General features: G+C 53.6%; 52 protein-coding genes (2 of these 52 only partly in view). 24 read left to right on the forward strand and 28 right to left on the reverse strand.

Going from position 1 to position 57,232, the window contains the following annotated elements; genetic code table 11:
* Positions 1-205, reverse strand: partial view of an ammonium transporter gene (gene amt / locus ADINL_RS04085; protein WP_036544248.1) — the beginning only. It extends 3,224 nt beyond the left edge of the window; the window shows 205 of its 3,429 coding nt (coding positions 1-205); its start codon is at positions 203-205; its stop codon lies off the left edge, out of view.
* A 153-nt stretch (positions 206-358) separates the two neighbouring features.
* A complete protein-coding gene (gene dbpA, locus ADINL_RS04090) occupies positions 359-1,738 on the reverse strand; it encodes an ATP-dependent RNA helicase DbpA (RefSeq protein WP_036544250.1) in 1,380 nt (459 codons plus the stop codon).
* A 279-nt stretch (positions 1,739-2,017) separates the two neighbouring features.
* On the opposite strand from dbpA, the gene ADINL_RS04095 reads away from it, so the two are divergent.
* Both ADINL_RS04095 and ADINL_RS04100 read left to right on the forward strand, forming a co-directional pair.
* Entirely contained in the window at positions 2,018-2,584 is a 567-nt protein-coding gene (locus ADINL_RS04095; RefSeq protein ID WP_036544253.1) for a TMEM165/GDT1 family protein, read from the forward strand.
* A gap of 100 nt (positions 2,585-2,684) precedes the next feature.
* Entirely contained in the window at positions 2,685-3,053 is a 369-nt protein-coding gene (locus ADINL_RS04100; protein WP_051632546.1) for a DUF6746 family protein, read from the forward strand.
* 91 nt (positions 3,054-3,144) lie between these two features.
* On the opposite strand, the gene ADINL_RS04105 is transcribed toward ADINL_RS04100, so the two are convergent.
* Together ADINL_RS04105 and ADINL_RS04110 are read right to left on the reverse strand one after the other, a co-directional pair.
* Positions 3,145-3,786 (reverse strand): 2OG-Fe(II) oxygenase, encoded by a 642-nt coding sequence (locus tag ADINL_RS04105; protein WP_204368191.1) that lies wholly within the window; start codon positions 3,784-3,786, stop codon positions 3,145-3,147.
* Positions 3,787-3,852: 66 nt separating this feature from the next.
* A complete protein-coding gene (locus tag ADINL_RS04110) occupies positions 3,853-4,785 on the reverse strand; it encodes a LysR family transcriptional regulator (RefSeq protein ID WP_036544257.1) in 933 nt (310 codons plus the stop codon).
* Between the two features lie 107 nt (positions 4,786-4,892).
* Here ADINL_RS04110 and ADINL_RS04115 point away from each other — a divergent pair, with 107 nt between their 5' ends.
* A complete protein-coding gene (locus ADINL_RS04115) occupies positions 4,893-5,771 on the forward strand; it encodes a DMT family transporter (RefSeq protein WP_036544259.1) in 879 nt (292 codons plus the stop codon).
* Here ADINL_RS04115 and ADINL_RS04120 read toward each other — a convergent pair.
* Both ADINL_RS04120 and ADINL_RS04125 read right to left on the reverse strand, forming a co-directional pair.
* Entirely contained in the window at positions 5,761-6,216 is a 456-nt protein-coding gene (locus ADINL_RS04120) for an NUDIX hydrolase (RefSeq protein ID WP_036544264.1), read from the reverse strand. The genes ADINL_RS04115 and ADINL_RS04120 overlap by 11 nt on opposite strands.
* 67 nt (positions 6,217-6,283) lie before the next feature.
* Entirely contained in the window at positions 6,284-8,461 is a 2,178-nt protein-coding gene (locus ADINL_RS04125) for a malate synthase G (protein WP_036544265.1), read from the reverse strand.
* A gap of 231 nt (positions 8,462-8,692) precedes the next feature.
* On the opposite strand from ADINL_RS04125, the gene ADINL_RS04130 reads away from it, so the two are divergent.
* Positions 8,693-9,694, forward strand: a complete 1,002-nt coding sequence (locus ADINL_RS04130) for an alpha/beta hydrolase (RefSeq protein WP_051632547.1) — start codon at positions 8,693-8,695, stop codon at positions 9,692-9,694.
* Positions 9,695-9,698: 4 nt separating this feature from the next.
* On the opposite strand, the gene serA is transcribed toward ADINL_RS04130, so the two are convergent.
* Positions 9,699-10,931, reverse strand: coding sequence for a phosphoglycerate dehydrogenase (gene serA, locus ADINL_RS04135; protein WP_036545399.1), 1,233 nt, complete (start codon positions 10,929-10,931; stop codon positions 9,699-9,701).
* A 275-nt stretch (positions 10,932-11,206) separates the two neighbouring features.
* Between serA and ADINL_RS04140 the strand changes: the two genes are divergently transcribed.
* Genes ADINL_RS04140 through ADINL_RS15875 form a run of 3 tightly spaced genes read left to right on the forward strand, consistent with a single transcriptional unit; the run spans position 11,207 to position 17,149 of the window.
* The gene (locus tag ADINL_RS04140; RefSeq protein WP_051632548.1) at positions 11,207-12,742 is read left to right on the forward strand and encodes a bifunctional metallophosphatase/5'-nucleotidase; all 1,536 of its coding nucleotides are present in this window, start codon (positions 11,207-11,209) and stop codon (positions 12,740-12,742) included.
* A gap of 10 nt (positions 12,743-12,752) precedes the next feature.
* A complete protein-coding gene (locus ADINL_RS15870; protein ID WP_204368192.1) occupies positions 12,753-14,372 on the forward strand; it encodes a diguanylate cyclase in 1,620 nt (539 codons plus the stop codon).
* Positions 14,354-17,149, forward strand: a complete 2,796-nt coding sequence (locus tag ADINL_RS15875; RefSeq protein WP_084154390.1) for an EAL domain-containing protein — start codon at positions 14,354-14,356, stop codon at positions 17,147-17,149. Before ADINL_RS15870 ends, ADINL_RS15875 begins: the two co-directional genes overlap by 19 nt.
* Before the next feature lie 2 nt (positions 17,150-17,151).
* Here ADINL_RS15875 and ADINL_RS04155 read toward each other — a convergent pair whose 3' ends face one another.
* Positions 17,152-18,027: a LysR family transcriptional regulator gene (locus ADINL_RS04155; protein ID WP_036544266.1), complete on the reverse strand. Its 876-nt coding sequence runs from the start codon at positions 18,025-18,027 to the stop codon at positions 17,152-17,154.
* A gap of 95 nt (positions 18,028-18,122) precedes the next feature.
* Here ADINL_RS04155 and ADINL_RS04160 point away from each other — a divergent pair, with 95 nt between their 5' ends.
* From ADINL_RS04160 to ADINL_RS04185, 6 genes are all read left to right on the forward strand, one after another.
* Positions 18,123-19,328, forward strand: a complete 1,206-nt coding sequence (locus tag ADINL_RS04160; protein WP_036544267.1) for an MFS transporter — start codon at positions 18,123-18,125, stop codon at positions 19,326-19,328.
* Positions 19,329-19,347: 19 nt separating this feature from the next.
* A complete protein-coding gene (locus ADINL_RS04165; RefSeq protein WP_036544270.1) occupies positions 19,348-20,007 on the forward strand; it encodes a fumarylacetoacetate hydrolase family protein in 660 nt (219 codons plus the stop codon).
* 151 nt (positions 20,008-20,158) lie between these two features.
* Positions 20,159-22,102 (forward strand): putative bifunctional diguanylate cyclase/phosphodiesterase, encoded by a 1,944-nt coding sequence (locus tag ADINL_RS04170; protein WP_051632551.1) that lies wholly within the window; start codon positions 20,159-20,161, stop codon positions 22,100-22,102.
* Between the two features lie 116 nt (positions 22,103-22,218).
* The gene (exaC, locus tag ADINL_RS04175; RefSeq protein WP_036544271.1) at positions 22,219-23,739 is read left to right on the forward strand and encodes an acetaldehyde dehydrogenase ExaC; all 1,521 of its coding nucleotides are present in this window, start codon (positions 22,219-22,221) and stop codon (positions 23,737-23,739) included.
* A gap of 81 nt (positions 23,740-23,820) precedes the next feature.
* Positions 23,821-24,981, forward strand: coding sequence for a nitric oxide-sensing protein NosP (nosP, locus tag ADINL_RS04180; protein ID WP_036544272.1), 1,161 nt, complete (start codon positions 23,821-23,823; stop codon positions 24,979-24,981).
* Positions 24,978-26,342, forward strand: a complete 1,365-nt coding sequence (locus tag ADINL_RS04185; protein WP_051632552.1) for a hybrid sensor histidine kinase/response regulator — start codon at positions 24,978-24,980, stop codon at positions 26,340-26,342. The genes nosP and ADINL_RS04185 overlap by 4 nt, the downstream gene beginning before the upstream one ends.
* On the opposite strand, the gene ADINL_RS04190 is transcribed toward ADINL_RS04185, so the two are convergent.
* Together ADINL_RS04190 and ADINL_RS04195 are read right to left on the reverse strand one after the other, a co-directional pair.
* Positions 26,322-26,990: a response regulator gene (locus ADINL_RS04190; protein ID WP_462686711.1), complete on the reverse strand. Its 669-nt coding sequence runs from the start codon at positions 26,988-26,990 to the stop codon at positions 26,322-26,324. The two genes, ADINL_RS04185 and ADINL_RS04190, sit on opposite strands and share 21 nt — an antisense overlap.
* Positions 26,991-27,120: 130 nt before the next feature.
* Positions 27,121-27,402, reverse strand: a complete 282-nt coding sequence (locus ADINL_RS04195; protein ID WP_152547610.1) for a LexA family transcriptional regulator — start codon at positions 27,400-27,402, stop codon at positions 27,121-27,123.
* A gap of 180 nt (positions 27,403-27,582) precedes the next feature.
* Here ADINL_RS04195 and ADINL_RS04200 point away from each other — a divergent pair, with 180 nt between their 5' ends.
* Complete coding sequence (locus tag ADINL_RS04200; RefSeq protein ID WP_036544280.1) at positions 27,583-28,002, forward strand: CopD family protein; 420 nt, start codon at positions 27,583-27,585, stop codon at positions 28,000-28,002.
* Here ADINL_RS04200 and ADINL_RS04205 read toward each other — a convergent pair.
* The 10 genes from ADINL_RS04205 to ADINL_RS04250 all read right to left on the reverse strand — a co-directional run bounded on the left by ADINL_RS04205 (position 27,962) and on the right by ADINL_RS04250 (position 39,393).
* Positions 27,962-29,290, reverse strand: coding sequence for a GGDEF domain-containing protein (locus tag ADINL_RS04205; protein ID WP_239644327.1), 1,329 nt, complete (start codon positions 29,288-29,290; stop codon positions 27,962-27,964). The genes ADINL_RS04200 and ADINL_RS04205 overlap by 41 nt on opposite strands.
* Positions 29,287-30,648 (reverse strand): substrate-binding periplasmic protein, encoded by a 1,362-nt coding sequence (locus ADINL_RS16435; protein WP_051632553.1) that lies wholly within the window; start codon positions 30,646-30,648, stop codon positions 29,287-29,289. The genes ADINL_RS04205 and ADINL_RS16435 overlap by 4 nt, the downstream gene beginning before the upstream one ends.
* Positions 30,649-30,775: 127 nt before the next feature.
* Entirely contained in the window at positions 30,776-31,393 is a 618-nt protein-coding gene (locus ADINL_RS04215; protein ID WP_051632554.1) for a ubiquinone biosynthesis accessory factor UbiJ, read from the reverse strand.
* A 14-nt stretch (positions 31,394-31,407) separates the two neighbouring features.
* The gene (ubiE, locus tag ADINL_RS04220) at positions 31,408-32,166 is read right to left on the reverse strand and encodes a bifunctional demethylmenaquinone methyltransferase/2-methoxy-6-polyprenyl-1,4-benzoquinol methylase UbiE (protein WP_036544283.1); all 759 of its coding nucleotides are present in this window, start codon (positions 32,164-32,166) and stop codon (positions 31,408-31,410) included.
* A gap of 62 nt (positions 32,167-32,228) precedes the next feature.
* The gene (locus tag ADINL_RS04225) at positions 32,229-32,606 is read right to left on the reverse strand and encodes a gamma-butyrobetaine hydroxylase family protein (RefSeq protein ID WP_036544284.1); all 378 of its coding nucleotides are present in this window, start codon (positions 32,604-32,606) and stop codon (positions 32,229-32,231) included.
* Positions 32,607-32,660: 54 nt separating this feature from the next.
* The gene (gene hslU / locus ADINL_RS04230; RefSeq protein ID WP_036544286.1) at positions 32,661-33,989 is read right to left on the reverse strand and encodes an ATP-dependent protease ATPase subunit HslU; all 1,329 of its coding nucleotides are present in this window, start codon (positions 33,987-33,989) and stop codon (positions 32,661-32,663) included.
* Positions 33,989-34,531 carry an ATP-dependent protease subunit HslV gene (gene hslV / locus ADINL_RS04235; RefSeq protein WP_036544288.1) on the reverse strand — a complete coding sequence of 181 codons (543 nt, stop codon included), beginning with the start codon at positions 34,529-34,531 and terminating at the stop codon, positions 33,989-33,991. The genes hslU and hslV overlap by 1 nt, the downstream gene beginning before the upstream one ends.
* A gap of 108 nt (positions 34,532-34,639) precedes the next feature.
* Complete coding sequence (locus tag ADINL_RS15885; RefSeq protein WP_051632555.1) at positions 34,640-35,323, reverse strand: SPOR domain-containing protein; 684 nt, start codon at positions 35,321-35,323, stop codon at positions 34,640-34,642.
* A gap of 3 nt (positions 35,324-35,326) precedes the next feature.
* The gene (argS, locus tag ADINL_RS04245; RefSeq protein WP_036544290.1) at positions 35,327-37,084 is read right to left on the reverse strand and encodes an arginine--tRNA ligase; all 1,758 of its coding nucleotides are present in this window, start codon (positions 37,082-37,084) and stop codon (positions 35,327-35,329) included.
* A 101-nt stretch (positions 37,085-37,185) separates the two neighbouring features.
* Positions 37,186-39,393, reverse strand: coding sequence for a primosomal protein N' (locus ADINL_RS04250; RefSeq protein ID WP_239644328.1), 2,208 nt, complete (start codon positions 39,391-39,393; stop codon positions 37,186-37,188).
* 262 nt (positions 39,394-39,655) lie between these two features.
* Between ADINL_RS04250 and rpmE the strand changes: the two genes are divergently transcribed.
* On the forward strand, positions 39,656-39,874 hold the full coding sequence (rpmE, locus tag ADINL_RS04255; RefSeq protein WP_036544295.1) for a 50S ribosomal protein L31: 219 nt from the start codon (positions 39,656-39,658) through the stop codon (positions 39,872-39,874).
* 205 nt (positions 39,875-40,079) lie between these two features.
* Complete coding sequence (locus ADINL_RS04260; RefSeq protein ID WP_036544297.1) at positions 40,080-41,345, forward strand: malic enzyme-like NAD(P)-binding protein; 1,266 nt, start codon at positions 40,080-40,082, stop codon at positions 41,343-41,345.
* Between the two features lie 112 nt (positions 41,346-41,457).
* Here ADINL_RS04260 and ADINL_RS04265 read toward each other — a convergent pair whose 3' ends face one another.
* Positions 41,458-41,691, reverse strand: coding sequence for a DUF1127 domain-containing protein (locus tag ADINL_RS04265; protein WP_036544299.1), 234 nt, complete (start codon positions 41,689-41,691; stop codon positions 41,458-41,460).
* Between the two features lie 294 nt (positions 41,692-41,985).
* Complete coding sequence (uvrA, locus tag ADINL_RS04270; RefSeq protein WP_036544302.1) at positions 41,986-44,814, reverse strand: excinuclease ABC subunit UvrA; 2,829 nt, start codon at positions 44,812-44,814, stop codon at positions 41,986-41,988.
* Between the two features lie 147 nt (positions 44,815-44,961).
* Between uvrA and ssb the strand changes: the two genes are divergently transcribed.
* Positions 44,962-45,489: a single-stranded DNA-binding protein gene (gene ssb, locus ADINL_RS04275; RefSeq protein ID WP_036544305.1), complete on the forward strand. Its 528-nt coding sequence runs from the start codon at positions 44,962-44,964 to the stop codon at positions 45,487-45,489.
* Positions 45,490-45,694: 205 nt separating this feature from the next.
* Here the strand turns inward: ssb and ADINL_RS04280 are convergent, their stop codons facing one another.
* Positions 45,695-47,545, reverse strand: a complete 1,851-nt coding sequence (locus ADINL_RS04280; protein ID WP_051632556.1) for an ABC transporter ATP-binding protein — start codon at positions 47,543-47,545, stop codon at positions 45,695-45,697.
* A gap of 85 nt (positions 47,546-47,630) precedes the next feature.
* On the opposite strand from ADINL_RS04280, the gene ADINL_RS04285 reads away from it, so the two are divergent.
* The 5 genes from ADINL_RS04285 (at position 47,631) to rfbD (ending at position 52,227) form a co-directional block, all read left to right on the forward strand.
* Positions 47,631-48,620 carry a TRAP transporter substrate-binding protein gene (locus tag ADINL_RS04285; protein ID WP_051632557.1) on the forward strand — a complete coding sequence of 330 codons (990 nt, stop codon included), beginning with the start codon at positions 47,631-47,633 and terminating at the stop codon, positions 48,618-48,620.
* Positions 48,621-48,639: 19 nt separating this feature from the next.
* A complete protein-coding gene (locus ADINL_RS04290) occupies positions 48,640-49,197 on the forward strand; it encodes a TRAP transporter small permease (RefSeq protein WP_204368193.1) in 558 nt (185 codons plus the stop codon).
* Complete coding sequence (locus tag ADINL_RS04295) at positions 49,197-50,459, forward strand: TRAP transporter large permease (protein ID WP_036544307.1); 1,263 nt, start codon at positions 49,197-49,199, stop codon at positions 50,457-50,459. Before ADINL_RS04290 ends, ADINL_RS04295 begins: the two co-directional genes overlap by 1 nt.
* Positions 50,460-50,561: 102 nt before the next feature.
* Positions 50,562-51,242: a methyl-accepting chemotaxis protein gene (locus ADINL_RS16760; protein WP_051632558.1), complete on the forward strand. Its 681-nt coding sequence runs from the start codon at positions 50,562-50,564 to the stop codon at positions 51,240-51,242.
* Between the two features lie 79 nt (positions 51,243-51,321).
* The gene (rfbD, locus tag ADINL_RS04305; protein WP_036544309.1) at positions 51,322-52,227 is read left to right on the forward strand and encodes a dTDP-4-dehydrorhamnose reductase; all 906 of its coding nucleotides are present in this window, start codon (positions 51,322-51,324) and stop codon (positions 52,225-52,227) included.
* Positions 52,228-52,246: 19 nt separating this feature from the next.
* On the opposite strand, the gene ADINL_RS04310 is transcribed toward rfbD, so the two are convergent.
* The 4 genes from ADINL_RS04310 to ADINL_RS04325 form a co-directional block, all read right to left on the reverse strand.
* Positions 52,247-52,627 (reverse strand): SirB2 family protein, encoded by a 381-nt coding sequence (locus ADINL_RS04310; protein ID WP_036544311.1) that lies wholly within the window; start codon positions 52,625-52,627, stop codon positions 52,247-52,249.
* Positions 52,628-52,660: 33 nt separating this feature from the next.
* Positions 52,661-53,728 (reverse strand): META domain-containing protein, encoded by a 1,068-nt coding sequence (locus ADINL_RS04315; protein ID WP_036544314.1) that lies wholly within the window; start codon positions 53,726-53,728, stop codon positions 52,661-52,663.
* Between the two features lie 85 nt (positions 53,729-53,813).
* Positions 53,814-55,130: an MFS transporter gene (locus tag ADINL_RS04320; RefSeq protein WP_036544318.1), complete on the reverse strand. Its 1,317-nt coding sequence runs from the start codon at positions 55,128-55,130 to the stop codon at positions 53,814-53,816.
* Positions 55,131-55,146: 16 nt separating this feature from the next.
* Complete coding sequence (locus ADINL_RS04325) at positions 55,147-55,500, reverse strand: hypothetical protein (RefSeq protein ID WP_051632559.1); 354 nt, start codon at positions 55,498-55,500, stop codon at positions 55,147-55,149.
* Between the two features lie 149 nt (positions 55,501-55,649).
* Between ADINL_RS04325 and rarD the strand changes: the two genes are divergently transcribed.
* Positions 55,650-56,540 (forward strand): EamA family transporter RarD, encoded by an 891-nt coding sequence (gene rarD, locus ADINL_RS04330; protein ID WP_036544320.1) that lies wholly within the window; start codon positions 55,650-55,652, stop codon positions 56,538-56,540.
* A 78-nt stretch (positions 56,541-56,618) separates the two neighbouring features.
* Complete coding sequence (locus ADINL_RS04335; protein WP_036544322.1) at positions 56,619-56,849, forward strand: DUF2798 domain-containing protein; 231 nt, start codon at positions 56,619-56,621, stop codon at positions 56,847-56,849.
* A gap of 21 nt (positions 56,850-56,870) precedes the next feature.
* Here the strand turns inward: ADINL_RS04335 and ADINL_RS04340 are convergent, their stop codons facing one another.
* Positions 56,871-57,232 carry the 3' portion of a M15 family metallopeptidase gene (locus ADINL_RS04340; protein ID WP_193364957.1) on the reverse strand. It continues 367 nt past the right edge of the window, so 362 of the gene's 729 nt are visible here — the last part of the coding sequence; its start codon lies off the right edge, out of view — the gene reads right to left on this strand; its stop codon occupies positions 56,871-56,873.

A 57,232-nucleotide genomic window follows, 5' to 3' on the forward strand; every position in this document is an offset into this window, starting at 1 on the left:
GCGCGCCAAACATGATACCAAAGCCGATGAGCCAGAAAAGCAGTGCCGCAACAATCAGGTCAAAGGCATTTTTCAGGGCGACGTTGATGGCGTTCTTGCTGCGGGTCAGTCCGGACTCCAGACAAAGAAAACCACCCTGCATGATCAGGACGAGTACCGCACCCATGAGTATCCATAGGGCATCCAGTGCACTTTTATCGAGCATCAGCAGTCTCCATGATTGAAAACTGCACTCCGGTGGTGCAATCAAACAGGTTGCGATAGTAGGCATCCTGTTTGAGAGCTGGAGTACAACCTACTATTCCTATGGTTACAGCAGGTTTTGTGCCAGCCCGTGCATTGAAATTAAAACAGAAGGCTACAGGCGTCTGACGCGGAAGGCGCGACCTTTGATTTTACCCTGGCGCAGTTGCTCCAGTGCATCAGCGGCAATACGCTTGTGCACCGCGACGTAGCAGGCATGATCGCCAATATCGATCTTGCCGATCAGCGATGCATCGATACCGCCCGCCCGGGTGAGTGCACCGAGTAAATCACCAGCCCGCAGTTTCTCTTTGCGGCCACCGGCAATACAGAGGGTCACCATCTCGGCTGCAGGCGGTTGCTGTTCTGGAGAAGGTGCAGGCAGAGCCGGTTGGGATTCAATGGCGTGTGCCTGCAGTGCTTCAATGCGAGACAGGCGATGCTGGTCCCGATCACCGCAGAGACTGATGGCCAGTCCGCTGCGACCGGCACGTCCGGTGCGGCCGATCCGATGAATATACACGGCAGGATCCTGGGGAAGGTCTGCATTAATGACCAGATCAACACTGTCGATATCCAGACCCCGTGCCGCAACATCGGTTGCCAGCAGGTAACGGCAACTGCCGTTGCTGAAACGGATCAAGACCTGATCCCGGTCACGTTGGTCCAGATCACCATGCAAGGCCAGGGCTTTCAACCCATAGGCGCGCAGCCCCTCGGCCATTTCCTGGCAGGCCTGACGGGTGTTGCAGAAAATAATACAGGCCTCCGGGGCCTGGGCCTGTAACAGCGCCGCAACGGCTTCGGCTTTCGGTTGGCGACCAGTATGCCAGACCCGCTGTGCTATGCGGCTGGCATCATGATGCAGCTCAACACTGACCCGGACCGGGTCACATTGGTACGCTGCACTGATAGCTTCGATTTCATCCGGATAGGTGGCCGAGAACAGCAGTGTCTGACGCGCATCGGGTGTGGCGGCCAGCAGGGTGCGCAGATCCTCTTCAAATCCCATGTCCAGCATGCGGTCCGCTTCATCCAGAACCACAACCTTGACGTTATCCAGTTGCAGGGTTTGCTTGCGCAAATGGTCTTTCAGGCGTCCGGGGGTGCCGACAACAATATGTGCGCCATGCTCTAGTGAGCCGATTTGAGGCCCGATGGGTTGGCCGCCGCAGAGTGTCACGATCTTGATATTCTCCAGATAGCGCGCCAGTTTTCGTAACTCTCCTGCCACCTGTGTTGCCAGTTCTCGGGTGGGGCAGAGCACCAGCCCCTGAACCGCAAACCAGCGTGGATTGAGTGCTTCCATCAGACCGATGCCGAAGGCTGCTGTTTTTCCGCTACCGGTTTGAGCCTGGGCAATCAGATCCCGGCCCTGCAGGATTTCAGGCAGGCTTTGCTGCTGAATGGGCGTCATTTGGAGATAACCCATATGCTCAAGATTGGCTAAGGCTGAGTCGGGCAGTGGTAACGAGTTAAAGAGAGCGGTGGTCACGATCTATCCAGAAATGATTAAAAAAACAGTATATCACATCCAGCCTTTGCGTTTGACAATCCGGGGGTTCAGGGTTAATCTGCGCCCACTCTTGGGGGAGTAATCGACCGGAACTGTCCGGGGTATCAGCCAACACACTTGAGCCACATGCTCATGGTTGATACATCTTTTTGCAGCAGGCAAAGAGACTGATGAGACCTGAGGTATGATTGCACAAACCGGGGCGGGGTGTGCATTTGTGCCTTTGGTTGTCTATACCCTGCCCCTGGACCTGTCTCAATGGATGCCTTTCTGTTCTCTGCACTGGCTGTTGCGATTGCTGAAGTGGGCGATAAGACCCAGTTGCTGTCGTTACTCCTGATTGCCAAATTCCGCAAACCCTGGCCGATTATTTTCGGGGTAACACTGGCTACCCTGTTGAATCATGCCGTGACTGCCTATCTGGGTGGCTGGCTTTCGACCTTCTTGTCCGGTCCCTGGTTTCAGGGGGTGATTGCACTCAGTTTTCTGGCCATGGCACTGTGGGTTCTGATCCCTGATACGCAGGACGATTCAGATGGGCGCCTGGTCAAATACGGCGCTTTTCTGACCACGCTGGTGCTGTTTTCACTGGCAGAAATCGGAGACAAGACCCAGGTCGCTACACTGATGCTGGCAGTACGTTTTGAGTCAGTGGTTGCGGTTACGCTGGGAACGACATTGGGTATGTTACTGGCGAATGTGCCGGTCATTTTTGCTGGTGACTGGGCGCTTAAACGTTTGCGACTGGAGTGGTTTCGTTGGGCAGCAGCCTTCCTGTTTGCCTCCATGGGTGTCTGGATGCTGTTGCATTTACTGTGGAGTTGATCCGCGTCAATAATTCAGGCTTGCAGTTTTTATTCTGTAATGATAGTTTTGCTAATACAAATCGTTATCATTTAAGTTAACTGTAATTCAGGATGAACACATGAAGAAACTGATGGCTCCATTGGCATTGGCGGGTCTGCTGGGTTTTGCTGTATCGGCTCAGGCTACGGGTGTGGAACATTTCAAGGGTTTGCCAGCTGAGACGCTGGAGCAGGCAGTGGCCAACTTTGCCGAGTACAATCAGAAACTGGCGACTGTGTTGTCAGGTGAGATTGATAACCAGGCTATGGTTGAAGTGCATGAGCTGACTTATACACTTGAAAATGCGCTGGAAAAAATTCATGCAGAGGTTGCGGAGCTGGTTGATACACTGGAAGAACTACACTTGGCGTCTGAAGCGTTTGACGCTGAAGCGGTTAAAGCGCAAGGTGATGCTTACCTGTCGGTAGCGACACAGATCGTCAAGTAATCTGCGTGTAACGTGTTTGGCAAAAATCTGTCTGGCAGGGAATAGCCCTCCCTTGTCAGACAGATCCCCCTCAATTCCGGTATATGACCTTCTAGTTCGCCGGATCTATCTGAGTATTCAATGAGTTATTCACTCTGAACCAGCCGGCAATACTGTAACGGTCCCGGTGTGTCTCGAGTACCTCGTGAGGAAAACGATCACTCAGAAATACCAGCAGGGTGCCTGTTTCCGGTAATACCTGCTCCAGTACTCTGTCACTGTCATTAGCGTAGAGCAGCAGTTCGCCCCCCTGATCTGTTTGCCATTGGTCATTCAGATAATAGACGGTGGTCAGTACCCGATTGGTACGCCCCTGAAAGGCATCCAGGTGGCGCTGATAAAAAGCTCCTGGCGGGTAGTGGGCAAAGTGACATTCATAGTCAAACAACCCCATGAACAGACGTTCATTGATTCCGCTGCGCAGCCCGTCCATCCACTCAAGATATTCGCGCTCAGCTGTGTGCTCGCTGCTTAGCCAGCGAATACTGTCTCGTCTGACGCTGTTATTGATCTGATGATCCTGGTGTCGTCCGATTCCTGCTCGCTGCAGCGCGGCTTCGGCATCCAGCTGGGCGATGCGTTGCTGTAATGTGGTGGTAGGCAGTCCGGGTAGCGGACGGGAAGTGTAGTAATAGCCCTGGTCGACCAGTGCATCCGCGATGGTGTCATAAAGTTCAGCACAGGCAGGGGACATACATGGCTCCGAAGTCATCAGAAAACTGTTCGCTTTATACACCTAACGGTGGTTCAGGTCACCTGTTTATGAGGGGCGCAGGCCATTCTCTATTGCCTGTTGGACCAGCCAGTGTCTTAGTCGTTGAATGCTGCTTTCATGACGCCGTGTCAGCTTCCAGGCAAAGTAAAAGGTGTCTCCGGTAATCAGTGAGTGGCAGGGCAAGCGCACAAAGTCCTCTGCATCATGTTCCGGGTTGAGCATGTAATCATTTGTCAGTGCAATACCCTGATCAAAACGGGCTGCTTCCAGTGCCAACAGCATATGACTGAAATGCTGCACCGGCTGTTCAGCAGGCAAAGCGCGGTCTGCGACGGCATACCAGGCCTCCCAGTCACCGGCACTGCGATCATAAATACTGTAAGTGGACAGCAGGGGGTATGAAGCCAGCTGCTCCAGTGACAGAGCGTCTACAGCCGGGTCGAGCTGCTGTTCTCGACAGATGCGTTGCCAAAATGCCTGGCTGCATACCGGAAACAGGCGTTCCGTATAGAGCAGGTCATAGGCGAAAGCCGGGGAGCTTTGTTTGATGGTGATAAAGCAGTCGGCGACTCTGTCTGAAAGACGCGGATTCTCGCCGGTCATTTCCAGTGACAGCTCCAGTTGCGGGTATTGACGGCGTAGTTCGGGCAGACGGGGCACCAGCCAGCGGACCGCAAAGGAGCTGAATACTGACAAGCGCAGTCGAGAGGTTTCGTGTCCCAGCAAGCGTTCGCTGGCACGCTCAATCTGCATCAGTGCAGAACTGATGGCTTCCTGATATTGCTGCCCTTCTTCTGTGAGAGACAGATAGCGTCCAGTACGTATAAACAAGGATTCACCAAGATAGCTTTCCAGCTGTTTGATCTGATGGCTGACAGCGCTCTGGCTAATGGACAGTTCATCCGCTGCTTTGGAGAAGCTGTTCAGCCGGGCAACAGCTTCAAACACTGGCAGGGCTTTCAGGGGTGGTAATTTCATTATCTAAAAATCTAATAAATTCATTATAAATATCATTTTATCAGATAAAAAGAGCTAGGTAGAGTGTGACTGTTCAGATTGAGTATGACGGTGTTAAGGAACAGTGTATGTCAGGTAAAACAGTTAATAGTGCCATTTTTCTGCTGGTGATCGGTAATGCCCTGGCGCTGGTATCGGATATCTTTATTAAACTGCTGCATCCGGATACGCCGGTCTTTCAGTTTGCCTTTTTGCGCTCGCTGATGACACTGGTGTTACTGTTGCCTTTTTGCCGTGTCTTGGCAGGACAGTCTTTCTTTCAGGGTGCCCGGGTGCACTTTATCCGTGCGCATATCCATCTTGCCGGGATGGTGTGCATGGTGATTGCATTGACCCATCTGCCGCTGGCAACCGCCAACGCACTGTTTTATGCAGCGCCGATTCTGGTGCTGCTGCTGTCGGCAATATTTTTTGCTGAGCGCCTGACACCTTTGAGTCTGATGGCTGTGTTCAGCGGCTTTGCCGGTATTCTGGTCATACTGCGTCCGGTGGAGTTTAACTGGGCAGCCTGGGCGGCTCTGGTGTCAGCGCTGGCATTGGCGTTGGGGGCTCTGTTGGTACGTAAACTGCCCAAACAGCAAACCACCGGGCATAAGCTATTGCTCAACTATCTGTTGCTGTTGCCGACCGCCGGGGTGTTAGCCTGGTGGGAGGGAGCGGCGTGGCAGCCGGAGTTGCTGTTTAATGCGTTTGGCTCTGCCGTGTTTATTCTGGGATACAACGTCACAGTGTTGCTGGCATATCGTCAGGTCGATGCCAGTCAGGTGACCAGTGCAGAGTATACGGGATTGATCTGGGCAGTCCTGATCGGCTGGATTGCTTTTGCCGAGCGCCCGGATATCTGGTTTCTGGTGGGTAGCCTGATGATTGTGATACCGCTGGTGTTGATCGGCATCCAGCAAGGACGCCGTAACCGTCAGCGTATCCATCGGCCAACTACTTCCTAGGCTGCTCTCGAATCAGCGATAACGGAAAGTGTTGGCCACTCAGGTCATCTTCGATCAGTTGCATGACCAGATCACTGCGCAAGCGCTGTTGCTGGTTGAGTTGCTGTATTTCAGCCAGCGTCAGCCAGTGACAGGCAATAATATCAGGGTCCAGCTGGTCACTGACCTGCTCCAGAGCCTCGGCCCGAAAACCAAAACGATAATAGGTTTTGTTCTGGTCCGGTAACTCCAGCAGATAGATGCCGATCAGATGGCTGGGTCTGGCCTGCCAGCCGGTTTCTTCCAATACTTCGCGGATACAGGCTTGAACCGGTGTTTCCCCGGCTTCAATGTGTCCGGCCGGTTGATTGAACACTGATGCATCGGGATCACCTTCTTCAACCAGCAGGTAGCGATCATCGCGTTTGATCAGTGCAGCAACGGTGACGTGCGGAGAGAATGCCATAATTACCTTCCAAAAAAGAAAGCCCGCTGAGGCGCGGGCTTTATGGATTGTTCAGGCGCTGTTCGAATTAAGCGCCAAATTTAGCCTTGGCTTCGATACGACGACGGTGCAGAACCGGTTCAGTATATCCGCTGGGCTGTTTACGCCCTTCAAATACCAGCTCGCAGGCAGCCTGGAACGCCACGCTGCCGTCAAAGTCTGCAGCCATCGGGCGATACAGTGCATCATCAGCATTCTGCTTATCCACAACGGCGGCCATGCGCTTCAGTGTTTCCATAACCTGCTCTTCGGAGCAGATGCCATGGTGTAACCAGTTGGCAATATGCTGGCTGGAGATACGCAGAGTCGCACGGTCTTCCATCAAGCCGACGTTATTGATATCCGGCACCTTGGAGCAGCCGACACCCTGATCTACCCAGCGGACCATATAGCCGAGGATACCCTGGGCGTTATTGTCCAGCTCCTGCTGAATTTCTTCAGCACTCCAGTTCGGGTTACTGGCAACAGGGATGGTCAGAATGTCATCAAGACTGGCGCGAGGGCGTGATTTGATCTCATTCTGGCGCGCAAACACATCAACCTTGTGGTAGTGCAGTGCGTGCAGGGTGGCTGCGGTGGGTGAAGGCACCCATGCGGTGTTGGCACCTGACATGGGGTGAGCAATTTTCTGCTCCAGCATGGCTGCCATGAGTTCTGGCATTGCCCACATACCTTTGCCGATCTGCGCCTTGCCCTGCAGGCCGCACATCAGTCCGGTATCGACGTTCCAGTCTTCATAGGCCTTGATCCAGGCCGTGGCTTTCATATCGCCCTTGCGCAGCATCGGGCCTGCTTCCATCGAGGTGTGCATCTCATCGCCGGTACGGTCCAGGAAGCCGGTGTTGATAAATACCACACGCTCTTTGGCGGCACGGATACATTCTTTCAGGTTGACAGTGGTACGACGCTCTTCGTCCATGATGCCCATTTTCAGGGTGTAGCGCTCAAGTCCCAAGGCATCTTCGATACGTGCAAACAGTTCGTTCGCAAACGCAACTTCTTCAGGACCATGCATTTTCGGTTTGACGATATACATGGAGCCGGTGACGCTGTTACGGAATTCACTGTTACCTTTCAGATCGTGGATAGAGATCAGAGAGGTGATCAGGCCGTCCATGATGCCTTCAGGGATTTCGTTGCCGTCTTTGTCCAGTACGGCATTGATGGTCATCAGGTGACCAACGTTGCGCACGAACATCAGGCTGCGGCCTTTCAGTGTCAGGGTTGAACCATCGACCGCTGTATATTGACGGTCTGCGTTCATTTTTCGCGTAAATGAACGGCCACCCTTGGTGATTTCTTCCGTCAGAGTGCCTTTCATCAGGCCCAGCCAGTTGCGGTAGACCACAACCTTGTCGTCGGCATCGACGGCAGCGATAGAGTCTTCACAGTCCATGATAGTGGACAGCGCGGCTTCCATCAGTACATCTTTAATGCCAGCTGCATCAGTTTTGCCAATGACGCTGTCGCGGTCGAACTGGATTTCGAAATGCAGACCATTGTGTGTCAGGCACACTGCGGCTGGGGTCTCGGCCTTGCCAACATAGCCAACCAGCTGTGCAGCATCGGCCAGGCCTGTCTGGCTGCCGTTTTCGAGTGTGACCTGCAGAGCGCCATTCACAACCTGGTAAGCGGTGGCATCTTTGTGAGAGCCTGACGCCAGGGGTGCGGCTTCATCCAGGAAGTTGCGGGCAAAGGCGATAACCTTCGCGCCACGAACAGGGTTGTAGCTGTTACCTGCTTCTGCACCACCCTCATCAGAAATGGCGTCGGTGCCATAAAGGGCGTCATACAGGCTACCCCAGCGCGCATTAGCGGCATTCAGGGCATAGCGTGCATTCATGACTGGAACAACCAGCTGAGGTCCGGCCAGTTGGGCCATTTCAGGATCTACGTTGCTGGTGGTTGCGCTGAAATCTTCACCTTCAGGTAGGAGGTATCCTATTTCCTGCAAAAACGCCTTGTAAGCGTTCATGTCCAGTGGCTGACCTTTGTGTTCCAGGTGCCACGCATCGATCTGAGCCTGAATCTGCTCACGCTTTTTCAGCAGTGCACGGTTACGTGGTGCAAGATCGTGGACGATAGCGTCAAAATGTTGCCAAAATTGCTTCTGATCGACACCGGTGCCGGGCAGAGCTTCTTGGTTGATAAAGTTGTACAGGTTTTCTGCGACCTGCAGGCCGCCAATCTGAACCCTCTGGCTCATGGTTATGCCTCAAGATTTTTATTGTCCCGGGCTGACACAAGGCAGCGCCCCTCGGGTAATGGTTAATAACAAAAAAACATCCGTACCATACCGTAAAAATCAGGTATTGTCCCTAGTAGAAGGGTCTAACATGACTTGTCGTCAAACTGTCATGTTTGAGTGCAATCATCAATCGGGCCGCCTAGAATAGGTCTTCGCCAGATGCAGAGTTCAGTGATAAGAAAGATGGATATGCCCTCAGCCCCGATACACCTGCCAGATGAATCCTGGGTGCAAGCCTTGCAGGATGAGCTGGAAGTATTTGATCCGACACAAGCCACCCTGTGTGATGTCCACCTGCGCGAGTATTATGCGCTATACGGGTTTAACCGCTTGCCTGATGATATTGAGTACTCAGCTGGCAGTCACTGGATTGGTGATACCCAGTTATTCTTGCAGTATTTCAAACGTCGCTTTGCCCGGGGTACTGTGGTGCTGCTGCATGGCTATACTGATCATTCCGGTTTATACCTTCCTTTGATTGAACATCTGTTGAGCACTGGCTGGAATGTGTTTACTTATGACCTGCCTGGTCATGGAGTGTCTTCAGGGGAGCCTTTGGGTGTTATCAGCTTCCAGTCCTATGTCAGACAGCTTCAGTCACTTCTGGACCATTATGTGCAAAGCTTTCAGGGGCAGGTGGTGTTGGCTGGGCAGAGTACTGGAGCAGCCATCCTGTTAACCCTGTTGTGTCAGTCGACATCAAAGCAGAAAGCAGGCTGGCGTATTCGTGGTGGAGTGCTTCTGGCCCCCTTGATTCGCCCGACTGACTATTATTCGGTTCGTAGCCTTTACCGGATTTCACACTGGTGGCTGCATCGGGTACGTCGACGTTTTAATGAAACGTCACATGATCAGCAGTTTCTGGCTTTTCGTAATGAAAGGGATCCGCTGCAGCATCGTTATATGGCGATGAGCTGGATCGGTGCAATGCTGCAGTGGATCGACGAAATTGAGCACTCTGAGCCTTGTGAAGACCCCTTGTTGATACTGCAGGGGACGGATGATCAAACGGTCAACTGGCGTTATAACATTCAAGTACTGGAGCGGCTTTGTCCTGCGGCGGAATTGCAGTTGATTCGGGATGCCCGCCACCATCTGGTGAATGAGTCGGGTCCATATCAGGAAAAAGTGTTTGCTGGAATAGACCGGTTTCTGGGGAAGCTGTCTCGTCAGAAACCGGTCGCGTCTTGAATACTCAGAACAGGCGGCGGCAGCGGATGGTGCCGTCAATACTGGACAGCTTGTCCAGTGCCAGTGCGGAGTAGTCGGCATTCACGTCGATAACAACATAACCAACGCTTTCGTTGGTCTGCAGGTACTGACCGAGAATGTTGATGTTGTTTTCTGAGAAAATGCTGTTGATGCGTGACAGTACCCCTGGGATGTTCTGGTGAACGTGCAGCAGGCGGTGGCTGTCTGGATGACCTGGCAGGGCCACTTCAGGGAAGTTGACAGAGGTGATTGAAGAACCATTGTCACTATAGGTGATCAGTTTTTCTGACACTTCGTAGCCGATATTTTCCTGCGCTTCCATAGTGGAGCCACCAACATGCGGAGTCAGGATAACATTGTCAAAACGACGCAGCGGGCTGATGAATTCATCATTGTTGCTGCGTGGTTCAACCGGGAATACATCCACTGCTGCGCCCAGTAGCTTGCCTGACTCCAGTGCATCACACAGTGCTTCGATATCCACCACATTGCCGCGTGAAGCGTTCAGAAACACGCTGCCCTGCTTCATTTGGGCAAATTGAGCTGTACCCATCATATTCCGTGTAGAGGGTAGTTCAGGGACATGCAGGGTGACGATGTCGCTGATTGACAGCAATTCGTAGAGTGACCCTACCGGTTTGGCGTTGCCCAGCGGCAACTTGGTGACGACGTCGTAGAAGTAGACATCCATACCCAGGCCTTCGGCCAGGATGCTGAGCTGTGTGCCAATGCTGCCGTAGCCGACAATGCCCAGCTTTTTACCACGAATTTCGTAGGAATTCTTCGCCGTTTTCTGCCATTCGCCGCGGTGCGCGCAGGCATTTTTTTCGGGGATGCCACGCATCAGCAGAATTGCTTCAGCCAGAACCAGTTCAGCTACCGAGCGGGTGTTGGAATAAGGGGCGTTAAAGACCGCGATACCCGATTGGGTGGCAGCCGTCAGGTCAACCTGGTTGGTACCGATACAGAAGCAGCCCACGGCAACCAGCTTGTCGGCGGCTTCAAAGACACGTGCAGTTAATTGAGTACGCGAGCGAATACCGACAAAGTGGACATCGCGAATTCGTTCAATCAGCTCATCTTCAGAAAGTGAACCGCTATGTGTTTCAATATTGGTATAGCCACTGGCGTGGAAGGTATCGATGGCAGACTGGTGCACACCTTCCAGCAGCAGAATCTTGATTTTGCTCTTGTCCAGAGACGTCATCTTAGTCATTGTGGGCAACTCACCGAATTGTGCGAAGAATATCGCCATTTAATGTCAGGCGACGCATAGTATCACATCAGCGACAAAGAGTGATGCCTGGACTCTTTGGATAAACGTCTAATTATTCATTCAGACGTGAAAAAATCTGATTTGCCCAGAGTGCAGTTTTTTTCTGTTGCAGCGGCATGATTTAGCTTTTTTTTCGGTAATGCAGTAATCTCAATTTACAGCCGCCTGTTTGAATGGATCATAGAGTCCGGGTTCGGTGCTGCAAGGAGAGGGTGATGTCAACGATTCCGTTTCATATTGGTCGTAATTGTCTGTATGGCTTGCTGGGATTGCTGCTCTGGTTGCCTGTAACGCTTTGGGCGCAAGGTCCTTCTATCCGTCTAGTCTATGTTAGTGAGATGACTGAGATGGACAGCGTAGAAAAAGGCAGTTATCCGAAGCTGGCAGGGTTGCTGCAACACTACCGTGCAGATAGTGTTCCTCTATTGTTCATTTCGGGTGGAGGAGGCTTGGCCCCCAGCGCTATGTCATCACTGGATATGGGCGCACATATTATTGATCTGCTGAACTCGCTGGAGCCTGCTCTGATGGTTGCGGGAAAGCGCGAGTTCAGTTTTGGTGAGGATGTATTGTCCTTGCGCGCTTACGAAGCGGCTTTTCCAGTCATTGCATCCAATCTGCACGACCCTCTGACATCCAATAACCTCGATGGTATCAGCAGTTCTGTGATGATTCGCCAGGGCAATGTGCGTCTGGGGTTTGTCGCGGTCGTACCCCCGATCACACATGAAGAGTACAACCTTCAGCGCGTTGAACTGCTGGATCCGGTTGACAGCATTACTCGTCGAGCAGCGGCTCTCAGAGCTGCCGGTGCAGACCGGGTGATACTCACCTATTCCTGCTGTTATCGGGATTACCTGGCCTATTTTGACGCACTGGATCAACTGCTGCATCAGGGGGTGATTGATCTGGCATTGGGCAAGGATGAGCATCTGCTGCTTGCGGAACATGCACTTGAGCAAATGCATCCCGCGCATATCTGGGTGACAGAAGGTGATCAGGTTGCCGTCATTGAGCTAGACCTGGCAAAAGCAAGTGACAGGTTTGTGTTGCACTGGCAAACAGACAGTATGAATAACTATGCAGCCGATGCCATGCTGCAGCAGCAGGTGGACGAGTATCTGCAGCGCTTGGAAGTACTACTGAACGAAGATATCGGCCAGGTAAACAGTGCATTTGCAACCTATCAGGCGGATGTGCGTACCATGGAGAATGCTCTCGGTAATCTGCTGGCTGATGTTGTACGTGTGCATGCCGGAGCAGATATCGCCCTGATCAATGGCGGTTATATTCGCGGCGAACGGGAGTATGCTCCGGGTGATCGACTGACTCGCCGGGACATCATGCGTGAGCTGCCATTTCGTGACCAGATCGTGTTACTTCATGTGAGCGGTGAAGCCTTGTGGGCGGCCCTGGAAAATGGCTTTAGCCAAATAGAGGAGATCAAGGGACGTTTTCCTCATGTCTCGGGAATGCGGGTGCAGTATGACAGTCGTCGCCCTGTAGGACAGCGAGTGGTGTCGGTGGAAATTGCCGGAAAGCCTCTGGAGCTCTCACGTCAGTATCGCCTGGCCACGCGGCAGTTTATTGCGACTGGTGGTGACGGGTTTGATATGTTTGGCGACTATGTACCGCAGCGCTATGCCGGACAAATGACGCGTTTGGTTGCCGATATTCTGATGGATCATGTACAGCAAGCCGGTGTGATTGCACCGGTCCTTGATGGCCGGCTTGTCGATCAGGCACCTTGATGGGGACATGATGATAAACCGACGCCCGATCGCTACCCGTCTGAGTCTTGCGTTATTCAGCTTCCTGCTACTGTTTATGCTGATGGCAGCCATTGCCTATTACCGTTCTGCTACTTTTGAGAAGCTGCTGGTAGATATCGTTGAAGACGCCTTGCCGGATATACGTCAGTCGGCACAGCTAACCACCCAGGTGAAAGAGTTTCCATTTCTGACCGAGCAGCTGTCTCAGGCTGAGAGTCAGGCCATGCGTCGTCTGGCCCGTCGTGATATTGATTTGAAAAGTCAGGCACTGCAGACACTATTGAGCGAACAGCCGAATGTGCAGCTCAGTCTCAAATTTGATGTGATACAGCGTGAGCTGGAGTATTTGGATCAACTGGTTGAGCAAAAGCTGCTTTATCAGCAGCAGATTCATCAGCGTCTGGATCAGATCCACCATTTTTATGACCAGATTGAGGCATTGGCGCTGGAATCCACAGCAATACCCGACTGGGCACTGAATTTCTCAGGTATTTTGATTCGCGCCGGACGGGTGCCGGTGATGAGCCGCTTGAGTGATGTGCGTCAGTTGGCGGCTCAGATAGAGCAGGAGTTGCAATGGCAGCGTGATTTATTAACTGATCTGGATCCGGTTTTGCAGGTCAGTGCCTCGACGCTGCAAGACAGTCTGGCCCAACTGCTCCTGGATCAAGACGGCTTGATCGCCATGCGCACTGAGCAGTTAAGAATACAGGGGCGAGTGACCGGACGGCATCACTTTATTCGTTCCATGGTGCTGGATTTTGGTCATGAGGTCGAATACCTGGGGGTGCAGCAGCAGAATCGACTGGTTGCCGAGGTCGGTGAGCTCAAGCAAACGCTCAGCCGCCAGACCTACTGGATTGGCATGCTGTCACTGCTGGCACTGCTGTTTCTGGTCAGTATGATCTGGTTTATCAAGGTACAGGTGATTAATCGTCTGGTTAATCTTAAATCCAGTGTGATGGATCAGGTCGGCAAGCAGGCTGAACTGATTGAGGTGACAGGTCGGGATGAAATTACAGAGCTGGCTCAGGCCTTTAATTTCTATGCGGCTCGTGCCAGTGAGCAAAGCACCCGTGTAGAAGCGCTGTCGCGTACGGATGCCTTGACCGGTATCAGTAATCGTCGAGGTTTTGATCATCAGCTCCAGCGACTGGTGGATTTGTGTCGTGAGCGACAGTTACCCTTGTGTCTGTTAATGATTGATGTTGATTTTTTCAAGAATTACAATGATCTATACGGGCATTTGGCAGGTGATGAATGTCTGCGCCAGGTGGCGTCGATTTTGCGCCGAGTGGTTGGGCGTAGTCAGGATTTTGTTGCACGCTATGGCGGTGAAGAGTTTGTCTGTATTCTGCCGGAAACCGACATCACCGCAGCACGTTTGTTGTCGTCTGAACTGCTGGAAGCAATTCGGGTGTTGAATATTGAGCATAAAGGCAGTGCCGTAGCCAACTATCTGACCTTAAGTATTGGTATTACGGGCTGTGATGGTGACTGTTTGCCGGACGCTGAAGTTTTGATAGGGTTGGCAGATGAGGCACTGTATGAAGCCAAGGCCAAGGGGCGCAACTGTATGGTGGAAAAGCGATGTGGTACCGACACCTGATGCGCCGAGGCCTGAGGCTTTTGATGCTGCTACTGCTCAGTTGTCTGAGTATGTCAGTTCAGGCGCGAGAACGGCTTTTTCAGATAGGTTTTCCCCTGGTCTATGACCTGCAACAGACCCAACAGCAATGGCAGCCCTTGATTGAACACTTGAACCAGCAGCTTGGGCCATCCTACCGCTTTGAACTGCAGATCCTTGATCTGGATGCCCTGGAGGATGCGGTTGCTGCGTCTGAACTTGATTTCCTGTTCGTCAATCCTTCTCTCTATGTGTATTACAGCTATCGTTATGGTTTGTCCTCGCCGCTGGCGACCCTGTTGAACTATGAGCAAGGCCAGACTATCAGCCAGTTTGCCGGAGTGGTCTTTACCCGTCCAGAACGCACAGAAATACGTCAGTTAAGTGATCTGAAAGGATTAACCATCGCAACGCCATCACAGCAATCGCTGGCGGCTTATCAGATGCAGGCTGTGGAGCTGAAACAGCAGGGTCTGGATCTTGATACAGATATTGTCTGGCTGGAAACAGGATTGCCACTGACCAGTGTGATGGATGCGGTGATGTCCGGAGCGGCAGATGCCGGGTTTATGCGGGCGGGTGTACTGGAGAAGTTGCAACAGCAGGGACAGATCTCGCCCGGAGTTTTCCGTGTAGTGGCGCCAAGGCAAGTGGCCGGGTTTCCCTGGATTACCAGTACCCGGCTTTATCCCGAATGGCCCTTTGCGGCCCTTGCACATACGGATACGGATGTGGTTCGTCAGGTCACGGCCGCATTGCTGAACCTGCCAGTGAATAGCCCTGTTACGCAGCAGATCGGCATTGCTGGTTTTACCATCCCCGGAGACTATCGTGGTATAGATCGTTTGCTGCAGGATTTGCGGTTACCACCCTTTGATCAGTCTCCGCCCATTTCATTGCAACAGATCTGGCTGCAATGGCAACTTTACTGGCTGCTGCTGATTCTCTGTGCAGCGGCGTTACTGGCCTTTGCTGTAATCATATTGAAACGTAAAAACCGTCACCTGGCGATTACCCAGCAGACTAATCAGCAGATTACGGCACAGTTGCGAGAGAATGAGGCACTGTTAAACCATGCGCAGCAGGTCGCCCGTATTGGCAGTTGGGATTACGATCTGCAGACCGAACTGTTTAACTGCACAGATCAGATGCGTCTGATGTTTGGTTTGACGGCTGATCAGCCGATACGGATTGATGATTTTATTGCACGTATTGCTGAAGAGGATCGTGCCTACGCACTTAAAGCCTGGGACACCGCTCTGAAAAAGGGCCGTGATTACGAAATGGACTACCGTGTACAGGTTGGACACGAGCTGCGCTGGTTTCATGAACGCCTGCATGTCATTCGTAATACCCGGGGCGACATGGTACGTCTGTTGGGTACTGTTCAGGATGTAACAGATAAGGTTGAGTATGAACAACACATTGAGTCCTTGGCATTTAACGATGCTCTGACCAAAATCCCCAATCGAGCCTGGTTGCATGAAGCATTGGATAAGTTACTGCGTCAACGTAATGTGCGGCCTCATTCTGCAGTGTTGGTACTTTTAAATATTGATCGCTTCAAAACCATCAATAATGCCAGGGGCAGTCGTTTTGGTGACGGACTGCTATGTGCTATTGGTGAGCGCCTGCAAGGCTGTGAGTTGCTTGATGTATCGGTCAAGGTGGCACGTATAGCCGGTGATGAGTTTGCGGTTTTGTTGCAGTCGGATCGTTTGGTTGAGTTGTCAGTGAACAGGCTGGAAGCGCTGCTGGCAGAACATTGTCAAGCGTTGTTTGCACAACCTTTCATGGTTGACGAAGAGCCTGTCAGTGTGACGGCAAGTGCCGGAGTGACTCGCTTTCCGGAGCTGGATGATCCCCTGAGTGCTGAACAGGTTTTTCAACGGGCCAGCATGGCGTTGACGCATTCCCGTCTGGAAGGTGGTGGTCAACTGAGCTTTTATGAGTCGCCGATGAGTGAGGCAGCAGGTTATCGCTTCCGTCTGGAACGTGATTTGAGTCGTGCTGTGCAGCAAAACCAGCTGCGTCTGTTTATGCAGCCTCAGTTTGATGTGCAGGGTCGTAAGCGCGCGGCTGAATTGCTGTTACGCTGGGAACATCCGGAGCTGGGTATGATATCCCCGGCAGACTTTATCCCGATTGCCGAGTCGTCCAATTTGATTGTTGATCTGGATGTCTGGGTTCTGGATCAGGCGTGCCAACTTATCCGTCAGGCAGCTATTCAGGGCGTTGAGTTGTGCCTGGCCGTGAATATCAGTCCACGGCATTTCTGCAAACAGTCTTTTGTGCCCTGGATGCAGTCTGTACTGGAACAGCAGCAGATCAATCCCCGGCAGTTAATGCTGGAAGTGACGGAAGGGCTGTTTCTGAATAACATCGAGGATGTGTGCGCCAAAATGCAGGCTTTGCGCCGTCTGGGTGTTTCCTTCTCAATCGACGATTTTGGTACGGGGTACTCCTCTTTGGCGTATCTCAAGCGTTTACCGGTCAATGAAATCAAAATTGATCGCAGTTTTGTTCAGGATGCGCCGCGTGATACCGAAGATGCCGCGTTGATTGAAGCCATCCTGGCAGTGGCCGATAAAATGCAGTTACAGGTGGTGGCAGAAGGGGTGGAAACCCTGGAACAGGCAGAATTCCTGAAAGCCCGCAGTCAGTCTATTCTGTTTCAGGGGTATTTCTATGGTCGGCCTGCTCCGGTACAGGAATGGCTGATGCGCTGGCAAAACAGCGAACAGGCCGAGTCTGTCTGAGGTTATTGGCGAATCTGATCTGCCAGAAACTCGATAAAGGTCCGGTTGGCACGTGACAGGTATCCCCCTTTGCGCCAGGCCAGTGACAAGTCCAGCAATACGGGCTGCTCAAAAGGACGAGCCACCAGTGCCGGTTCGTCACGTATCACCATTTGCAACAGTGTTGAAATGCCAAAACCCTGCTTGACGATCTGTTTGATCAGTGGGATCAGATTGGTTTCAAAGCCAATATGAGGCTGCAGTCCGGTTTCCTTGAGCAGGCGATTGATCACTTCGCGGTGAAAATAGCCCTCTTTGAACAGTACCAGCTCCTGAGCAAAAAAGTCCTGGGGCGAGATGCGTTCACAGCTGGCCAGAGGGTGATCGTCGGCCATCACCACCATCATCTCTTCACGTAAAAACGGGCAGACCTCCAGCTCTGATGCGGCTGAGTCCTCGACGATGACGCCAATATCTATCTCACCGCTAAGCAACATCTGCTGCAGCTTGCGGGTGCCCGCTTCAATCACCGAGATCTGTAAATCCGGATAACGGTGACGAAATGCCATCAAAATAGGGGGGAAGTAGTAAGAACCCAGCATGCCTGGAATGCCGATGCGAACCTCGCCACGTTTCAGTCCACTCAACTCCTGCATGGCCAGTTCGGCTTCCTCTGCAGCCATCAGAACGCGTCGGGCATGCATCAGTAACTCACGGCCTTCATCGGTCAGACTGATTTGGCGGTCATGGCGGTGAAAAAGGGAAATTTCCAGCGTTTGCTCCAGCTTCTGAATGGCCATGCTGACCGCCGGTTGTGCCAGATGGAGCTGCTCAGCAGCAGCCGTAAAGCTGCCCAGCTCAGCCACTTTGACGAAATAGCGCAGATGTTTAAGGTTCATATCACTTTCTCTTATCGTATCTATCATTAGTATATATTTTTATGATGATGATGTCAGCGCTAAACTCATGTCATTCCGATAGTGAGGTGTGCCGTATGATTGACAGCAGCAGTCCACAGTTTTGGCGTGCCACGCTGGCGCTTTGTCTGGCATCTTTCATCATATTTGCCAATCTGCACGGTATGCAGCCTCTGCTGCCGATGATGGCTGAAAGCTTTGGACGTACGGAGCTGGAAATCAGTCATGCGTATACCATTGCCACACTTGTGTTGGGGTTGGCGCTGTTACTCTATGGTCCGCTATCAGATGCCCTGGGGCGTCGTGGCATACTGTTGCTGACACTGGCAGGCGTGGCATTGACTACCTTGGGGCTGGCCTGGGTGCAGGACTATAACCAGCTTTTCTGGATGCGTGCCCTGCAGGGATTTTTCCTGGCAGGTGTGCCGGCGGTGGCTATTGCCTATATGGGAGATGAATTCAGCCGTCCGGCGATGGTTACGGCAGTAGGCTTGTATATTGCGGGTAACTCTCTTGGCGGTGTAACTGGCCGTTTGTTGGCTGGTGCGATAGGTGATTGGCTCGATTGGCCGGATGTTTTTCTGCTGCTGGGTGTTGCCAGTATCGCCGGTTTGCTTCTGGTGGTGTGGCTGTTGCCTGCGTCTCAGCACTTCAAGGCGGTTGCATTTCGTCCCACACGTATGTCACGTGATCTGCTCAGTCATTTGCGTAACCCGTTGCTGTTGATTGCCTATCTGATTGGAGGCCTTAATTTTCTGGTCTTTCTGAATCAATACACTTACATCACCTTTGTGTTGGCAGCTGAACCCTATCAGCTTTCAGCAACCTGGATCGGACTGTTGTTTATGACCTATCTGACCGGTACAGTCGGATCCTTGTTATCGGGGCGTTTGAGTCGGCGCTTTTCAGCTCCTTTGTGTATGGCGACAGGCATTATGATCCTGATGCTGGGCAGTTTGCTGACGCTGATGGATACCCTGCCAGCCATCATTGCCGGTTTCTTTATTAACAGCTTCGGTTTTTTTCTCACCCATTCAGTGGCCAGCAGTTGGGTCAGCCAGCATGCGCGACATGCACGGGCCAGTGCTTCGGCCCTCTATCTGGTGTTCTATTACGTGGGAGCCAGTGTCGGCGGTTTTTACCTGCACCCTTTCTGGTCGCTGGCTGGCTGGACAGGCGTGGTGGCGGGTTCCTTGTTGATCTTTGCCGTCACCCTGGGGTGTGCGATGATACTCTTCTACTGGCAGCGCTCAGAGAAGGCATGGGTTGTGTCCAATTCATAATATAAAACAGGAGAAGTCGATGGGATATCAGCATCAGTTGACGGCAGGAAGTTGCGATCTGCCAGTGGGTAAAGTGGTCTGTGTGGGCCGTAACTATGCCGAACATGCGCGTGAATTGAATAATCCGCTACCAGATGAGCCGTTGTTGTTTATCAAACCATCCACGGCTATTCAGCCGATGCAGCAGGCTATCGTGATACCTGAGGGGCGTGGCGGACTGCATTATGAAACCGAAGTGGCAGTACTGATCGGAGCCCCTCTGACCCGAGCGACCCAGGCTGAAGCGTCTGCGGCGATTACGGGTGTTGGACTGGCGCTGGATCTGACACTGAGGGATTTGCAAACCAGTCTGAAGAACAAGGGGTTGCCCTGGGAAAAGGCCAAGGCCTTTGATGGCAGCTGCTGTTTATCGCCTTTTGTCGCGGCAAACACGGTCAATTTGCAGTCTTTGCCTGTGAAACTGTGGATCAATGATGTCCTGCGTCAGGACGGCAACACGGATCAGATGCTGCGTTCGGTTACAGCGCTGGTGGCACATATCAGTGAATGGTTTACCCTGTTGCCAGGTGATGTGGTACTGACGGGTACTCCCGCTGGAGTTGGAGAGTTACAGGCTGGCGACCAGTTAAACCTGCAACTCGGTGATATGCTGAGCGCTGCTACCCGGGTAGAAAACTGACCCATCGGCAGATGTTTCTGACGTATTGCTGACAAGTTTGTAACTGTCTTTATTATCAAACGCTAAATCAATACTAATGGTATAGGATTAAGTGATTAACACCTGACATTAAAACTGCTAAGGTGCCCTAAATACTCATGGGGAGCAGGCGTTGGGTCATCTACAAGCAGAGCAGTTGCGACAGAAAATCCTGCGCTTCGTGGCAGTCGCTATTCTACTGACCGGGATACTGGTCAGTGGTATGGCGGTGACGCAGCTTTATTCTGAAACCCGGCGCCATACCGAATTGCTGACATCCGTCAACCTGCTACATCAGGCACAACGTGTTGATCAGCGCTTGCAGCGTCTGGGGGAAGCCAGAAGTGGTGATACGCGCCTGGATACTGCGATGCAACGTGGTCTGCGTACAGAGTTGCAGTCTGCAGCATTTGTGATCCCGGATGCGCATCAGTACTTGCTCCATCTCCCGAGCGGTGATCATCTTGAACTGAGTGTTGAAACATCATCCAGCTTGCCGCTGACCTCATTGTTAGCGCGCTTTTCAACAGAGCAGCCAGCCCATCAGTTTACCGAACAGGGACAGTGGGTATTTTTCCAGCCTCTGCCTTTGCATCATAGCTGGGCGTTAATCACTCTGATTCCAGCCCGCCAGGTTGCTTTGCCTGCGTATCGTGTTTTAGCCAGTGCACTGCTTGTCATACTGTTTGTTTTGATGGCAGGAATGCTGTTGGCGACGCGTGCAATACGTCCGTTATTGCAACAAATGGATCTCTCGGAAAAGCGCCTGCGCCACTTGACGGAGTATGATCAGTTGACCGGGTTGCCGAACTGGTCGCAACTGCACAGTCGGTTAGGTGAGCGTCTGGCTCAGGCGGCGCAGGATCCGACACAGCAGCTGGCCGTCTTGTTTATTAACCTTAACCGCTTCAAAGTCATTAATGAGAGTCTCGGGCATGAGGCCGGAAATCAGGCCCTGCGTCAGGTAGCCGAGCGTTTGCAGCAACTGTTGCCTGCAGGTGATCTGTTGGCGCGCGCCACAGGTGATGAATTCCTGATGTGTGTCCAGATTTGTGAGGGGCAACCCGAGATCGAGCCTCTGGTACAGCGAATACTGATCAGCTTGAAACAGCCTTTGGTGATCCAGCAAAAGACAGTCTATCTGGATGCAACGATTGGTATCAGCTTGTTTCCGGACCATGCACCCGAAGCAGAAACCCTGCTACAGCATGCTGATGCGGCGCAGATGCGAGCCCGTCAGTCTGGGCAGGGGCGTTATCAGTTTTATGAAGCTGACATGAGTGCACGCAGTCTGGACAGGTTTGAACTGGAAACGGATTTGCGTGCCGCCATGCAGCGTCAGGAGTTTGAGCTTTTCTATCAGCCCCAGATTGACTTGCAAACGGGTGAGGTATCCGGTGCGGAAGCCCTGATTCGCTGGAATCACCCGACCCGGGGCCGGGTGCCACCGGATCAGTTTATCCCGATTGCTGAAGAAACCGGCCTGATTCATCCCATTGGTCAGTGGGTTCTGGAAGAGGCCTGTCGACAGGCATGTCTATGGCAGGAAGAAGGGCATGAGTTGAAAGTGTCGGTGAATCTGTCGGCGCTACAGTTAAATAATGGTGATATTGTCGATGTTGTTCGCCAGGTGTTGCAACAGACGGGTCTGTCTTCACGCTGGCTGGAGCTGGAACTAACCGAAAGCTACCTGTTCGAGAATTTCAGTCGCAGTGCCAGAGTCCTCAAACGCTTGCGCTTGCTGGGTGTCTCTTTGGCGCTGGATGATTTTGGTACCGGCTATTCTTCGCTGAGTTATCTGCGTCGACTGACATTGCATCGTCTCAAGATCGACCGCAGTTTTGTCAAGGGGCTGCCCGATGATCCGGGTGATCTGGCGATCGTGAACACCATTATTGCCATGGCGAAAAGCCTGTCACTGGAAGTGGTTGCCGAGGGTGTGGAAACAGCCCAGCAGCATCAGTCCCTGCTGGCATTGGGTTGCCATACCAGCCAGGGCTATTATTATGCCGCACCTGAATCCGCACAGGCGTTCCGGCATCGATTGGCCACTTTTCGACGGGCGGAGCAGTACTAAAGTACTGGTTTTTTCAGTGCTGATGCAGGATGGTCAGGCGTATCTTTCAATCGTTACTATCAGGGTCTCTCAAGTGATTGCTTCGGTCACAACCTATAACAACAAGAGGCTCTATCATGATATATGCACAACCTGGGCAGCAAGGTGCCCTTATCTCCCCAAAATCCCGTTATGAAAACTTCATTGGTGGCCAGTGGGTCGCACCAGTGAAAGGACAGTATTTTAAAAATATCTCTCCGGTGACAGGTGAGTCTTTCTGTGAAATCCCTCGTTCCACAGCCGAAGATATCGAACTGGCACTGGATGCTGCCCATGCTGCGAAGGCCGCCTGGGGGGCTACCTCCGTTACTCAGCGCTCCAATCTGTTGCTGAAAATTGCTGATCGTCTGGAGCAGAATCTGGAAATCATGGCCGTTGCAGAAACCTGGGATAACGGCAAAGCGGTACGTGAAACGCTGAATGCCGATGTGCCACTGGCAGTGGACCACTTCCGTTATTTTGCCGGTGCCATTCGGGCGCAGGAAGGTTCAATCGGAGAGATTGACCACAATACCGTGGCCTATCATTTCCATGAGCCACTGGGTGTTGTTGGACAGATTATTCCATGGAATTTCCCGCTGCTGATGGCTGCGTGGAAGCTGGCTCCTGCTCTGGCGACAGGTAATTGTATTGTCCTGAAACCGGCTGAGCAGACGCCCTGGTCAATCCTGGTCTTTATGGAACTGGTTGCTGATCTGCTGCCACCGGGTGTATTGAATGTGGTCAACGGTTACGGCGCAGAGGCCGGTCAGGCGCTGGCGACCAGCAAACGTATCGCCAAAATAGCCTTCACCGGTTCTACTCCGGTGGGAGCGCATATCCTGAAGTGTGCGGCAGAAAACATTATTCCGTCGACGGTTGAGTTGGGTGGCAAGTCTCCCAACATCTTCTTCAAGGATGTGATGGACTTTGAAGATAACTACCTGAGCAAATGTATTGAAGGTGTGGTGCTGGCGTTCTTTAACCAGGGCGAAGTGTGTACCTGTCCGTCTCGCCTGCTGGTGCAGGAAGATATCTACGATGAGTTTATTGCCAAGGTCATCGAACGCACCAAGCTGATCAAGCGTGGTAATCCGCTGGATACCGAGGTCATGGTAGGTGCGCAGGCGTCTGAAGAACAGTTCAAGAAAATTCTGGGCTACTTCGATATTGGCCGTGATGAGGGCGCAGAAATCCTTATCGGTGGTGGCAAGGAGCAGCTGGATACCAGTCTCAATCAGGGCTTCTATATCCAGCCGACGCTGATCAAAGGCCACAATAAAATGCGTGTGTTCCAGGAAGAGATTTTTGGTCCGGTGGTCTCTGTGACTACCTTCAAAGATGAAGCTGAAGCCCTGGCGATTGCCAACGATTCCGAGTTTGGTCTGGGTGCCGGTTTGTGGACCCGTGACATGAACCGTGCCTATCGTATGGGACGTGGTATTGAAGCGGGTCGCGTGTGGACCAACTGTTATCACCATTATCCGGCTCATGCAGCCTTTGGTGGTTACAAAAAATCCGGTGTCGGGCGTGAAAACCACAAGATGATGCTGAACCACTATCAGCAGACCAAAAACCTGCTGGTCAGCTACGATGTCAATCCGATGGGATTCTTCTGATCTGAATTCCGTGACATAACCGCTATACTGAAAACGCCTGTCCAATGACAGGCGTTTTACTTTCAAGACTGAGTTTGAGCCATGCAGCAGTTTTCTCATGCCTATCCACCCGTTATGACAGCGATGTCTGACTCACCCGATCCTGAAGTGGCTGCCCGGCAACTGGCAGAGGCGCTGTATCACCCGGAACTGGCGGGGGTGATGTTTTTCTGCTCTGCCGAGTATGCCTTGCCTGAATTGGCAGCAGCCCTCAATCGTGCATTTGCCGGTGTACCGCTGGTGGGCTGCACGACGGCAGGTGAAATCACCCCGCGAGGCTATGATCGTGGCACGCTGGTCGGATTAGGCTTTCATCGTCGCTGGTTCAGTCTGGAGTCAGCATTGATTGCCGAGCTGGAAGACTTCAGTCTGCCTCAAGCCCAGCAACAGGTGGATAGTCTGATCAGTCGTATACGTCAGCGTGAGGATCAGTCAACGTCCGGGCGTTTCTTTGCCATGACGCTGCTGGATGGCTTGTCCAGCCAGGAAGAACTGGTGCTGGTTGCTCTGGACTCGGCGTTGGGCAGTATTCCGCATTTTGGTGGTTCCGCTGGTGATGATGTGCAACTGGCGGGCACTCATGTGTTTTCACAGGGGGCTTTTCATACCCGGGCAGCGGTGTTGACGCTGGTGCGAACCTCACTCGATTTTGAGGTCTTTACCACTCACCATATGCAGAGTCTGGCAACCAAACTGGTGGTCACTCAGGCTGATCCGGCCAGTCGACGGGTTACAGAGCTGAATGCTGAACCCGCTGCAGAGGTGTATGCCCGTATGCTGGGATTGCAGCCGCAACAGCTGAATCCAAAGGTCTTTGCACTGCACCCCCTGGCCGTCAAACTGGGGCAGGAGTATTACGTGCGCTCCATTCAAAAGGTGAATGAGGATTTGAGCCTGACTTTCTATTGTGCGGTCGGAAATGGCATGGTGCTGACTGCCATGCAGCCACAGCCGATTCTGCCGGATCTGGAGCGGCGCTTCGCTGAAATTGAAGCACGTATTGGCGCACCGATGATCACCTTGGGCTGTGACTGTTTTCTGCGTCGTCTGGAAACTGAACACCTCGACAGCCTGGATGAAGCATCCGCGTTTTTTCGTCATCATCGTGTGGTGGGGTTTAACACCTATGGCGAACATTTTGATGGCGTACACATCAATCAGACCTTTACCGGTGTCGTGATTGGTGGAGTGGATAACCGATGAGCGTGATTGATCAGAAGCGCCAGGATGCCCTGCAGGCGTTGCAGGAAGAAAATCAACGCCTAAAAAAGATTAATGTCGCCTTGATAGAGCGCGTGGAGGCGGGCAGTGCGGTGAACGCAGCTCCCTATGCTGCATTTGAGCACTCGGCAGCGTTGGCTGAGCAGGTGCGAGAACGCACCGAAGCCCTGTCTGTGGCCATGGCGGAGCTGCGTCAGACCAATCAGGCGTTGAAGCAGGCTAACCTGTCGCGTAGCAAGTTTCTGGCAGCCGTCAGCCATGATTTGTTGCAGCCACTGAATGCGGCGCGGCTCTTTACCGGTGCGCTGCTGGATCAGGTTACAGAAGGCGATCTGGAGTTGCTGGCACATTCGATTCATCGTTCTCTGCAGGATGTAGACAGCCTGTTGGGAACGTTGGTGGATATGTCACGCCTGGATGCCGGTGTCATCAAACCGGATATCAGTGTATTTCGACTTTCAGACCTGCTGGATAACCTGGCAACCGAGTTTCATCAGATCAGTGAAGCCGAACAAAGACAGTTCAGCTATTGCAGCAGTTCGGTGGTGGTCTCAACAGATCTGGTATTGCTGGCACGTATTCTGCGTAACTTTCTTACCAATGCGGTACGTTACACACCGGTAGGTGGGCGTATTCTGCTGGGTTCACGGCGGCGTGGGGCGAGTGTCGAGATACAGGTGCTGGATACCGGGGTCGGTATAGCCGAAGATCAGCTCGAACGTATTTTTGAGGAGTTTCAGCGGATCAAGCCGGAACCGGGGCTACAGGACCGGGGTCTGGGACTTGGGCTGGCGATTGTGGACAAAATAGCCGGGATGTTGGCACACCCTGTCCGTGTGAACTCAATTGCGGGTCGGGGCTCTTTATTCAGCGTGTGTTTGCCCCTGGCCGAGCCAGATGCATTGCCATCTTTACCCTCACATCAGCAGGGCACAGATCAGCAGGTTATTCAGGGCAGTCGTGTCTGGGTGCTGGATAATGATCCGGCCATCTGTACGGCTATGTATTCACTCTTGACGGGCTGGGGTTGTGAAGTCCGAACAGCCTTGCGGGTGACAGAGTTGCAGCATTGTTTTGCCAGTGAGCCTGAAGGACCGGCACTGCTGATCGCAGATTATCATCTTGATGGTGAAGAGTCGGGCCTGGAAGCAGTTAAACGCCTGCAGTCCCAGTATGGCAGTCAGGCAGCGGTCTTGATGATCACAGCCAATCATACCAATGTACTGCGTCAGCATGTGCGTGGGCTGGGGTACCGGATGCTGAACAAGCCGGTGAAGCCGTTGAAGCTCAAAGTGACACTTGCGCACCTGCTGCGACAGGCATTAACGCCGGGTCAGGGTTGAGAAATCCAGCTCACTGGCTGCCAGGATTGCCTGAACACGGTTGTGTACGCCAAGCTTTGACAGGATGGCTGAAACATGTGCCTTGACGGTGGTTTCAGCGATATTCAGATGGGCGGCAATCTGCTTGTTGGAGTCTCCCTGTACCATGCGCTCCAGTACCAGAAGTTGCTTCCGGGTCAGACTGAACAGCAGGTCCGGAGAAAGTTGAGGTTTCGGTTTACTGTGTACCAGAGCCGGACTTTGTCGCATGATACTGGCTGGCAGATAGACCTCTCCTTCCAGTATTTGTTGCAGCGCGGATGTCATTTCTTCACGTGCGGATGACTTGGCAATAAAACCCGCGGCACCCTGATCCAGTGCGCGCAAGACAGTCTGTTTATCCTCTTCAGCGGAAATGATTACGACCGGAATGGTAGGGGCCTGTTGTCTCAGACGTGACAGTCCTTCAAGACCATGCATGCCGGGCATATTGATATCCAGCAAAATCAGATCGATCTCTTCGTGCGCTGTTGCCAGTGTCAGGGTGTCATCCAGCGTGCCGGCTTCCAGTATTTCGGGGGCTGTCAGGGCCGTATCGATGACATGCATCAGCGCCTCTCTGAACAGCGGATGATCATCTGCAATCAGTAGTGTATGCACGGGCAGCATCCTTTATTTTTTGAGCATTACTCTACACCAGATTGGCGTGAGAGGGCTAAAAAAACATCAGGATACTAAAGAAAAAGCCTGTCGCCAGGGACAGTGAACGGGCGACAGGCTAAAACGGGTTAAATGCGGCTCATGAGGTGGCGCAAAAACTGGGGATAAACTCCGGGCGGTCATTTTCCAGCTGTTCTGCCAGAGCAACTCCGGCTGGGCTGATAAAGATTCCACGTGACTTTCCGGCGGCAATTTTCAGATAGCCCTGTTCTTGCAGTACCATTAAGTGCTTGAAAAATGTGTTGTAGTCCAATTCGGCAAACTGATCCTTGAGTGTCATCATCACCGGTGGAAAAATACCGTTGCGTTTGCCCAGCCGCTTTAGCGCGAGAAGAATATTCATTTCAACTGTGCTGATCATGGCAAATACCTGTAGCTGGTTACTCATATAGACAAAAGTATATAGTATTTTTGCTGCGCCGCAACATATTTTCATCAATTCCGACTTTTTTTATCAAGAATAAGCCGGGAATATCCACAGGTGCTGAAAGGGGCAGGTTCAGGGTAGAATGCCGATAAATTGACTGGAGGACGACAGGGCATGACTTTTCTGTGGATCAAACTGTTGCATATCCTGGCCATGACCAGCTGGATGGCCGGTATTTTCTATCTGCCACGTATCTTTGTGCATTACGTTGAAGGGCGTGAAGCCGGTCAGGATGTCGCCCGTCTGGAAATCATGGCACGCAAGTTGTTTGGCTTTATGAGCCTGATGGCGGTGTTCACGCTGGTGTTTGGCGTGTGGTTATGGCTTGGGTTTGGTTTTCGTGGTGGCTGGCTGCATGCCAAGCTGCTCTTTGTTACACTGTTGCTGGGCTATCATGGCTGGTGTTTTGCCTACCTGAAACGATTGCAGCGGGGGGTGCTGGATCGCAGTGGACGCTACTTCCGGTTGTTTAATGAACTGCCGCTGCTAATTTTTATACCCATTCTTTATCTGGTGCTGATGAAGCCTTTTTAGAGAGAGCAGGCGTATGTTTGTCGCTGCTTACAATACAGTTGCGCCCGCTGGCTTTCGCCTGATAAAGACGGGTGTCTGCCAGTCGCAATAACCGTTCCGGTGATACTTCGTCTGCATCCGGCAACGCCGAGGCGACGCCGATACTGATCGTTACCTGCTCACTGCAGTCAGAGAACGCATGCGGCAGTTGCAGGGCTGCAATGCAGTTTTGCAGCCGCTCTGCCAGACGTCTGGCGCCCTGCAGATCGGTATCCGGCAGAATGCAGACAAATTCCTCGCCACCGTAACGGGCGACCAGATCATCTGGGCGGGTAACGGTTGCTCTGAGCGCTTGAGCCACTTGTTGCAGACATTCATCACCCGCTGCATGGCCATAGTTGTCATTGAAGGGTTTGAAAAAATCGATATCCATGAAGATCAGGGATACGGGTTTGTGCTGCTGTCGTGCTGTCTCCCAGGAATGTTGTAGATGGTCATCAAAATGCCGTCGATTGGCGATGCCGGTCAGTCCATCAATGCTGGAAAGGGTATGCAGGTGATCACGCTGGTCGAGTCCCTGCTGGAAAGCCTTGAGCAGTCGATCCAGTCCTTTGACCAGATGGTCCAGCTCATCGCCCTTATTGTATTTCAGGTGTGGTCTGTGCCAGTGGCCGGGCTGTTCAGGGTTGACCTGGTGCAGTGCGTTATAGACTCGCAGTAACGGGCCGGTGATCAGTATGGAAAAGACCCAGACGACCAGCAGAACGATACCCAGAGTTTTCAGCAGGCTCAGGGAAAAAATCAGCAAGCCTCTTTGGGCAAAGGTATTTCCCAGTACTGGGAGTGCAAGCGAAAGCTCCAGTTCACCCACAACACGTCCGGTATCCTTCTGATGTACACGGTATTCCAGCAGCTTGTGATACTCCAGAATGTCACCAAACAACCAGTGGTACAGCGGATTGCTGCTGTGTGCCCGTTCACCTTGTCTGAACATGACACGGTCAAAATCGTCGCGCAGTTCAACCTGTGCAACGTTGTCACTGGACTGCAGGCTGATCACCAGTTGTTCAGCCAGTTCAGTATTAAGCTGAAAGGCCGCTTCCGCTGCGGTGGCTTCGATCAGCGTCAACATCTGTTCTGTCTGGCTGCGTACTTCACTGCGCATATTACGTACATCAGCTACCAGTTCGACAACACCCGCTACAAAACTCAGAATCAGCCCGGCCAGCAGTGTTGCCAGCGCTTGCTTGGTGGTGAGGCTGCGGTAGCGTGCTACCTTGGCATCCTGAGGCTCTTCCTTGACGGTCACGATTCTTGAGCTCCTGATGAATACGGGTGCTGCAGACTGGCGTCTTGTTGTTCCAGGCTGTGCTGCATGCGTTGAATCAGTCCGGGCGATATATCCCGATGACATGCCAGGTAGAGAGGCACTTCATTAAAGGTAAACAGGTGGGTGAGCGATACCTGTTCATCGGCGGCAATACGCTGGGCATGGGTAACCCCCGTGACCCAGACATCGATCAGGCCGTTACGCAGACGTGTCAGATTTTCACGGTCAGTGGTTGCCAGAATCAGTTGATGCCCCAGTCCGGCGACATATTGTCCGACCGCATCTTCACGGAAACTGCCAATCCGCAGACCATCCAGCTGATCCAGTTGTGTGACTTGCAGGCCGGCTTCCGGTAATGAAAAAGCGCCCCACTGTGAAATATGCAGCGGGCCCAGCCAGTGAAATTCGGCTTCACGCTCAGGGGTACGTGTGGTGGAGTAGACACAGGTATTTTCATTCAGGCGTGCCTCAGTATAGGCACGTGCCCAGGGCAGCAACTGAAACTCTGCCTGCAGGCCGGTATCTTTCAGCATGGTACGCAGGCGTGTTGTGGCAATGCCTGCGACCTGTTGCTGTTCATCCAGATAGTTGAAGGGTGGATACTCTTCGGTCAAGAAGCGTAGCTGTGTGGCTAAATCGCGGCTACGATCGATCGCCTGTTGCAGCTGTTCGGTCAATCGAGGGTCTGTGTCGGCATTCAAGGCGAAGTAGAGGTATGTCTCACTCAGGGTGTAGACCGCTTCAAAGGCGGAGGGGTCGACGCCTTGAGAGCGCATCAACCAGTAGGCGACATCCTCTCCGTATGCCCAGAGATCCACTCTGCCCGCTTCCAGCATCGCCAGCGCACTGGTATTGTTGCTGGCCAGTGTAATGCGATCCGGGTCAACGCCCAGTTCTTGCAGGCGTTGTGCACCCACATCCTCACGTATGGCGACGATCTGCAGCTCGGAGGCGTTCAGTTCTGTAATACTGTCGATTTGCAAGGTGCGGGATGCTCGGCCCATGAGGACGACGCGATCTGCCGAGATCGGACCTGCCCATTGGAACAGTGTTTCACGTGCAGCTGTGCGATTGGTGGAGAAAAGTACTGTGTTAGCCGTACTCAAAGCCGTGTCGTAGCCTCTGGCCCAGGGCAGAAGCTCGATTTGTTGTGGTTGCAGTTGCAGCCCTTCAGCAGCAAATGCCTGCTCCAGCAGCTCTATTGCAATGCCCTTTAACTGCCCGTTTTCAGAGTAGTTATAGGGCGGGTATTCTTCAGTGATAAATCGCAGCTGTTGCAGTCCGGCCGAGACGGGCAGGGCCAGTAACAACAGAATCACAAGCATGCCAATACGCATAGGGTATCCTTTCCTTTCAGCTAACACTGATGTGCTTTTTGGGCTGAGCCCAGTGTTTAGAAAATACACAAGCGCATCAGCTTATACAAGCAATAGCTGGTCTGGATAAGGAGATAATTTGTTTGAATTATGAAGGATGGTTCAGCGCATTGATGCGTGCTTCCAGGCGTGCAACGTCATCTCTGAGTTGTTCGATATCTTCGATAAACTGTTCGATTTCAGCACGAGGGGGCAGCAGGCGCAATTCCTCCTGCAGGTACTCACTGGTATTCTGGGTCAGGCTCTGGCCAGCCTGCTGCCAGTATTGGCCTTGCTGATGTAAAAAGTGTGCGAGGGGATGAGCCGCCGTATCGCCGATCAGGTCTGCCAGCCAGGCTTCCCAGTCAAGTTTGAAGCCCTTGATCGCTTGACTGAATTGGGTTGCCAGTCCGGTATCACCCTGCAGGTCGATGCCTTTGCCAAACAGCTTGTCTTCAGCGTGTTGCTGTTGCAGCATCAGCATGAAGTCACTGGCCTTGCCGCTGAGTGTCAGGTCAGCCACAGCTTCACTGTTGAGCAGCAGATCGAGCCCTGCCTGGCCTGGCAGCAGCGTCAGGTTGAGGCGTGGCTGTTCCATTTCCAGCCGGATCACTTTGCCTGACAGGGCTGCAAGTCGTTGGCGGGTTGCCGGATCTTTTTTCAGCAGCAGGTTCAGGCTGGCTTCAGCGGTGCCGATCAGGGTGGCACTGAGCAATTCAACAGGCATGCAATATCCCTCGCTCAGGGTTTGATTCCAGTATGCAGTGCTACCACACCGCCGGTCATGTTCTCAAAGCGGCAATTCACCAGCCCGGCAGCTTCCATCATCTCCTTCAGGGTTTCCTGGTCCGGGTGCATGCGGATGGACTCGGCCAGGTAACGGTAGCTTTCGGCATCATTGGCAATCAGCTTGCCCATCTGTGGCAGGATATTGAAGGAGTAGAAGTCGTACAGCTTGGTCAACGCCAGGTTCTGGGTTTTGGAGAACTCCAGCACCATCAGTTTTCCACCCGGCTTGAGTACGCGCTGCATGGAGCGCAGAGCAGCATCCTTGTCGGTGACGTTACGCAGTCCAAAGGCGATGGTGATAATGTCAAAGGTATTGTCGGCAAACGGCAGGGCTTCCGCATTGGCCTGAACATATTCAACATTACCGGCAGTGCCGCCATTGATCAGCTTGTCACGACCCACTTTCAGCATGGAGTCATTGATATCAGCCAGTATGACTTTGCCTGCAGGGCCGACCAATCGTGCAAATTTGCGGGTCAGGTCGCCTGTACCACCCGCGATGTCAAGAATGCACTGACCGGGGCGGGCACCACTGCGCTCAATAGTGATACGCTTCCACAGCCGGTGAACACCACCTGACATCAGGTCATTCATCAGGTCGTATTTGCCGGCAACAGAGTGAAAAACATCGGCGACATGGCGCACTTTTTCGTCCACCGGGATCTGTCGAAAACCAAAATGCGTGGTGTTGTCCTGCTCTTTCTCGCTCATGCTGTCTCTGCCTGTTGGAGTGAAAGGGGCATTGTAGCGCTGCTGAAGGCGTTTGTCCTGTCTCAGCCCCGAGCAATCAGTCCGCCATCACGTGAGCCGCCTTCGGCAGCCAGTTTGTCCAGATAGGCTTGCCAGTATTCAGTCTGATTGTGCGCCAGGTCATGCAGATATTCCCAGGTGTAGAGTCCTGAGTCATGGCCATCATCAAAGACAATTTTTAACGCATAATTACCGCTGGGCTGAATCTCGCGGATGCCGACCAGGCGCTTGCCGGTCTGCAGTTTTTCCTGACCGATGCCATGGCCACGCACTTCAGCAGAGGGGGAGTGTACCCGCAAAAACTCGGCAGTCAGCTCAAATGCACCATCTGCATAGATGAGTTCCAATGTCCGGGATTTGAGATGCAGGCGTACATCGGTAGGCAGGGGGATTTGTGTCATGATGGCAGCTCCGGAAGACACAGGGCGACACCTGCCGCCCTGTCTGATACCTGATCAGAGAATGTAGTGGCTGAGATCTTCGTTGTGGCTCAGTTCAGCCAGTTGTGTATCGACATACGCGGCATCGATCACTACGGATTCTCCGGCACGATCTGAGGCAACAAAGGACAGTTCATCGAGCAGTCGCTCCATCATGGTATGCAGTCGACGTGCACCGATATTTTCGGTTTTCTCGTTCACCTCAAAGGCCAGCTCGGCAATACGGCGGATGCCGCCTTCAGCAAACTCGACCTGAACTCCTTCGGTGGCCAGCAGGGCTTTGTACTGCTCTGTCAGGGATGCAGTCGGTTCGGTCAGGATGCGGCGGAAGTCTTCCGGCGTCAGTGCCTGAAGCTCAACACGGATCGGCAGACGGCCCTGCAGCTCCGGAATCAGATCCGAGGGCTTGGCCAGATGGAAGGCACCAGAGGCGATAAACAGAATATGATCGGTTTTCACCATGCCGTATTTGGTGGTTACGGTGCAGCCTTCGATGAGTGGCAGCAGGTCACGTTGCACGCCTTCACGAGAGACGTCGGCACCACCGGTTTCGCCGCGCTTGCAGACTTTATCGATCTCATCCAGAAACACGATACCGTTCTGTTCCACCTTGTAAACAGCCTGTTGCTTGATATCGTCTTCTTTGATCAGGCTGCCTGCTTCTTCATCGGTGAGCAGTTTCAAGGCTTCCTTGACCTTCAGGCGGCGGGTCTGCTTGCGCTGCTGGCCCAGGTTGGAGAACATGCTTTGCAGCTGGCTGGTCATCTCCTCCATGCCCGGCGGTGCCATGATTTCCACACCAACCTTGGGCTGTGCCACTTCGATCTCGATTTCCTTGTCATCCAGCTGACCTTCACGCAGTTTCTTGCGGAAAATCTGACGGGTGGCGCTGTCGGTGCGTTCACTGTCCTGGGAATAGCTGTCACGTGCAGCTGGCAGCAGAGCATCCAGAATGCGCTCTTCAGCCAGATCTTCTGCCTTGACGCGCACTTTGGTCATGGCCTCTTCGCGGACCATTTTTACCGCCATTTCCACCAGATCGCGGACGATGGTCTCTACATCACGGCCAACGTACCCGACTTCAGTGAACTTGGTGGCTTCCACCTTGATAAACGGGGCGTTAGCCAGGCGTGCCAGACGGCGCGCAATTTCGGTTTTACCCACACCGGTCGGACCGATCATCAAGATGTTTTTCGGTGTTACTTCGGGACGCAGTGTGTCGTTCAGTTGCATGCGGCGCCAGCGGTTACGCAGGGCGATGGCGACAGAGCGTTTGGCCTGTTCCTGTCCAACAATATGACGGTTCAGTTCATGTACGATTTCACGAGGGGTCATGTCAGACATCAGGCGTTTCCTCCGCTGACGGATTCCAGTTGTTCAATAGTGAGATTGTTATTGGTGAAGACACAGATATCAGCCGCAATATGCAGACTTTTTTCGACAATCTCTCGAGCACTGAGGTCGGTGTTGTCGATCAGCGCTCGTGCTGCTGCCAGGGCATAGTTGCCACCTGAACCGATGGCGACGACACCGTCTTCGGGCTCAATTACGTCACCGTTACCGGAGATCAGAAAGGTTTTTTCTTTGTTGGCGACCAGCATCAGCGCTTCCAGTCGTCGCAATACCCGATCACTGCGCCACTCCCGCGCCAGATAGATCACTGCGTTGACAATATTGCCCTGGTGTTTGTCGAGCTGTTGCTCAAACAGGTCACGCAGCGTGATCGCATCCGCTGTACCGCCGGCAAAGCCGGTGATCACCTTGTGCTTGTTCAGCAGACTGACTTTGCGAGCCGTGCCTTTCATGACTGTGTTGCCCAGCGAAACCTGGCCATCACCCCCTACAACCACCTGGTCACCCCGGCGGACAGATACAATCGTTGTCATAGTCAATATATTCCATAGCGCATTAATGCTGATGATATGGATGCAAGATGACGTATTTCAAGTCAGCAGGATGCCGGAAGACAGATTTTTCTGTCTTCCGGAGGCGGTTCAGTCCAGTGGAATCGGCAAGGGGGTGATGCCCAGACTGGTCAGCTGGTTACGTGCCCGGTTTAATTCCGTGCGGTTATTGAACGGGCCGGTGCGTACGCGATACCAGATGCCATTGTCACCCTCGACTTTGGAGGTGTGTACATTAGGCAGGCCGCTTAGCAACAGCTCAATCCGCATACGTTCGGCATCTGCTTCAGCACGGAACGAACCGGTTTGCAGCAGAAAGCGTGATTGCGCCTCGGGCGCATCGCGCGGAGTAGAGTGATAAACGTTCCGTGGTGCCTGTACTTCTGAGCGCGGCAGAATGTCGTAAAAATCAAACCGTGATTCAGGTGCTTCAGGTGGCGGTGGCATCTCGGGCTGGGCGCTTACCGGTGCCTCGGGCTCAGGCGCGGGTGTCACCACAACCGGAGCGGGCGTCGGAGCTGCCGGGGCTGGTGCTGGCGCCACAGGCTGAGGTCTGGGTGCTGGCCGTGTCTCAGTCGTGGGTGCTGAGGGTTGTGATGGTCCTGTGGCAATCAGCAGCTTTAACAGGTACACCAGCCCAAAAAGGGCGGCGCCAGCCAGCAGTGCTCGCGGCCACCAGGCTTTTTTGCGCGGTGGCGGTGCACTCTGGCGTTTCGGCGCACGGCTGGCAGAGCTGCTGCGACGCCGCTTTTGGGCATAGTCCTGTCGAGCCATGAATTACATCTGCTCAGGCGCGGATGCACCCAACAGCTCCAGGCCGTTGGCTATCACCTGACGAACAGCGACGCTGAGCGTCAAACGGGCATTGCGCAGATCTGCTTCTTCAATCAGCATTTTATGGCCGTTGTACCAGGTGTGGTAGTCGCCTGCCAGTTCGCGCAAATAGTTGGCCAGCAGGTGCGGCTCGTAATTGAATGCGGCGTTACGCAGGACATCCGGGTAGCGTGACAGCTTGGTGATCAAATCCTTTTCGGCATCGCTGTCGAGCAGCTTCAGTGCGGCCAGACCGGCTTGCTGATCCCAGGAGAGTCCGTCAGCTTCCAGCTTGCGCAATACCGAGCAGACGCGCGCATGGGCATACTGAATATAGTAGATCGGGTTGTCTTTGGATTCGGACTTGGCCAGCTCCAGGTCAAAGTCCATGTGTTGCTCTGCCTTGCGCGTGACATAGAAGAAGCGGCAGGCATCCTTGCCTACTTCATCCCGCAGCTCACGCAGGGTGACAAACGAGCCGGAGCGTGTCGACATCTGCACCCGTTCGCTGCCGCGATAGAGAATGGCAAACTGTACCAGTTTGACAATCAGGCGCTCCGGGTCATAGCCCAGTGCAGAAATCGCAGCTTTGACACGGGTGATGTAGCCATGATGGTCTGCACCCCAGACATTCACAACCTGATCAAAGCCGCGGTCAAACTTGTTCATGTGATAGGCGATATCCGAGGCGAAATAGGTGGTCTGGCCGTTGGCTCGTTTGACCACGCGGTCCTTGTCATCACCAAACGCGGTGGAGCGGAACCACAGATTACCGTCCTGCTCGTAGAGGTGTCCCTTGTCCTGCAGGATGTTCAGTGCGGTGTCTACGTCGCCACTGCTGGTCAGCGAGCGCTCCGAGAACCACACCTGATAGTCGACACCAAATTCGCTGAGGTCTTCGCGGATATCCCCGAGGATGGCATCCAGGCCTGCATTGAAGACCAGTTCATAGTCGTTGCCGAGCAGCTGCTGGGCACGTTCAATAACGGCATCAATATAGAGGTCCTTGTCGCCGCCCTGGGGTTCGTCATCAGGCAGTCCTTCCAGTACAGCAGACAGGGGATGTTCAAAGCGTGTGCTGTGATCCTGAGCCAGTCGGTGTGCGATATCACGCACATAATGTCCCTGGTAGCCATTGCTGGGGAAGTCCAGCTCAGCACCCAGTTCTTCCAGATAACGCAGCCAGACGCTGGCTGCCAGAATGTTCATCTGGCGGCCAGCATCATTGACATAGTATTCACGTTCAATTTCCAGACCCGCCGCTTCCAGCAGGTCGGCCACTGTTGCACCATACGCCGCACCACGTCCATGACCTACATGCAAAGGACCGGTGGGGTTGGCAGAAACAAATTCTACCTGGACGCGAGGACCTGAATTGGGTGCTGCGCGGCCAAAGGTTTTGCCTTGTGCCAGAACATCGCCAACCACTGTGTAAATAGCATCCGGGTTCAGAAAGAAATTGATGAATCCGGGGCCTGCAATCTCGGCCTTGATGACCTGTTCGGAGGCAGGCAGTGCGGCACAGATTTTCTCGGCCAGCTGTCGCGGGTTGCTGCGAGCTGCCTTGGCCAGTGTCATGGCAAGGTTGGTGGCCAGATCACCGTGAGCCTTGTCACGGGTATTTTCAAGATGGATGTCGGCCTGAGTGTCGGCAGGCAGGGTGCCTGCATCAATCAATGACTGAATGGCCTGAGTCAGCAGGTCGGCTAAGTGTTCTTTCATGCGTCTTCCGTTAGGTGACTGGTTCCAGACCGGGAAGCGGTCGGATAAGGACTGATCGAATAGTATAATTCGTCCGGTGCCCTGAATGCCAATCCCCGATATCAATAACTGTCCAGTGGGTCCACATCAATTGACCAGCGTACCTGGTTACGGCCTTTATGCTGGGTAAGAAAATGCAGAATGTGTCGCAGCAACTGGTGCAGTTCTGAGCGCTGGCGGCTTTGTATCAGCAGTTGAGCACGGTAGAGGCCCGCGCGTTTTTCCATCGGTGAGGGGAAGGGGCCAGACCAGTGGCTGCCGGGGGGTGGATTCAGTTGTGCTTCCATGGTTTCGCGAATATCTCTGAGAAAGGCTTCGGCACGTCCTTGATGGGTAGCTTCAGCGCGGATCAGGGCATGGGATGTGAAAGGCGGAAGCCCGGCTGCGTGACGCAGTTGCAGCTCGGAGTTGGCAAAAGCGCTGTAACTTTCCCGGATCAGGGCGTTGAGCATGGGGTGGTCCGGGTGCCGGGTTTGCATGACCACTTCACCCGGATGGTCCGCACGTCCGGCGCGTCCGGCAACCTGAAGGATCAACTGGGCGGTTTTTTCCATGCCACGAAAATCGGCACTGAACAGGCCGCTGTCGGCATCCAGTACTGCCACCAGCGTGACTTTGGGAAAGTGGTGACCTTTGGCCAGCATTTGAGTACCGATCATGATGCAGGGCTTGCCTGTATGGATTTGTTCCATCAGGTGCTTCATGGCATCTTTGCGTGCTGTGCTGTCACGGTCGATACGCAATACCGGCGTATCAGGAAAATGGTCCTGAAGAAAGTCTTCAGTACGTTCGGTCCCCGCGCCAGAAGGTCGCAAGTCATCACTGCCGCACTGGTGGCAGCGTTTGGGGATGGGCGTTTGTCGGTCACAGTGATGGCAGTGCATGTGCGGCGGAGAACGGTGCAATGTCATGCGGGCATCGCAGCGGGTGCATTCGTTTACCGCACCGCACTGGTGACAGATCAGCGAGGGTGAAAAACCGCGCCGATTGAGGAATACCAGTACCTGAGTGCCCTGTCGCAAGTGCTGCTGCATGCGCGTGAGCAGGCTGGCTGACAGTCCGCAGCTCAGCGTTTCACCTCGTATGTCCAGCAGTTCAAAGGCAGGTGGTCGGGCACCTCCGGCTCGCTGTGTCAGGCGCAGGTGTCGGTAGCGCCCGGCCTGGGCGTTGTGCAGACTTTCCAGTGATGGCGTAGCACTGCCCAGCAGCAAGGGTATCGCTTCCTGTCGGGCCCGCAGCACTGCCAGATCGCGTGCGGAATAGCGAAAGCCATCCTGCTGCTTAAAAGACAGGTCATGCTCTTCATCAACAATGATCAAGCCGGGATGACGCATCGGGGTGAAAATTGCCGAACGGGTGCCGATCAGAATACGTGCGCTGCCCTGGCGGGCCAGCAGCCAGGCATCCAGTCGCTGACGATCATTCAGGCCTGAGTGTAATGCCACCACAGGTACCTGGAAGCGGCTTTTGAAGCGAGCCAGTGTCTGGGGTGTCAGTCCGATCTCGGGTACCAGAACCAGTGCCTGACGACCCTGGGTCAGGGTTTGCTGAATCGCCTGCAGGTACACTTCGGTTTTGCCTGATCCGGTCACGCCTTCAAGCAGCCAGGTACAAAAGCCAGGCTGACTGTTGATCTGTTGCAGTGCAGCCTGTTGCTCAGTGTTCAGCGTCAAGGGTGCTTCACGCAACAGGTCACTGCTTTCGCGATCCTCTGCATGAACCGGTGAGGGGCGGTGGATAAAGGATTCAGCCAGCCCCTTGTCCTGAAGCGTTTTCAGCAGGTTGACGGGAATGGATTCGACACGCAACAGGTCGGTACTGACTCCTTCGGGATTGCGCAGCAGCAGGTCGAGTAGTTCACGCTGGCGCACCGCGGTGCCGGAAAGCTGCTCCAGTGCGGCATTGGCAGTGGCGCGCCACAGGGTTGCGTGGGCAAAGTCCGCCTCCTCTCCCTTGCGCAGCAGTGCCGGCAGAGCCTGGCTGAGTGCCTCGCCTTCCGGAAATGCATAGTAACTGGCAGCCCAGCGTGCCAGATAAAGCTGTGGCGTATCCAGTACAGGCGTGTCATCCAGAATTGCCAGGGCTGATTTCAACTGTTTTGGCGGCAGATCGGAGTGTTCAGCACATTCGACAATAATACCGATCATCTCGCGCCTGCCAAACGGAACGCGAACCCGGCAGCCCACTGCTGGCGGGTGATGCAGGGGTTGCGGTGGCCGATAGTCAAATAGCCGGTGCAAGGGGGTCGGCAGGGCAACTCTGAGGATCACAGGCAGTTTCGTTCCGTATAATGTCCGGGTATCAGGATATCTGAGCGAAGCCTACAGTCTAGAGGCTTTTATCTGGCGATAAAATAGCCTTTTTAAGTTGCGGGGAGCGGTCACTCGCCGTATAATTCCGGCCCTTGTAAATTGTACGGGTGGGTGATACCTCGATTCGGGGCGTAAACCTGTCCATCCTTGTTAGTGCGGTGCCTGACAACAATGAATTTGATCAGGTGGCGGCACACGCATAACTCCCATGAGGTTTAAAATGAAAGCTGGTATCCATCCCGAATACACAGACATCACGATCACCTGCTCTTGCGGTAACGTGATGCAGACCAAGTCGACTCTGGGTCAGAGCGCAATGCTGGTTGACGTATGCAGCAGCTGCCACCCGTTCTACACCGGTAAGCAGAAAGAAGCGACTACTGGTGGTCGTGTTGACCGTTTCAACAAGCGTTTTGGTGCGCGTTCGCTCAAGAAATAAGCGCCTGTACCGAAAGCGTCAGATTCTGCAAAAAGCATCCACGGGATGCTTTTTGTTTTTTTGCTCCGACGTTCCCTGATTTTACCGCGCTATGGCGGTGCGCTCAGGGTGCGTTGGTGCACTCTAAAAGGGCGGTTGTTGTCAACATGACTTTTGGTTATGATGCAAAACCGTTTAACTACAACCTTAGTTGGAATCTGCAACCATGTCTCAAGATTTTAAGCAAGCGGCTCTTGATTACCACGAGTTCCCTCGTCCGGGTAAAATCAGTGTAGAGCTCTCGACGTCTGCAGAGACGGCCCGAGACCTCGCGCTGGCCTATTCTCCGGGTGTGGCGGAGCCGGTACGCGAGATCGCCAAAGATCCTGAAGCGGCCTATCGTTATACTTCGAAGGGTAACCTGGTTGCCGTTATTTCCAATGGGACCGCCATTCTGGGACTGGGTGATCTGGGGCCTCTGGCCTCCAAGCCCGTCATGGAAGGCAAGGCACTGTTGTTCAAGCGTTTTGCCAATATCGATTCAATTGATATTGAAGTAGACGCTGAAAGCCCACAGGCGTTCATCGATACGGTTGCACGTATTGCTGAAACCTTCGGCGGCATCAACCTGGAAGACATCAAGGCGCCGGAATGCTTTGAGATAGAGCGTACGCTGATCGAGCGTTGCAATATCCCGGTATTCCACGACGATCAGCACGGTACGGCGATTGTGACCGCTGCCGGTATGATCAATGCGCTGGAGCTGGCCGGCAAAAAGCTGGAAGAGGCTTCGATTGTCTGTCTGGGTGCCGGTGCAGCCGCCAGTGCCTGCATGAAGCTGCTCATTAACATGGGCGCGAAAGTCGAGAATGTCTACATGATCGACCGTAAGGGTGTGATCCACTCCGGTCGTGATGACCTGACCGCCGAAAAAGCGGCGTTCGCTACTGAAACTGACAAGCGTACTCTGGATGATGCCATCGAGGGTGCTGATGTGTTCCTGGGTCTGTCTGGTCCAGACCTGCTGTCACCTGAACAGCTCAAGAAAATGGCAGTCAACCCTGTCGTTTTCGCCTGTGCAAACCCTGATCCTGAAATCCGGCCGGAAGTTGCCAATGCAGCCCGTCCAGATGTGATCATGGCCACAGGTCGTTCTGACTTCCCCAACCAGGTTAACAACGTACTGGGCTTCCCCTTCATTTTCCGTGGTGCACTGGATGTACGTGCTTCTGCGATCAATGAAGAGATGAAAGCTGCTGCGGTGAAGGCGCTGGCCGAGTTGGCCCGTGAACCCGTCACTCAGGAAGTACTGACAGCCTATGGTTTGCAGTCCCTGGAATTCGGCCGTGATTACATTCTGCCAAAAGCTACCGATTCACGTCTGCTGGGCCGCATTTCCTATGCGGTTGCTCAGGCAGCAATCGACAGTGGTGTGGCACGTTTACCGATGCCTGAACACTATCCGATCCGCAGCGAAGCTGAGCTGGTCTGATCTGATAGAGTCATGAAACAGCGTTGATCTGAATGCAAAAAACCGCTGGAGGTGTGATTCATCTTCAGCGGTTTTTTTATGGGCGGGCGTTGCGCTTTAACGAGCCATCGCATCAGTTTTTCTGAACAATTGCGACCACGCGCTGCTGAACAGGTGTGTCAACCTTGGGTAGCGCTCGAATGGTCAGGTTGTTGGGTGTGTCGCTTTCCTGGGGCAGGCACTGACGGCCATCGGGTGTCAGCCCGACATCTTTTAACAGACGGGCATCCAGGTGGGCAACACTCTGCCGGGTAACGGCACGGGTAAAATAACCTTGCAAGTGGTGTAACAGATCCAGCAGTAACATCTCAATCTCCTTTTAAAAAGGGCCGGAGATATCTTCTGGGTCTGTGGGTGGTGGGGGAACATTCACCGAAGGCCGCGAAGATATCGCGGCCGGAAAAAATCAGATCACAGCGCGCGAATACGACAAATCGCCATCAGCCAGCGATTGGCGACGGAAATTCGGTGTGTCGGGCGTTTGTTCATCTGTTTCATAATCAAGGTTTCATCTCAAAATAAAAAAGCCTGAACCAGGTTCAGGCTTTCTTTTTCCTCCTTTTTGCGGCTAAGGTCAACCGCTATATTGTCAGGAGTACATTCAGCGTTGCAGCAGCGGCTTCAGGAAACGTCCGGTATGTGAGCGCGGTTCCTCGGCTACCGTCTCTGGTGTACCGGTGGCGATGATCTCACCACCGCCGGTACCTCCTTCGGGTCCCAGGTCGACAATCCAGTCAGCCGTCTTGATCACATCCAGATTGTGTTCAATGACTACAATTGTATTGCCATGATCCCGCAAGCGGTTGAGTACATTCAGTAATTGCTGGATATCGTAGAAGTGCAGACCGGTTGTGGGCTCATCCAGGATATACAGTGTCTTGCCGGTATCGCGTTTGGACAGCTCACGTGACAGCTTGACGCGCTGGGCTTCACCGCCGGACAGTGTGGTCGCGCTTTGACCCAGACGGATATAGCTCAGACCAACATCGATCAGGGTCTGCAGCTTGCGGGCCAGTGCCGGAATGGCATCAAAAAACACCCGTGCATCTTCCACCGTCATGTTCAGCACTTCATCAATGCTTTTGCCTTTGTAACGTACTTCCAGTGTTTCACGGTTGTAGCGTTTGCCATGACAGACATCACAGGGGACAAAAATATCGGGCAGGAAATGCATCTCGACCTTGATCACACCATCGCCCTGGCAGGCTTCACAGCGCCCTCCCTTGACGTTAAAGCTGAAGCGGCCAGGTTTATAGCCACGCGAGCGTGCTTCCTGGGTACCGGCAAACAGCTCCCGGATCGGTGTAAAGATACCGGTATAGGTTGCCGGGTTAGAACGTGGAGTACGACCAATCGGGCTCTGGTCGATATCGATCACCTTGTCGAAGTGTTCCAGCCCCTCAATGCTGTCGTGTTCGGCAGCTTCAAGGGTGGTGGCATGATTCAGCGCGGTGGCGGTAATCGGGTAGAGGGTTGAGTTGATCAGTGTCGATTTGCCGGAGCCTGATACCCCCGTGACACAGGTCATCAGGCCAACCGGAATCTCCAGGGTGACATCCTTCAGGTTGTTACCACGGGCACCGCTGAGGCGCAGCTGTTTGCTGGTGTCGACCGGACGGCGCTGGCGGGGTACTTCAATACAGCGGACTCCGGACAGATACTGGCCGGTCATGGAAGCGGGGTGGTCCATCACCTGCTGAGGTGTACCGGCCGCAATAACTTTACCCCCATGAACGCCGGCACCGGGGCCGATATCGATCACATGGTCGGCCATGCGGATAGCATCCTCGTCATGCTCAACCACGATGACGGTATTACCCAGATCGCGCAAATGACGCAGGGTATCCAGCAGGCGATCATTGTCACGCTGATGCAGACCGATAGACGGTTCATCCAGAATATACATGACACCTACCAGACCTGCGCCTATCTGGCTGGCCAGACGAATACGTTGCGCTTCGCCACCTGACAGGGTTTCTGCGCTGCGTTCCAGTGACAGGTAATCCAGTCCAACGTTGACCAGAAACGACAGGCGCTGACGTATTTCCTTGAGGATTTTCTCGGCGATTTCACCCTGTTTGCCTGTCAGTGTCAGTTGATCAAAGTAGGCTTTGGCTTCACCGATCGGCAGACGTACTATCTCCGGCAGGGTACGGCCATCAATATAAACATGGCGGGCCTCGCGGCGTAAGCGGGTGCCGTGACAGGAGGGGCATGGCTGCATATTCAGATATTTGGCCAGGTCCTCACGCACCATATCGGATTCGGTTTCTTTATAGCGGCGTTCCAGATTGTTGAGCACACCTTCAAACGGGTGGTGCTTGCTAACGCGGGTACCCCGGTCATTGGTGTAGCTGAATTCGATATTTTCCTGACCACTGCCATGCAGAATCGCTTTCTGATGTGCCAGCTGCAACTCCTTGAAGGGAGTGTCCATATCAAAACCATAGTGATCGGCAACGGCCTTCAACTGCTGGAAATAATACAGGCTGCGACGATCCCAGCCACGAATCGCACCTTCTGACAGGGTCAGTGACGGATCATGTACCACCTTGACCGGATCAAAGTACTGCTTGACGCCGAGGCCGTCACAGGAAGGGCAGGCACCGTGCGGATTGTTGAACGAGAACATCCGGGGTTCCAGTTCCTGAATACTGTGACCACAGACCGGACAGGCGAAACGGGCCGAGAAAATCAGATCTTCCTGTGCGTCTCCTTCCATCCAGGCAACCCGGGCGATGCCATCGGTGAGTTGCAGGGCGGTTTCAAACGATTCTGCCAGTCGTAGCTGCAGATCCTCGCGCACCTTGAAGCGGTCAATCACAACTTCGATATTGTGCTTTTTGTTCTTGTCCAGTGCCGGAGCACTGTCCAGGTCGACAATGATGCCGTTGATGCGGGCGCGCACAAAACCCTGGGCGCGCAGTTCACTGATAGTGTGTAAGTGCTCACCTTTACGCCCCTGAACCACAGGAGCCAGCAGCATCATCTTGCTGCCTTCCGGCAGGGCCAGTACCTGATCGACCATCTGGGATACGGTTTGTGCCGCCAGTGGCAGATCATGATCGGGACAGCGAGGTTCACCGGCACGTGCAAACAACAGGCGCAGATAGTCATAGATCTCGGTGATGGTGCCGACAGTCGAGCGCGGATTGTGCGAGGTGGATTTCTGCTCAATTGAAATAGCAGGAGAGAGACCCTCAATATGGTCGACATCCGGCTTTTCCATCATCGACAGGAACTGGCGGGCATAGGTCGACAGGGATTCGACATAGCGTCGCTGCCCCTCTGCATAGAGGGTGTCAAATGCCAGAGACGACTTGCCGGAGCCTGACAACCCGGTGATCACAATGAGTTTGTCCCGGGGTATCTCCAGGTCGATATTCTTCAGGTTGTGGGTGCGGGCACCCCGTACCAGTATTTTATCCATTACCGCTCCGGCTGCAGTGCAAAAACGAGTATTATAGGCCTTTAGCTGTTCAGCCTAAACCTAAGCTTGTGTTATTCTCATCCTTCTACGCACGGTTGGATGCAGGGAGCACCTGCCGGCTGAAATTAAGAAGATTTGGAGAACATCATGGCACGCGGCATTAACAAAGTAATCCTGGTAGGCAACCTGGGTCAGGACCCTGAAGTAAAATACATGCCATCAGGAAATGCAGTCACAAACGTGACGCTGGCAACCAGCGATACATGGAAGGATAAGCAGACCGGCCAGCCTCAGGAACGCACTGAGTGGCACCGTGTCGTATTCTTTAACCGCCTGGCTGAAATTGCTGGCGAGTACCTGCGCAAAGGTTCCAAAATCTATGTTGAAGGTTCATTGCGCACCCGCAAGTGGCAGGATCAGAGTGGCCAGGACCGTTACACGACTGAAATAGTGGCCAGTGAAATGCAGATGCTGGATGGTCGTGGTGGCGACAGCAACATGGGTGGACAGCAGGGCGGTTATGCCAATCAGGACCCCATGGGATATGGTCAGCCCGCACAGCAGGCTTCACGCCCTGCACCCCAGCAGTCACGTCCGCAGAATCAGGCACCTGCGCAGCAGCAACCCCAGCCAGCTGCCGGGTTTGATGACTTTGATGATGATATTCCGTTCTAAGCACTGTCTCATACGGTGAACACCAATAAAAAAGCCCTGACGATTCAGGGCTTTTTTGTATCACGCCATCATCCATACCACCAGAGCCAGTGTCAGCAGGGCGATGCCGGTAGGGCCAGCTTCAGTCCCGGAATCCGTCCTGCTGCCATCCCCAGGCAGGTGAGGATAAAGGTGATCAGCAGGAGCAGATCCTGGCTCATCGATCTTACTCCGCATCTTCCGCAAGGAACCCGCCGGACTGACGAGCCCAGAGTGCTGCGTAGATACCACCCAGCTGCAGCAGCTCGGCATGTGTGCCTGACTCAACGATACGTCCCTTGTCCATCACCACCAGCCGGTCCATGGCGGCAATAGTGGATAATCGGTGTGCGATGGCAATCACGGTTTTACCTTCCATCAGCCGGTAGAGGTTTTCCTGAATGGCAGACTCGACTTCAGAGTCCAGCGCCGAGGTGGCTTCATCCAGAATCAGAATCGGCGCATCCTTGAGCATTACCCGTGCGATCGCAATACGCTGGCGCTGGCCGCCCGACAGCTTAACACCGCGCTCGCCCACCTGAGCATCGTAGCCGGTGCGTCCTTTGGCATCTCGCAGACCGAGAATAAAATCATGGGCCTTGGCGCGTTTGGCGGCCTGAATGATCTGCTCTTCTGTGGCATCGGGGCGGCCATAGGCGATATTCTCGCGCACAGAACGGTGCAGCAGCGAGGTATCCTGGCTGACCATGCCGATAGCCGCCCGCAGGGATTCCTGCTGGACCTCGGCAATTGACTGGTCGTCGATGCGAATCTGGCCGCGCTCCAGATCATAGAAACGCAGCAGCAGGTTCACCAGTGTGGACTTGCCTGCCCCGGAGCGGCCCACCAGCCCTACCTTCTCTCCTGCCTGGATCTGCAGTGACAGGGATTCGATCACGCCGGACTCTTGTCCATAGTGAAAGCTGATCTGATCGAAGTGGATCTTGCCCCGATCTGCGGACAAGGCGGGTGCGTCGGGAAGATCCTGTACCTGACGGGGAACCGAGATTGAGCCAATCCCGTCACGTACAGTACCTATGTTTTCAAACAGCGAAGAGACTTCCCACATGATCCATTGCGACATGCCGGACAGTCGCAGGACCAGCCCCAGCGCGACGGCCAGCGCGCCGATATTGATCAGGGATTCCAGCCAGAGCCAGATACTCAGTGCCGCCACCGTGAGCAGCAGCAGAGAGTTGAGCAGGTAAAGGCAGGTATTGAACAGTGTTACCAGGCGCATTTGCTGGTGAACGGTATCAAGGAAGCCATCCATGCCATCACGTGCATAATCAGATTCACGTTTGGCATGAGAGAACAGCTTCACGGTCTGAATATTGGTGTAGGCATCGACCACCCGGCCTGTCATGATCGAGCGTGCATTGGCCTGATGCTGTGACACCTTCCCCATCAACGGGACAAAATAGCGCAGCATCACAATGTAGCCTGCCAGCCACACCAGCAGTGGCAGCATCAGCCGCAGATCCGCGCTGCCCATGATTACCAGTGTGCCGATAAAATAGACACAGACATAGTTGAGCACATCAATCAGCTTGATCACGCACTCTCTGACAGACAGTGCTGTTTGCATCAGTTTGGTTGCAATACGTCCGGCAAACTCTTCCTGATAAAAATGCATCGATTGCTGTAACAGATAACGGTGAATCTGCCAGCGGATGCGCATCGGGTAGTTACCCATCAATACCTGAAAATTTAACAGTGAATGCAACAGCACCAGTAACGGCAGGCCCATAATCACCACGGCCATGCCGATCAGCTTCCAGGACTCTGTTTGCAGGAAGGTGTCGCGGTCTTGTTCGGCCAGCCAGTTCACCAGATTGCCCATGAAGCTGAACAACCACACTTCCACCAGTGCGACACAGGTCATCACCAGCGCGGATGCCAGTAACCAGGGCCAGATTCCGCGAGAAAAATGCAGGCAGAATGCAATAACCCCACTGGGGGGCTGGGTGGGCTCGGTTAACGGGAAGGGGTTAATACGCCGCTCGAACCATTGAAACAGTTTTGCTGACTTGATCATCTCTAACATATTTGATCGAAATTGTGTTTAAATTCGGTGACTATAAAAACGCTCACACTGATTGACGCATTTTCAGGAGTTCACCATGATTTCATTGCGTAATATGCTGGCGGCTGCCAGTGTTGCATCCTGTATGACTTTGCTTTCCCTGCCTGTGCTGGCACAGGATTTCCGTTTAGGTTTGATTACACCACCTTCGCATCACTGGACACAGGCTGCTCAGTCATTTGCGCAAACGTTGAATGAGCGTTCCGAAGGTCGCCATAGTGTATCAGTATTTCCGGCAGCACAGCTGGGTAATGAAGCGCAAATGGTACAACAATTACAGACCGGTGCGCTGGATATGGCGTTTCTGACGGTTGCTGAAGTGTCCAACCGGGTGCCTGAGTTTGGTGCCTGGTATGCGCCGTATCTGGTCGATGATATTGATGAAGCTGCCGCACTGCTGCGCTCTGATGCGGCGGAATCCATGTTCGAACTGCTGCCCCAGCAAGCGGGGCTGGTCGGTATTGGCTATGGTATGGCCGGTATGCGTCAGATGATGAGTCGTACCCCGGTCAACAGTCCGGCAGACTTGCAGGGTAAAAAACTGCGTATTACACCGTTTGATCCGATTCGTGACTTCTATGCTGCGCTGAATACGGCTCCCACACCACTGCCGTTGCCCGCCGTGTACGATGCTCTGGCGAACCGCCAGATAGACGCCATCGATATGGACTTCGACTCTATTCTGATCTTCCGTTTTTATGAGCGTGCAGAGCATTTACTGATATCCAATCACATGATGTTCCCGATGGTGGGAGTGGTGTCTGCCCGGGTATGGCGCAATCTGGATGCCGAAGATCAGGCGCTGATCACTGAGCTGATGAAAACTGAACTGGATCAGGTCATTGAAACCTTCCGTTTGCAGGAACGTGATCAGGAAGCCGAACTGCGAGCCTTGAATATCACCATCACGGAAGCTGATCGTGAGTCTTTTGCTGACAGCGTGGCTGCCTGGGAAGCGATCTGGTCTGAGAAAAGCCAGAGCCTGGGGGTTCTGCGTGATGCTGTTGAGCAGATACGTAATCCCTGATTTGCGGATGACTGGTTGAATGCAGCTGTTGCGTAAACTCTCCAGTGGTGTCGCCTGGCTGGAATGCTGGCTGGCGGCTCTGCTGGCCGGTGTGATTTCCGTATTGATTCTGCTCAACGTGATCAGTCGTGCCTTGGGCATGGCGATCTACTGGGTGGATGAGTTGGCAATCTATGCCATGGTCTGGATGACCTTTCTGGCTACCTCGGTGGTGATCAAGCGCCGACAAACCCTGTCGGTGACCTTGTTGCCTGACCTGTTGCCAGACAGTGCCCGGCGCTGGTTGGGGGTGTTCAGTGACCTGATGGTGTTGTTGTTTGCTGTGTTGCTGGTGTATTTCTGCATCATCTGGTTTGATCCTGTGACCCTGCTTCAGTCTGGCTGGGATGTCCAGGCGTTTCAGATGGATACCTTCAACTTTATTTATGCCGAATCCACCAACACACTGGGTGTGAAAAAATTCTGGATCTGGCTGGCAATGCCCTGGGTGGCGCTGACACTGGTGCTGCATGCCAGTATCAACCTGATGGATGCGTTGTTTGGTGAGCCGGTCGTTGCAGTGCAGGAGACGGCTTGATGGTGGTGGCGGTCTTTTTTGTCCTGCTGTTTGCGGCGGTGCCCATCGCACTGGTGCTGGCGTTGTCGGCTGCATTTTATATTGCCACTTCCGGCAACTCAGTGCTGTTTGAGTCCTACGCCCAGCAGCTGTTTGGTTCGATTGAGAACTATGGCTTGCTGGCCATTCCCTTGTTCATGTTGGCGGGTGAGCTGATGAATGAGGGCGGGCTGACACGCCGACTGATCAACATGGCGCGGATACTGGTTGGCGGCTTCCGTGGAGGGATGGCCTATATCAATCTGGTGGCCAACATGATGATGGCCGCGATTATGGGGTCTGCGGCGTCTCAGATCGCCATTATGTCACGGGCGATGGTGCCGGAAATGGAAAAGGAGGGCTATAGCCGTCCTTATGCAGCGGCGATTACCGCTGCGGGTGGTTTACTGTCACCAATTATCCCGCCCTCAATGTTGTTTGTATTGTTCGGTGTGCTGGCTCAGGTTCCGATTGCGGACATGTTTATTGCCGGTATTATCCCAGGGCTGATTCTGTCCGGACTGTTCTTTCTGATGATCACCCTGCTGGGCCTGGTACAGCAGTATCCTCCGGGTCGCTGGCTGTCCTTTGCCGAAGCACGCCAGGCATTGTTGTTTGGGCTGCCTGCACTGGGAATACCGGTGCTGATTATCGGTGGGATTCTGACCGGTACGGTGACACCTACGGAATCTGCAGCACTGGCATCGCTGGGGGCCCTGGTAGTCGGGCGTTTTGTGTACAAGGAACTGCGATTTTCGCAGCTGCCAGAGGTGCTGAAGCGTACTGCCTTGAATTCGGGTATGGTGATCGTGCTGATTTCTGCTGCCGGAGTATTCGGCTGGGTGCTGGTGTATGAGCATATACCGCAAAATGCCGCCGCCTGGATTGTGCAGCAGACATCTGATCCTTTTGTGTTTTTGCTGATGGTGGTGTTGGCGCTGTTATTGGTAGGGATGGTGCTGGATGGAATTGCCGCGTTGATTCTGGTGGTACCGATTCTGCTGCCGGTTGCCCAAGCTGACTTTGGTATCAGCCCCTATCAGTTTGGTGTGGTGGTATGTCTGACCCTGGTGATGGGCTTGCTGACGCCACCTGTGGGTGCTGGTTTGTTTATCAGCTCGGCCATGACCGGTGAATCACCTATGCGGGTATTCAGAGCACTCCTGCCATTTTTGCTGATGACTTTACTGACATTGGTGTTGCTGAGCTGGAAAGCAGAACTGGTACTGCTGTTGCTGCCATAAATACGTCTGTATCGCTTTACTTTTGGCCGCCAACATGGGATGAATAGTGTTGTGCAGCTGCACAAATATTGGTTCAATTGCAGATATAGGTGAACCTGAACAATGACTCAGCCAGACTTGCAAACCGCCGCAGATACTGTGCAGGTTTACGACAGTATCACCCGCCGAATGAACGGCTTTCTCTATCGTTGCCGTAATGATGAGCATTACACCATGCTGGTCATGTCCGGACGTGTAAAAGACGTCACCGGATACGCGCTGGAAGAGCTGTTGAACAACCGCAAGGCCTCGTATGTGTCGCTGATTCATCCAGATGATGTTGCGTCTGTGGATGCTGCCGTTGAAGCCGGGGTCCAGTCGCGTCAAAACTGGGATATAGATTACCGTATCCGTACAGCGACAGGGGCTTTGCAGTGGGTTAATGAGCACGGTGGCGCGGTATTCGATAAGACAGGTGAGCTGGCATTTCTTGAAGGCGTGGTGGTGGATATTGAGCAACGCAAGGAAGAGGAGCGGCAGCGAGATGCCAACCTGAAGCAGGTCGCAGGTGTCAGTGCAAATATTATCTCCGAAACACAGAAGATTCTGTATATGCTCAAATCGCTGCGACTTTTAAGCCTCAATGCCAGCATTGAAGCAGCACGAGCCGGTGAAGCGGGTCGGGGGTTTGCTGTGGTTGCTGAGCATGTCAAGGAGCTGGCTGAGAATACCGGTAAATCTGCAGAATATATCAACGAATTAATTGGTGAGCTGGAGCGCCAGCTGGGCTCGGGAAAACGCTGACAAGGTTTTCAAACCCGGTACTTTCCCTTACACTCCAAAGCATTGTTTAACTGACTTTTTACCTTCCGGAGATCCATGATTGCAGTTTGATCCGGTCAAAATCCTGATAACGGGAGCCGACGGCCAGTCGGGTTCCGCAATTGCCCGTCTGGCTGAAGCGGATGGCTTTTTCAGTGTCATTGCGTTGAATCGCAAGCAACTGGATGTCACCCAGCCGGAGCGTATAGTGGCAGCTTTGGACAGGTATTTACCTGATTATGTGATCAATTGTGCCGGTTTGAACTCAGCTGACCGTGCTGAGCGGGATCCGCAGCGTGCCATGCTGCTCAATGCCGAGGCACCGCGCCATTTGGCTGTAGCCTGTGGTGATCTGTCCATTCCCATGATTCAGCTGTCCACGGATTATGTCTTTGACGGGCATTATGCCAGTGGCTACACCGAAGAGGATGCCACTCAGCCGTTGGGCGCTTACGGTGACAGTAAACTACAGGGCGAACTGAATATTCGCCAGACCTTGCCCCGTCATATCATCCTGCGTACCAGTTGGCTGTTCAGCGATCGTGGTGACAATTTCATGCTGCGCTTGTTGTCCGAAGCGCGTGAAAGCAGTGTCATGTATGCGGTGGATGATCGTCGAGGTTGTCCCACCTCTGCATTTGATCTGGCACGAGTGGTGTTGGCAATTATCAAACAACTGAGTTGTGGCGCAGAGGCCTGGGGAACCTATCATTACTGTGGTGCTGAAGTGACCACGCGCTATGGTTTCAGTGAGGCGGTGATTGCAGCGGCACGCCAGTATGAAGACTTGAAAGTGGACCACATACAGCCGGTTGCTTCCAAAGACTTTGTCACGGAAGCGCAACGTCCTGCAACTTCAGTGCTGAAGTGCGGCAAAATCCTGAATGTTTTTGGTATTCGCCAACGCCCCTGGCGTAGTGAACTCCAGCGTCTGATACGGGAGTACTACGGCCAGGTGCGTCTCTGACAGTTTTCCGGGGCTCTGCTCAGAAGAGTCCCAGTGTCGGTGTTCTGCGTACGGCAACCATGGCTATATAGGCCAGTGCGGCACCCGCCAGCAGTACACCGATCAGTCGTGCCGGCAGGGTAGGCGCCAGTTTGAATGCATATACCGAAAAACCGATATAGGCAAACAGCGCGACTATTTTTGCCAGCACCCAACCCACATGCAGCGGATTCATCTGCATCACCAGCAGCAAGGCAATCGCTGACAGAATCAGCAGGCCATCCACGCTGTGAGCCAGCACTTTCATCCAGCGTTTGCGGATACCCGCTGGCCAGACCAGCACAAATCCGGCACGCACAATAAACAGCAGCACAGTCAGTGCGGCCAATGTCAGGTGTAGGTGTTTAAACGCCATATACATAGCAACAGTTTTCCATTGACAGGTTGAGTTGTGTTATTCATTGACAGGTTTACGGCGGAAAGACGCCAGGCGGGTCATATCCTCGTCATACCAGCTCCACTGCGTGCCTTCCAGGCTGCTGTAACTGGCCTGTTCCAGCAGTTGCAGGAAACGGAATTCAATTTCCGCGACTTCCTGGCAGAGCATCCGCGTACTGGCGACAGGGCCCAGGGTCAGACGTTCGCCTTCGAGCTGAATCGGGCCTGCCAGTACATTGCAGCCACTGTGGCCGGATAGCTGCTGACCGCTGAAACGCACAAACGGGCGTGTGTGCATCGCCTGCAGTGCATCAGGAGTGATACCGTCCAGTTCTACCAGATCCCACTCATAGTGTTCCAGATCGGCCAGCGGGCTGCCACAGGTAGTTGCAGGCAGGGTTTCCTTGAGCTGCTGAAAACGCAGCTGGTGACGTGCAGGACCTTCTTCGGGGGTTTCCCAGTTCAGTGTGACCTGGGCGCGGGTGTGCAGATAGCTGCCGCCAGCACTGCTGGAGGCCAGATAGGTACGCTCAATGTCGAGCCAGGGGTCGGTCATGACCACCGGAAAGCCCTGCCCGGTGCTGCACTCAACAACAAAGGCGGCATCTGCCATGTAGGTGAGCATGCCATCCAGTTCCAGCGAAACTTCAGCCGGCTGCCAGCCCAGTGGTGACAGTTCATAGTTCAGTTGGGAGACGATTGGACGTCCCTGGGTATCTGCCTGTAACCAGCCGCCGTTGTCAGTCGCAAAGTAGATCAGGGTATTGTCATGGCCATGGTGCAGTAACAGTCGCTCACCATCAATTTCCCAGCGTCCCAGACGACTGAACTGGCCCTCAGGGCGGTCCTGGTAGGTCTCGGTGAGGAAATAGGTACCGTCGCTGAGCAGGTCCAGATGTGTCTCTATGCCAGGACAGCTGGCACAGGGCAGCAGGCCGCTATAGCTCTGATTGACACGTTGGGCTGTAGTGGATTCTGCGACCTCTGACACATCCGTTGCAGGGGTACTGACGGAGCTGCAACCACCGATGAATAATGCAGCTGCGATGCAGGCGGATAAACTCAAACCGGACATATTGGACATGATCATTTCCCTGTATGAATAAGCGGGTTCCAAGCACGAAATTGCGTTGTGACTATAGCCTGATAGCCGGATTTTCTCCACCCCGTCAGCCGGATACTTCGGGCCAGCGTTGGCTTAACCAGGCGCCAGCCAGGCCTGCAACTCCCAGTAAAATCAGGGTCCCCTGGATAGATATCAGGGCTGTCAGAGCGCCCAGCAAGCCGGTGAGCAGCAGTATGGCGCCAATCACAGAGTTACTCACGGCGACATAGTCGGTACGTCGATTTCCTGAGGCCATGTCCACCAGATAGGTCTTGCGGCCCAGGCGCACCCCGGCATGTGCGACTCCCAGGCCAAAAAATGTCAGTAAATAGAGTGCCATCGTTGCTTCGGCGGGCATGCCCAGCCAGGAAATACCCGCCACAAATATTGACAGCACACCGGCCAGAGCACAGGCCAGAGCAAACACCTGACGGCTGGATTGGTCTGCCCAGCGCCCCCAGATAGGCGAGCTGATCAAGCCGGCCAGACCTTCCACTGCAATAAACAGTCCTAGCAGGCTAATGGCGCTGCCAAGATCTTCACGCGCCAGCGCAATATAGAATGGAGCGGCCAGGCCGGACCCCATCGCCAGTGCACGTGCGATGACAAACAAACGGAAGGGTTTGTCATCGCGCAGCAGCTGCAGGCGTCCCAGCGCATGAGCCAGGCCATTGGCTCCCTCTTCGACTGCACCGGGAAACTCGATAATGCGACTGAAACACCACACAGCAGCAAACCAGCAACCGGCAGCCAGGAACAGTAATGCGGTATAGAGCCACAGAGAAGTGTCTTGCTGAATCTGGCTGAGTGCTAGTCCGATACTCAGGGCGACCAGTCCAGAGGCCGCACTGATCCAGCCGGACAGACGTCCACGGCGTGTTTTGGGCAGGGTTTTTCCCAGTACATCCTTGTAAGCCACAGAGCAGGCTCCACGCGCCAGACTGAACAGGACCAGCAGTCCTATCAGGCTGCCTCCTGCCACCCAGCCCTGCAGTGTCAGCGCACAAAACCCCATTGCCATCAGGCATAACCCCTGCAGGGTGCCACCGATAACCCAGGTCCATTTACGAATCGGCTGGCGTCTGACCCAGGCGCCGATCAACATTTGCGGCAGCATGGAACCAGATTCACGAATCGGGACCAGCAGGCTCAGCATCCAGGCGGGTGCACCCAGATGCAGGAGCAGCCAGGGCAAGGTCGTTTTGGCACTGGCCAGCTTGTCGGCCAGATTGCTGAGCGTGTTGGCCAGTAGCAGTGCAAAGAAGTTGCCCGGAACGACTTTGCAGGCATCTTCAGGAATATCTTTGCATACCCGACCTTCATCATCTTCTGCCAGACGCTCGTAGAGTGAATCTATCCGCCCTTGATGTTGCGTTGTCATGTGTATCCTTAGTGTTTTAACGCTTCAGCAGCAGGGTTTGCTTGCGTTTATCATCCGCCTGTCCTGCGCAGAATTCCTGTTGTTGGCCGTTGGCATAACGTACTTTAACATTAAATCCCATTCCCGGTTCGTGGTTGAGATGCAATAGGCGAGCTTCTCCGGGTGGCAAGCGTAATGTCAGCAGGTCGGATTGTCCGATGGCATTACCAAAATTTAATTGAATGGACTCAATGGCAATTGTGTCAGTGTTCTTGAACGTGACATAGAGTCCGTTGTCAGGTTGAAGTATGACATACATCGCGGCAGCACCTGACAGCAGGCCCAGAAGCAGCGCAGGCAGTGAAAAGCGCAGTAGTATTCCATGATTCATTCGGCTCACCTCACACGGGCTGTTCAGTCCGTCCGTATTACTTGAACAGCGAATACTAATATAATAAAACTGATCGGTCTATAAAGGTTATTGAGCTGAATTTTATATCACTACAGGTTAAGCTCTGGTCCTTGCACAAGGAGAATTACATGCAGGGTCTGTTACTGGCGTTGTCTGCCTACATTATCTGGGGCTGCTTTCCGCTGTTTTTTAATCTACTGTCCCATGTTCCTTCACTTGAGGTATTGGCGAACCGGATTGTCTGGTCTGTTGTAGCCACTCTGTTACTGATTCTGCTATTAGGTAAGCGGAACCAGTTGCTGGAAGTGTTGAAAAATCGACAGCTGATGCCTTGGCTAGCACTGACTTCAGTCTTGATTTCGGCCAACTGGTTGCTGTTTATCTGGGCGGTGACACAGCATCGGGTGATGGAAGCGAGTCTGGGGTATTACATGACGCCGCTGATCAGTTTGCTGCTGGCGCGACTACTGCTGAAAGAAGCGCTGCATCCGCTTCAGGCTGTGGCTGGCGCACTGGCGACCGTGGCAGTGGTTTGGGAGCTCTACAGCCTTGGCAGTTTGCCATGGATTTCATTAACCCTGGCGTTGACCTTTGGATTTTACGGTCTGGTGCGCAAGCGTTATCCTGTTGACGGGTTGTGTGGCCTGACGGTTGAAGCTTCGCTGGTGTTGCCGATTGCACTGTTATGGTTGCTCTGGCAGTTCTGGAGCCCGACACAGAATCTGTTGTTTGGGGAGACAACTGACACCACTTTGCTGTTGATTGCTTCCGGTATTATGACGGCAATACCGTTACTGCTGTTTGCCGCAGCGGCAAAGCGCCTCGATTTATCGGTCGTTGGGTTTATTATGTATATTAATCCCACACTGCAGTTTCTGATTGCCGTGTTTATCTTCAAGGAAGACTTTCCGCCGCAGCGTGTGGTCACCTTCGTGCTAATCTGGACGGCGTTGGTATTGTTTATGTGGGGGATGTGGCAGGCCCGCAAGGCTCAGCAACAGGCTGTTGAATTGGGTTGAGTGCTGCATCAGTGACAAATGCAGTCATTCACTATATATTAGATTATAGTTATTTAACTACATTGTCAGGTATTGAAGATGATCTTTTCTGCCCGTTATCAGCGCTTGGTGTTCACATTATTGATGTCAGTTTATATGGTGTCGATCATGACATTTGTGATCACGCTGGTGAACACCGGCATGGTAGATGGCTTTTTGCTGCGCTGGCTGAAAGCCTTTGTGGTGGCCTGGCCGGTTGCATTTGTGCTGATTCTGGTTGGTGCGCCACGACTACAGAAACTGGCCAGCAAGCTGATACGTCAGACATGATCATGCCTGACGTATCCTGGATCAGAGTGAAAACTCTGTAGGTCCGTAGAGGGCATGAGCCGCGCCACTGTAGCTGGCCCAGAGCTGATCTCCGAAATCGTAGTGCCACCATTCACTGGGCAGGTTGGTGAAGCCCTGTTGAGACATGGCATTGAAGAGCAGGCGTCGACGATCACGGGCAATCTGCTCTGCGCTACCCTCTGCAAACTGTTCGAAGTAATCGGTATGCGAAGCCGGTGAAGCTTCATCGAAACGGGTACCCATATTCAGCATCAAGCCGTCGGCATCGCATAGGGTGACATCGACGGCCCCACCGGTCAGATGCGGACTGGGAGCCAGCGGGTCACGGCTGGCAATCGAAACAAACTCACGCGTCATCGCGA

The organism is Nitrincola lacisaponensis, assembly GCF_000691225.1.
In the GTDB taxonomy this organism is placed as follows: Bacteria; Pseudomonadota; Gammaproteobacteria; order Pseudomonadales; family Balneatricaceae; genus Nitrincola; species Nitrincola lacisaponensis.

What these genes read in the sequence shown, in the direction of transcription:
- ADINL_RS04325 (WP_051632559.1), bottom strand. Translation starts at nt 55,500, where the DNA reads ATGAATCATGGAATACTACTGCGCTTTTCACTGCCTGCGCTGCTTCTG.
- ADINL_RS04140 (WP_051632548.1), top strand. Translation starts at nt 11,207, where the DNA reads ATGTCAACGATTCCGTTTCATATTGGTCGTAATTGTCTGTATGGCTTG.
- ADINL_RS04285 (WP_051632557.1), top strand. Translation starts at nt 47,631, where the DNA reads ATGATTTCATTGCGTAATATGCTGGCGGCTGCCAGTGTTGCATCCTGT.
- ADINL_RS15885 (WP_051632555.1), bottom strand. Translation starts at nt 35,323, where the DNA reads ATGGCTCGACAGGACTATGCCCAAAAGCGGCGTCGCAGCAGCTCTGCC.
- ADINL_RS04310 (WP_036544311.1), bottom strand. Translation starts at nt 52,627, where the DNA reads ATGTATATGGCGTTTAAACACCTACACCTGACATTGGCCGCACTGACT.
- ADINL_RS04315 (WP_036544314.1), bottom strand. Translation starts at nt 53,728, where the DNA reads ATGTCCAATATGTCCGGTTTGAGTTTATCCGCCTGCATCGCAGCTGCA.
- ADINL_RS15875 (WP_084154390.1), top strand. Translation starts at nt 14,354, where the DNA reads ATGTGGTACCGACACCTGATGCGCCGAGGCCTGAGGCTTTTGATGCTG.
- rarD (WP_036544320.1), top strand. Translation starts at nt 55,650, where the DNA reads ATGCAGGGTCTGTTACTGGCGTTGTCTGCCTACATTATCTGGGGCTGC.
- ADINL_RS16435 (WP_051632553.1), bottom strand. Translation starts at nt 30,648, where the DNA reads ATGCGTATTGGCATGCTTGTGATTCTGTTGTTACTGGCCCTGCCCGTC.
- ADINL_RS04225 (WP_036544284.1), bottom strand. Translation starts at nt 32,606, where the DNA reads ATGACACAAATCCCCCTGCCTACCGATGTACGCCTGCATCTCAAATCC.
- ADINL_RS04280 (WP_051632556.1), bottom strand. Translation starts at nt 47,545, where the DNA reads ATGATCAAGTCAGCAAAACTGTTTCAATGGTTCGAGCGGCGTATTAAC.
- ADINL_RS04335 (WP_036544322.1), top strand. Translation starts at nt 56,619, where the DNA reads ATGATCTTTTCTGCCCGTTATCAGCGCTTGGTGTTCACATTATTGATG.
- hslV (WP_036544288.1), bottom strand. Translation starts at nt 34,531, where the DNA reads ATGACAACGATTGTATCTGTCCGCCGGGGTGACCAGGTGGTTGTAGGG.
- ADINL_RS04215 (WP_051632554.1), bottom strand. Translation starts at nt 31,393, where the DNA reads ATGCCTGTTGAATTGCTCAGTGCCACCCTGATCGGCACCGCTGAAGCC.
- ADINL_RS04195 (WP_152547610.1), bottom strand. Translation starts at nt 27,402, where the DNA reads ATGATCAGCACAGTTGAAATGAATATTCTTCTCGCGCTAAAGCGGCTG.
- ADINL_RS04115 (WP_036544259.1), top strand. Translation starts at nt 4,893, where the DNA reads ATGTCAGGTAAAACAGTTAATAGTGCCATTTTTCTGCTGGTGATCGGT.
- nosP (WP_036544272.1), top strand. Translation starts at nt 23,821, where the DNA reads ATGCAGCAGTTTTCTCATGCCTATCCACCCGTTATGACAGCGATGTCT.
- ssb (WP_036544305.1), top strand. Translation starts at nt 44,962, where the DNA reads ATGGCACGCGGCATTAACAAAGTAATCCTGGTAGGCAACCTGGGTCAG.
- ADINL_RS04190 (WP_462686711.1), bottom strand. Translation starts at nt 26,990, where the DNA reads ATGCTGCCCGTGCATACACTACTGATTGCAGATGATCATCCGCTGTTC.
- ubiE (WP_036544283.1), bottom strand. Translation starts at nt 32,166, where the DNA reads ATGAGCGAGAAAGAGCAGGACAACACCACGCATTTTGGTTTTCGACAG.
- ADINL_RS04295 (WP_036544307.1), top strand. Translation starts at nt 49,197, where the DNA reads ATGGTGGTGGCGGTCTTTTTTGTCCTGCTGTTTGCGGCGGTGCCCATC.
- uvrA (WP_036544302.1), bottom strand. Translation starts at nt 44,814, where the DNA reads ATGGATAAAATACTGGTACGGGGTGCCCGCACCCACAACCTGAAGAAT.
- ADINL_RS04120 (WP_036544264.1), bottom strand. Translation starts at nt 6,216, where the DNA reads ATGGCATTCTCTCCGCACGTCACCGTTGCTGCACTGATCAAACGCGAT.
- ADINL_RS04095 (WP_036544253.1), top strand. Translation starts at nt 2,018, where the DNA reads ATGGATGCCTTTCTGTTCTCTGCACTGGCTGTTGCGATTGCTGAAGTG.
- ADINL_RS15870 (WP_204368192.1), top strand. Translation starts at nt 12,753, where the DNA reads ATGATAAACCGACGCCCGATCGCTACCCGTCTGAGTCTTGCGTTATTC.
- ADINL_RS04110 (WP_036544257.1), bottom strand. Translation starts at nt 4,785, where the DNA reads ATGAAATTACCACCCCTGAAAGCCCTGCCAGTGTTTGAAGCTGTTGCC.
- ADINL_RS04160 (WP_036544267.1), top strand. Translation starts at nt 18,123, where the DNA reads ATGATTGACAGCAGCAGTCCACAGTTTTGGCGTGCCACGCTGGCGCTT.
- ADINL_RS04100 (WP_051632546.1), top strand. Translation starts at nt 2,685, where the DNA reads ATGAAGAAACTGATGGCTCCATTGGCATTGGCGGGTCTGCTGGGTTTT.
- argS (WP_036544290.1), bottom strand. Translation starts at nt 37,084, where the DNA reads ATGAAAGAACACTTAGCCGACCTGCTGACTCAGGCCATTCAGTCATTG.
- hslU (WP_036544286.1), bottom strand. Translation starts at nt 33,989, where the DNA reads ATGTCTGACATGACCCCTCGTGAAATCGTACATGAACTGAACCGTCAT.
- serA (WP_036545399.1), bottom strand. Translation starts at nt 10,931, where the DNA reads ATGACTAAGATGACGTCTCTGGACAAGAGCAAAATCAAGATTCTGCTG.
- ADINL_RS04265 (WP_036544299.1), bottom strand. Translation starts at nt 41,691, where the DNA reads ATGTTACTGCTGGATCTGTTACACCACTTGCAAGGTTATTTTACCCGT.
- ADINL_RS04130 (WP_051632547.1), top strand. Translation starts at nt 8,693, where the DNA reads ATGCCCTCAGCCCCGATACACCTGCCAGATGAATCCTGGGTGCAAGCC.
- ADINL_RS04185 (WP_051632552.1), top strand. Translation starts at nt 24,978, where the DNA reads ATGAGCGTGATTGATCAGAAGCGCCAGGATGCCCTGCAGGCGTTGCAG.
- ADINL_RS04165 (WP_036544270.1), top strand. Translation starts at nt 19,348, where the DNA reads ATGGGATATCAGCATCAGTTGACGGCAGGAAGTTGCGATCTGCCAGTG.
- ADINL_RS04260 (WP_036544297.1), top strand. Translation starts at nt 40,080, where the DNA reads ATGTCTCAAGATTTTAAGCAAGCGGCTCTTGATTACCACGAGTTCCCT.
- ADINL_RS04125 (WP_036544265.1), bottom strand. Translation starts at nt 8,461, where the DNA reads ATGAGCCAGAGGGTTCAGATTGGCGGCCTGCAGGTCGCAGAAAACCTG.
- ADINL_RS04290 (WP_204368193.1), top strand. Translation starts at nt 48,640, where the DNA reads ATGCAGCTGTTGCGTAAACTCTCCAGTGGTGTCGCCTGGCTGGAATGC.
- ADINL_RS04200 (WP_036544280.1), top strand. Translation starts at nt 27,583, where the DNA reads ATGACTTTTCTGTGGATCAAACTGTTGCATATCCTGGCCATGACCAGC.
- ADINL_RS04105 (WP_204368191.1), bottom strand. Translation starts at nt 3,786, where the DNA reads ATGTCCCCTGCCTGTGCTGAACTTTATGACACCATCGCGGATGCACTG.
- ADINL_RS04155 (WP_036544266.1), bottom strand. Translation starts at nt 18,027, where the DNA reads ATGAACCTTAAACATCTGCGCTATTTCGTCAAAGTGGCTGAGCTGGGC.
- exaC (WP_036544271.1), top strand. Translation starts at nt 22,219, where the DNA reads ATGATATATGCACAACCTGGGCAGCAAGGTGCCCTTATCTCCCCAAAA.
- rpmE (WP_036544295.1), top strand. Translation starts at nt 39,656, where the DNA reads ATGAAAGCTGGTATCCATCCCGAATACACAGACATCACGATCACCTGC.
- ADINL_RS04320 (WP_036544318.1), bottom strand. Translation starts at nt 55,130, where the DNA reads ATGACAACGCAACATCAAGGGCGGATAGATTCACTCTACGAGCGTCTG.
- ADINL_RS16760 (WP_051632558.1), top strand. Translation starts at nt 50,562, where the DNA reads ATGACTCAGCCAGACTTGCAAACCGCCGCAGATACTGTGCAGGTTTAC.